The sequence below is a fragment of the Ilumatobacter coccineus YM16-304 genome, from assembly GCF_000348785.1.
GTDB classification, from domain to species: domain Bacteria; phylum Actinomycetota; class Acidimicrobiia; order Acidimicrobiales; family Ilumatobacteraceae; genus Ilumatobacter_A; species Ilumatobacter_A coccineus.
The window spans coordinates 3,451,192-3,508,862 of sequence record NC_020520.1 but is presented as its reverse complement, the minus strand read 5'-3'; the positions used below and the strand labels follow the sequence as shown (position 1 = coordinate 3,508,862).

Annotated in this window: 50 protein-coding genes (1 of these 50 running past the window's edge); 27 read left to right on the top strand and 23 right to left on the bottom strand. The window is 67.6% G+C overall.

The features are described from left to right. From YM304_RS22810 to YM304_RS15735, 6 genes are all read left to right on the top strand, one after another. Nucleotides 1-514, top strand: the 3' portion of a protein-coding gene (locus tag YM304_RS22810; RefSeq protein ID WP_015442702.1) for a hypothetical protein. 119 nt of this gene lie to the left of the window's left edge; only the last 514 of its 633 coding nucleotides appear in the window; its start codon lies beyond the left edge, outside the window; its stop codon occupies nt 512-514. Further along, entirely contained in the window at nt 511-2,787 is a 2,277-nt protein-coding gene (locus YM304_RS15755) for an arylsulfatase (RefSeq protein ID WP_015442701.1), read from the top strand. Before YM304_RS22810 ends, YM304_RS15755 begins: the two co-directional genes overlap by 4 nt. 61 nt (nt 2,788-2,848) lie before the next feature. Continuing rightward, nucleotides 2,849-3,712 (top strand): ribonuclease Z, encoded by an 864-nt coding sequence (locus YM304_RS15750; protein WP_015442700.1) that lies wholly within the window; start codon nt 2,849-2,851, stop codon nt 3,710-3,712. 52 nt (nt 3,713-3,764) lie between these two features. Next, complete coding sequence (locus YM304_RS15745; RefSeq protein WP_015442699.1) at nt 3,765-4,673, top strand: haloalkane dehalogenase; 909 nt, start codon at nt 3,765-3,767, stop codon at nt 4,671-4,673. Nucleotides 4,674-4,709: 36 nt separating this feature from the next. Then, a complete protein-coding gene (locus YM304_RS15740; RefSeq protein WP_015442698.1) occupies nt 4,710-5,162 on the top strand; it encodes an SRPBCC family protein in 453 nt (150 codons plus the stop codon). After that, a complete protein-coding gene (locus YM304_RS15735; RefSeq protein WP_015442697.1) occupies nt 5,159-7,732 on the top strand; it encodes a sulfatase-like hydrolase/transferase in 2,574 nt (857 codons plus the stop codon). Before YM304_RS15740 ends, YM304_RS15735 begins: the two co-directional genes overlap by 4 nt. A 24-nt stretch (nt 7,733-7,756) precedes the next feature. On the opposite strand, the gene YM304_RS22805 is transcribed toward YM304_RS15735, so the two are convergent. From YM304_RS22805 to YM304_RS25085, 6 genes are all read right to left on the bottom strand, one after another. Then, nucleotides 7,757-8,053 (bottom strand): STAS domain-containing protein, encoded by a 297-nt coding sequence (locus YM304_RS22805; RefSeq protein WP_015442696.1) that lies wholly within the window; start codon nt 8,051-8,053, stop codon nt 7,757-7,759. 59 nt (nt 8,054-8,112) lie between these two features. Then, nucleotides 8,113-10,218, bottom strand: a complete 2,106-nt coding sequence (locus tag YM304_RS15725) for a SpoIIE family protein phosphatase (RefSeq protein ID WP_041298364.1) — start codon at nt 10,216-10,218, stop codon at nt 8,113-8,115. 125 nt (nt 10,219-10,343) lie between these two features. Beyond that, nucleotides 10,344-11,630: a flavin-dependent oxidoreductase gene (locus tag YM304_RS15720; protein WP_015442694.1), complete on the bottom strand. Its 1,287-nt coding sequence runs from the start codon at nt 11,628-11,630 to the stop codon at nt 10,344-10,346. Then, complete coding sequence (locus YM304_RS15715; protein WP_015442693.1) at nt 11,627-12,334, bottom strand: trypsin-like peptidase domain-containing protein; 708 nt, start codon at nt 12,332-12,334, stop codon at nt 11,627-11,629. The genes YM304_RS15720 and YM304_RS15715 overlap by 4 nt, the downstream gene beginning before the upstream one ends. 36 nt (nt 12,335-12,370) lie before the next feature. Beyond that, the gene (locus YM304_RS15710; RefSeq protein ID WP_015442692.1) at nt 12,371-12,793 is read right to left on the bottom strand and encodes a MaoC family dehydratase; all 423 of its coding nucleotides are present in this window, start codon (nt 12,791-12,793) and stop codon (nt 12,371-12,373) included. Further along, nucleotides 12,790-13,233 carry a hypothetical protein gene (locus tag YM304_RS25085; RefSeq protein WP_015442691.1) on the bottom strand — a complete coding sequence of 148 codons (444 nt, stop codon included), beginning with the start codon at nt 13,231-13,233 and terminating at the stop codon, nt 12,790-12,792. The genes YM304_RS15710 and YM304_RS25085 overlap by 4 nt, the downstream gene beginning before the upstream one ends. A gap of 150 nt (nt 13,234-13,383) precedes the next feature. Between YM304_RS25085 and YM304_RS15700 the strand changes: the two genes are divergently transcribed. Both YM304_RS15700 and YM304_RS15695 read left to right on the top strand, forming a co-directional pair. After that, nucleotides 13,384-14,307 carry an SDR family NAD(P)-dependent oxidoreductase gene (locus tag YM304_RS15700; RefSeq protein ID WP_015442690.1) on the top strand — a complete coding sequence of 308 codons (924 nt, stop codon included), beginning with the start codon at nt 13,384-13,386 and terminating at the stop codon, nt 14,305-14,307. Nucleotides 14,308-14,402: 95 nt separating this feature from the next. Continuing rightward, the gene (locus YM304_RS15695; RefSeq protein WP_015442689.1) at nt 14,403-15,479 is read left to right on the top strand and encodes a saccharopine dehydrogenase family protein; all 1,077 of its coding nucleotides are present in this window, start codon (nt 14,403-14,405) and stop codon (nt 15,477-15,479) included. Nucleotides 15,480-15,518: 39 nt separating this feature from the next. Here YM304_RS15695 and YM304_RS15690 read toward each other — a convergent pair whose 3' ends face one another. Beyond that, nucleotides 15,519-16,367 carry a sugar phosphate isomerase/epimerase family protein gene (locus YM304_RS15690; RefSeq protein WP_015442688.1) on the bottom strand — a complete coding sequence of 283 codons (849 nt, stop codon included), beginning with the start codon at nt 16,365-16,367 and terminating at the stop codon, nt 15,519-15,521. Nucleotides 16,368-16,390: 23 nt separating this feature from the next. On the opposite strand from YM304_RS15690, the gene YM304_RS15685 reads away from it, so the two are divergent. Both YM304_RS15685 and YM304_RS15680 read left to right on the top strand, forming a co-directional pair. Beyond that, nucleotides 16,391-17,536, top strand: coding sequence for an aromatic ring-hydroxylating oxygenase subunit alpha (locus YM304_RS15685; protein ID WP_015442687.1), 1,146 nt, complete (start codon nt 16,391-16,393; stop codon nt 17,534-17,536). A gap of 8 nt (nt 17,537-17,544) precedes the next feature. Continuing rightward, nucleotides 17,545-18,633 (top strand): DUF7064 domain-containing protein, encoded by a 1,089-nt coding sequence (locus YM304_RS15680; protein ID WP_015442686.1) that lies wholly within the window; start codon nt 17,545-17,547, stop codon nt 18,631-18,633. Nucleotides 18,634-18,652: 19 nt separating this feature from the next. Here YM304_RS15680 and YM304_RS15675 read toward each other — a convergent pair whose 3' ends face one another. After that, a complete protein-coding gene (locus YM304_RS15675; RefSeq protein ID WP_162142087.1) occupies nt 18,653-19,246 on the bottom strand; it encodes a 1-acyl-sn-glycerol-3-phosphate acyltransferase in 594 nt (197 codons plus the stop codon). A 145-nt stretch (nt 19,247-19,391) separates the two neighbouring features. On the opposite strand from YM304_RS15675, the gene YM304_RS25435 reads away from it, so the two are divergent. Further along, on the top strand, nt 19,392-20,231 hold the full coding sequence (locus YM304_RS25435; protein WP_015442684.1) for a hypothetical protein: 840 nt from the start codon (nt 19,392-19,394) through the stop codon (nt 20,229-20,231). A gap of 8 nt (nt 20,232-20,239) precedes the next feature. Here YM304_RS25435 and YM304_RS15665 read toward each other — a convergent pair whose 3' ends face one another. Further along, a complete protein-coding gene (locus tag YM304_RS15665; protein WP_015442683.1) occupies nt 20,240-21,253 on the bottom strand; it encodes a histone deacetylase family protein in 1,014 nt (337 codons plus the stop codon). A gap of 164 nt (nt 21,254-21,417) precedes the next feature. Between YM304_RS15665 and YM304_RS15660 the strand changes: the two genes are divergently transcribed. The 3 genes from YM304_RS15660 to YM304_RS15650 all read left to right on the top strand — a co-directional run bounded on the left by YM304_RS15660 (nt 21,418) and on the right by YM304_RS15650 (nt 26,160). Next, nucleotides 21,418-22,713 carry a cytochrome P450 gene (locus YM304_RS15660; protein ID WP_015442682.1) on the top strand — a complete coding sequence of 432 codons (1,296 nt, stop codon included), beginning with the start codon at nt 21,418-21,420 and terminating at the stop codon, nt 22,711-22,713. Then, nucleotides 22,710-24,341, top strand: coding sequence for an AMP-binding protein (locus YM304_RS15655; protein ID WP_015442681.1), 1,632 nt, complete (start codon nt 22,710-22,712; stop codon nt 24,339-24,341). The genes YM304_RS15660 and YM304_RS15655 overlap by 4 nt, the downstream gene beginning before the upstream one ends. 64 nt (nt 24,342-24,405) lie before the next feature. Continuing rightward, the gene (locus YM304_RS15650; protein WP_015442680.1) at nt 24,406-26,160 is read left to right on the top strand and encodes an N-acyl-D-amino-acid deacylase family protein; all 1,755 of its coding nucleotides are present in this window, start codon (nt 24,406-24,408) and stop codon (nt 26,158-26,160) included. A 39-nt stretch (nt 26,161-26,199) separates the two neighbouring features. On the opposite strand, the gene YM304_RS15645 is transcribed toward YM304_RS15650, so the two are convergent. Then, entirely contained in the window at nt 26,200-26,991 is a 792-nt protein-coding gene (locus YM304_RS15645) for a metal ABC transporter ATP-binding protein (protein WP_015442679.1), read from the bottom strand. Between the two features lie 107 nt (nt 26,992-27,098). After that, the gene (locus YM304_RS15640) at nt 27,099-27,302 is read right to left on the bottom strand and encodes a hypothetical protein (protein ID WP_154723489.1); all 204 of its coding nucleotides are present in this window, start codon (nt 27,300-27,302) and stop codon (nt 27,099-27,101) included. Between the two features lie 60 nt (nt 27,303-27,362). On the opposite strand from YM304_RS15640, the gene YM304_RS15635 reads away from it, so the two are divergent. Beyond that, nucleotides 27,363-27,743 carry a limonene-1,2-epoxide hydrolase family protein gene (locus YM304_RS15635; RefSeq protein ID WP_015442677.1) on the top strand — a complete coding sequence of 127 codons (381 nt, stop codon included), beginning with the start codon at nt 27,363-27,365 and terminating at the stop codon, nt 27,741-27,743. A gap of 51 nt (nt 27,744-27,794) precedes the next feature. Here YM304_RS15635 and YM304_RS15630 read toward each other — a convergent pair whose 3' ends face one another. The 6 genes from YM304_RS15630 to YM304_RS22795 all read right to left on the bottom strand — a co-directional run bounded on the left by YM304_RS15630 (nt 27,795) and on the right by YM304_RS22795 (nt 34,719). Beyond that, on the bottom strand, nt 27,795-29,039 hold the full coding sequence (locus YM304_RS15630) for an LLM class flavin-dependent oxidoreductase (RefSeq protein ID WP_015442676.1): 1,245 nt from the start codon (nt 29,037-29,039) through the stop codon (nt 27,795-27,797). A 76-nt stretch (nt 29,040-29,115) separates the two neighbouring features. Beyond that, a complete protein-coding gene (locus tag YM304_RS15625) occupies nt 29,116-29,937 on the bottom strand; it encodes an ABC transporter permease (RefSeq protein WP_015442675.1) in 822 nt (273 codons plus the stop codon). Beyond that, nucleotides 29,934-30,752, bottom strand: coding sequence for an ABC transporter permease (locus tag YM304_RS15620; protein ID WP_015442674.1), 819 nt, complete (start codon nt 30,750-30,752; stop codon nt 29,934-29,936). The genes YM304_RS15625 and YM304_RS15620 overlap by 4 nt, the downstream gene beginning before the upstream one ends. A 4-nt stretch (nt 30,753-30,756) precedes the next feature. After that, nucleotides 30,757-31,719 carry an ATP-binding cassette domain-containing protein gene (locus tag YM304_RS15615; protein WP_015442673.1) on the bottom strand — a complete coding sequence of 321 codons (963 nt, stop codon included), beginning with the start codon at nt 31,717-31,719 and terminating at the stop codon, nt 30,757-30,759. Between the two features lie 104 nt (nt 31,720-31,823). Continuing rightward, the gene (locus YM304_RS15610) at nt 31,824-33,437 is read right to left on the bottom strand and encodes a sulfatase (protein ID WP_197536891.1); all 1,614 of its coding nucleotides are present in this window, start codon (nt 33,435-33,437) and stop codon (nt 31,824-31,826) included. 46 nt (nt 33,438-33,483) lie between these two features. Next, complete coding sequence (locus YM304_RS22795) at nt 33,484-34,719, bottom strand: M23 family metallopeptidase (protein WP_015442671.1); 1,236 nt, start codon at nt 34,717-34,719, stop codon at nt 33,484-33,486. Nucleotides 34,720-34,937: 218 nt separating this feature from the next. Between YM304_RS22795 and YM304_RS15600 the strand changes: the two genes are divergently transcribed. Beyond that, nucleotides 34,938-35,870: an alpha/beta fold hydrolase gene (locus YM304_RS15600; RefSeq protein WP_015442670.1), complete on the top strand. Its 933-nt coding sequence runs from the start codon at nt 34,938-34,940 to the stop codon at nt 35,868-35,870. A 74-nt stretch (nt 35,871-35,944) separates the two neighbouring features. On the opposite strand, the gene YM304_RS15595 is transcribed toward YM304_RS15600, so the two are convergent. Both YM304_RS15595 and YM304_RS15590 read right to left on the bottom strand, forming a co-directional pair. Continuing rightward, nucleotides 35,945-37,480, bottom strand: coding sequence for a wax ester/triacylglycerol synthase domain-containing protein (locus tag YM304_RS15595; RefSeq protein ID WP_162142086.1), 1,536 nt, complete (start codon nt 37,478-37,480; stop codon nt 35,945-35,947). Between the two features lie 59 nt (nt 37,481-37,539). Beyond that, on the bottom strand, nt 37,540-38,988 hold the full coding sequence (locus YM304_RS15590; protein ID WP_015442668.1) for an HAD-IB family hydrolase: 1,449 nt from the start codon (nt 38,986-38,988) through the stop codon (nt 37,540-37,542). Between the two features lie 157 nt (nt 38,989-39,145). Between YM304_RS15590 and YM304_RS15585 the strand changes: the two genes are divergently transcribed. Both YM304_RS15585 and YM304_RS22790 read left to right on the top strand, forming a co-directional pair. Further along, nucleotides 39,146-40,594: a class I adenylate-forming enzyme family protein gene (locus YM304_RS15585; protein WP_015442667.1), complete on the top strand. Its 1,449-nt coding sequence runs from the start codon at nt 39,146-39,148 to the stop codon at nt 40,592-40,594. Continuing rightward, the gene (locus YM304_RS22790; protein WP_015442666.1) at nt 40,591-41,586 is read left to right on the top strand and encodes a lysophospholipid acyltransferase family protein; all 996 of its coding nucleotides are present in this window, start codon (nt 40,591-40,593) and stop codon (nt 41,584-41,586) included. Before YM304_RS15585 ends, YM304_RS22790 begins: the two co-directional genes overlap by 4 nt. Nucleotides 41,587-41,649: 63 nt before the next feature. Here the strand turns inward: YM304_RS22790 and YM304_RS15575 are convergent, their stop codons facing one another. Next, complete coding sequence (locus YM304_RS15575) at nt 41,650-44,148, bottom strand: DEAD/DEAH box helicase (protein ID WP_051071597.1); 2,499 nt, start codon at nt 44,146-44,148, stop codon at nt 41,650-41,652. A 172-nt stretch (nt 44,149-44,320) separates the two neighbouring features. On the opposite strand from YM304_RS15575, the gene YM304_RS15570 reads away from it, so the two are divergent. Both YM304_RS15570 and YM304_RS22785 read left to right on the top strand, forming a co-directional pair. After that, nucleotides 44,321-44,863 carry a VOC family protein gene (locus YM304_RS15570; protein ID WP_015442664.1) on the top strand — a complete coding sequence of 181 codons (543 nt, stop codon included), beginning with the start codon at nt 44,321-44,323 and terminating at the stop codon, nt 44,861-44,863. 87 nt (nt 44,864-44,950) lie between these two features. Beyond that, nucleotides 44,951-45,568 carry a hypothetical protein gene (locus tag YM304_RS22785; RefSeq protein ID WP_015442663.1) on the top strand — a complete coding sequence of 206 codons (618 nt, stop codon included), beginning with the start codon at nt 44,951-44,953 and terminating at the stop codon, nt 45,566-45,568. An 18-nt stretch (nt 45,569-45,586) separates the two neighbouring features. On the opposite strand, the gene YM304_RS15560 is transcribed toward YM304_RS22785, so the two are convergent. Next, nucleotides 45,587-47,239, bottom strand: coding sequence for a hypothetical protein (locus YM304_RS15560; protein ID WP_154723487.1), 1,653 nt, complete (start codon nt 47,237-47,239; stop codon nt 45,587-45,589). Nucleotides 47,240-47,293: 54 nt separating this feature from the next. Further along, nucleotides 47,294-48,097: an arylamine N-acetyltransferase family protein gene (locus YM304_RS22780; protein ID WP_015442661.1), complete on the bottom strand. Its 804-nt coding sequence runs from the start codon at nt 48,095-48,097 to the stop codon at nt 47,294-47,296. Between the two features lie 63 nt (nt 48,098-48,160). On the opposite strand from YM304_RS22780, the gene YM304_RS15550 reads away from it, so the two are divergent. From YM304_RS15550 to YM304_RS15540, 3 genes are all read left to right on the top strand, one after another. Beyond that, nucleotides 48,161-48,955, top strand: a complete 795-nt coding sequence (locus tag YM304_RS15550; protein WP_015442660.1) for an LLM class flavin-dependent oxidoreductase — start codon at nt 48,161-48,163, stop codon at nt 48,953-48,955. A gap of 104 nt (nt 48,956-49,059) precedes the next feature. Next, nucleotides 49,060-49,671, top strand: coding sequence for a hypothetical protein (locus YM304_RS25305; protein WP_015442659.1), 612 nt, complete (start codon nt 49,060-49,062; stop codon nt 49,669-49,671). Between the two features lie 42 nt (nt 49,672-49,713). Continuing rightward, nucleotides 49,714-50,214 (top strand): DUF2231 domain-containing protein, encoded by a 501-nt coding sequence (locus YM304_RS15540; RefSeq protein WP_015442658.1) that lies wholly within the window; start codon nt 49,714-49,716, stop codon nt 50,212-50,214. 101 nt (nt 50,215-50,315) lie between these two features. Here YM304_RS15540 and YM304_RS22775 read toward each other — a convergent pair whose 3' ends face one another. After that, nucleotides 50,316-51,440 (bottom strand): L,D-transpeptidase family protein, encoded by a 1,125-nt coding sequence (locus YM304_RS22775; RefSeq protein ID WP_015442657.1) that lies wholly within the window; start codon nt 51,438-51,440, stop codon nt 50,316-50,318. Between the two features lie 186 nt (nt 51,441-51,626). On the opposite strand from YM304_RS22775, the gene YM304_RS15530 reads away from it, so the two are divergent. From YM304_RS15530 to YM304_RS15515, 4 genes are all read left to right on the top strand, one after another. Continuing rightward, entirely contained in the window at nt 51,627-53,624 is a 1,998-nt protein-coding gene (locus YM304_RS15530; protein WP_015442656.1) for a formate dehydrogenase H subunit alpha, selenocysteine-containing, read from the top strand. Next, entirely contained in the window at nt 53,624-55,372 is a 1,749-nt protein-coding gene (locus tag YM304_RS15525; RefSeq protein WP_015442655.1) for an NAD(P)H-dependent oxidoreductase subunit E, read from the top strand. Before YM304_RS15530 ends, YM304_RS15525 begins: the two co-directional genes overlap by 1 nt. Beyond that, complete coding sequence (locus tag YM304_RS15520; RefSeq protein ID WP_015442654.1) at nt 55,369-56,238, top strand: 2Fe-2S iron-sulfur cluster-binding protein; 870 nt, start codon at nt 55,369-55,371, stop codon at nt 56,236-56,238. The genes YM304_RS15525 and YM304_RS15520 overlap by 4 nt, the downstream gene beginning before the upstream one ends. Before the next feature lie 140 nt (nt 56,239-56,378). Continuing rightward, nucleotides 56,379-57,611 (top strand): acyl-CoA dehydrogenase family protein, encoded by a 1,233-nt coding sequence (locus tag YM304_RS15515; RefSeq protein WP_154723486.1) that lies wholly within the window; start codon nt 56,379-56,381, stop codon nt 57,609-57,611. The last annotated feature ends 60 nt before the right edge of the window (nt 57,612-57,671 follow it).

Here is a 57,671-nt window from a genome sequence, read left to right as displayed (position 1 = left end):
CGACCAGATCGCCGAGCGTTCCGGCGTCTCCGTCTCGTCGATCTTCCGCATGTTCGACGGCCTCGACGACATGCGGAGCCAGGCGTTCGTCGAGTTCGAAGCTCGCTACGGGCACCTGTTGGCCGTCGACTTCGACGAGGCGGCGGCGGTCGACGACCGCATCGATCGACTCGTGCGGTCCCGCATCGACCTGTTCGCGGCAGCCGGTTCGCTCATGGCCCTCGCTCGTCAGCGGTCGCTCGATCACGAGCCGATGGCCGACCGCGTGAGTAACCAGCGGATGCTCCTCGCCGAGCAGACGCAGCAGTGTCTGCGTGCCGAGACGAGCCGGCTCACGCCGACCGAGGCGGCCAACCTCGTCGCGCTCGTCGACGCCGCCACGTCGCCCGAGGCCTTCGAGGTCTTGCGGGCGTCGCACGGCCGCACCCGTCGTCAGATCGAACGCACGTGGCGTCGAGCGGTCACGGCACTCGTCGCTGCATGGAGCGACGGCAACCAGGGAGACCCGGCATGACGCATCCATCCCGATTCGAAGGAACGATCGGTCGCACCCTGGCCGACTCGGAGGCGTGGCACGACGAGCCGCCCCATCCGGGTGCCGATGCCCCCAACGTCGTCGTCGTGCTGCTCGACGACACCGGCTTCGCCCAGTTCGGGTGCTACGGCTCCGACATCGACACGCCCAACATCGACGCGCTGGCCGCCGGCGGGCTCCAGTTCACCAACTTCCACGTCACGCCGCTGTGCTCGCCTACGCGCGCCTCGTTGCTCACGGGCCGGTCGCAGCACGCCGTCGGAATGCGCACGGTGTCGAACTTCCGCACCGGGTTCCCCAACCAACTCGGCCACATCAGCAACCACGCGGCCACGATCGCCGAAGTGCTCAAGCACGAGGGATACGCCACCTTCTGCGTCGGCAAATGGCACCTCGCCCCGATGGAGCAGTGCTCAGCTGCCGGGCCCTTCGACCAGTGGCCGCTCGCCCGCGGGTTCGACCGGTTCTACGGGTTCCTCGAAGGCGAGACCGATCAGTTCCACCCCGACCTCGTCTGCGACAACCATCCGATCGAGCCACCAGCAGGGCCCGCCGACGGCTATCACGTCAGCGAAGACCTCGTCGACCAGTTGACGAGGATGATCAGCGACAGCAAGGGCGTGCGACCCGACCGACCGTTCTTCGCCTACCTCCCGTTCGGTGCCACCCACGCGCCACACCAGGCGCCCCAGGCGTACCTCGACAAGTATCGGGGCCGGTACGACGAGGGATGGGACGTCATCCGCCAGCGGTGGTACGAACGCCAACTCGAACTCGGTGTCATCCCCGATGGCACGCAACTCGCGCCTCGGAATCCGGGGGTCGAGGCGTGGGACGACCTGCCGGTCAACCAGCAGCGAGTCGCGGCACGCCTGCAGGAAGCCTTTGCCGCATTCCTCGATCACACCGACGCCCAGATCGGGCGGCTGGTCGAGTCGCTGCGCAGCATCGGCGAACTCGACAACACGATCTTCGTCGTCCTTGCCGACAACGGTGCCTCCCAGGAGGGCGGGCCGTTCGGCGTGATGCACGAGATGAAGTTCTTCAACGGCATCTTCGAAGACGGTGACGCCATGATCGATCAGATCGACGACATCGGCGGTCCGCACAGCCACACCAACTACCCGTGGGGCTGGGCGCAGTGCGGCAACTCGCCCTTCAAGTGGTACAAGCAGAACACGCACGAAGGCGGCGTGCACGTGCCGATGATCGTCCACGCGCCGCGCCACGTCGACCCCGAGGCGCACGGGCTCCGCGACCAGTTCGTCAACGTCGCCGACATCGTTCCGACCATCTACGAACTCGTGGGCATCACCCCGCCCGACACGTACCGCGGCATCGACCAACTCCCCGTGACCGGACACTCCTTCGCCCAAGCTCTCGCCGATGCTGCTGCGCCAGCCACCAATCGCGTGCAGTACTTCGAGATGGCCGGGAGTCGAGCGCTCGTCCAACTCGACGACGACGGCGTCTCGTGGAAGGCGGTGTGCAAACACACCGCCGGAGGCGACTACGACACCGAACCCTGGGAGCTCTACCGGCTGAGCGACGACTGGTCGGAGTGCAACGACGTGGCCGCCGACCAGCCCGACAAACTCGCCGAACTGATCGACCTGTGGTGGCGCGAAGCCGAGCGACATGGCGTGCTCCCGCTCGACGACCGCATGATCGAACTCTTCGGTGCCCGCTTCCGCGACAACTCCCCGCACCCGGCCGACATGCGCTACGTCTACCGACCGCCGATGTCGCCGATGCCGGGGCAAGCGGCTGCGGCGATCGCCGGCAAGTCGTTCGACCTCACCGCGCGCATCACACGCGACGCCGACAGCGGGGGAGTGATCTACGCGACCGGCACCGAGAACTCCGGCATGTCGGTGTTCGTCCAGCACAACCGCCTCGTCGTCGACTACAACGCGTTCGACGAACACACCATCCTCGAATCCGACCGCGAGATCCCGACCGGCGATGCCACGCTCGTCGTCCAGTTGCGGCGCCGAGCGGGCATGGCCGGTGAGATGTCGCTCCTGATCGACGGCCACGCTGCCGGAACCGCCGACCTCCCGCTCTTCATGCGGATGATGTCGTCGGTCGGGCCGAGCGTCGCCTACGACCACGGATCGGCGGTGTCGCAGCGCTACGAGGCGCCCTTCCCGTTCGAAGGCCGACTCCACGAGGTCGAGATCCAACTCCTGAGCCGACAAGACGCCGAAGCGAGAGACGCCGAGGCCGCAGCAGAAATGAGCCGCCAATGACCCACCAACCCATCATCCGGTGTCTGACACGAAATGACCGACGTGGCGTGAGGGTGGGGGCATGACGCTCGCTGTCACGCTGCTCGGGACGGGGTCGCCGCTGCCGGCGCCCGATCGTGCCGGGCCCGCCACGCTGATCTCGGCCGGCGAAGGAGCCGACGCCGAGCACCACCTCGTCGACGCCGGTCGCGGTGTGCTGATGCGCCTCGCCGCCCTCGGACTCGGTGCCCCGAACCTCACGGCGGTGTGGATCACCCACCTGCACAGCGACCACATCACCGACCTCAACGACGTGATCACCACCCGCTGGGTCATGACCTTCACCGAGACACCGCTCACCATCGTCGGCCCGGTCGGCACACGGCAGGTCGTCGACCACATCCTGGCCTCGCTCGACCCCGACGTCGGCTACCGCCTCGCCCACCACGACGACCTCGATCATCGGCCGCCGGTCACCGTGATCGAAGTCGAGCGCGGCGAGGTGCACCTGCCCGACGGGCAGGGCGGCGCCGTCACGATCACGTGCGAGCAGACCGACCACAAACCGGTCGACCCGAGCGTCGGCTACCGCTTCGACCACGACGGAGCGAGCGTCGTCGTCGCCGGCGACACCGTGCCATGCACCGGCCTCGACGCCCTGTGCACCGGGGCGAACGCACTCGTGCACACGACGATCCGCAAAGACATCATTGCCAACGTGCCGTTCCAGCGCATGGTCGACACGCTCGACTACCACTCCTCTCCCGAAGAGGCCGGCGCCACCGCCGCTCGCGCCGAGGTCGACACGCTGATCCTCACGCACTACGTCCCGCCGATCCCACAGAGCGGCACCGCCGACGACTGGCGCGCACTCGCCGCCACCGAATTCGATGGCACGATCGAAGTCGGCGACGACCTCCATCGCGTCGAGATCACACCGCGCTGAACGCGGCGCAACCCATCCACCACCCAGCCCGCCACCGACTGAGAGCACCGACATGCACACACTGCGCACCCCCGACGAACGCTTCGCGGACCTGCCCGACTACCCGTTCGCTCCGAACTACGTCGACGTCGACGACCAAGACGGCGGCAGCCTCCGCGTCCACTACCTCGACGAAGGCCCAGCCGACGGCCCGGTCGTCCTCGCGATGCACGGCGAACCATCGTGGAGCTACCTGTACCGCAAGATCATCCCGCTCCTCGTCGCAGGCGGCGCCCGCGTCATCGCCCCCGACCTCGTCGGATTCGGCAAGAGCGACAAGCCGACCGAGAAGTCCGACTACACCTACGAGCGACACGTCGCCTGGATGCAGGCGGCGATCATCGACCACCTCGACCTGACCGACGCCACCTTCTTCGGACAGGACTGGGGAGGCCTCGTGGGGCTGCGCCTCGTCGCCGAGAACCCCGACCGGTTCGCCCGCGTCGTGATCGGCAACACCGGCCTGCCGACCGGCGAAGGATCACCCAGCCAGGCCTTCCTCGACTGGCAGAAGTTCAGCCAGGAATCACCGGTCTTCCCGATCGGCCAGATCCTGAACGGCGCCACGATCACCGAACTCACCGACGCCGAGATCGCCGCCTACGACGCACCGTTCCCCGACGAGACCTACAAGGAGGGCGCCCGGATCTTCCCGTCGCTCGTCCCCACCTCGACCGACGACCCGGCGGCCGACGCCAACCGAGCGGCGTGGGAGGTCTTCAGAGCCTGGACCAAACCCTTCGTCTGCTGCTTCAGCGACAGCGACCCGATCACCGGGGGTGGCGACAAGATCTTCCTGAAGCTGGTGCCTGGCACCGAGGGCCAGCCGCACACGACCATCACGAACGCTCACCACTTCTTCCAGGAAGACGGCGCACCGCAGATCGCCGAGGTCATCCTCGACGCGATCGCACGGGGCTGAGGCGGGCGTGACGACTCGGGGAGTGGGCGACGCGACATGACCTCCGTGGAGCGAACGGGCGTGATCGACGCGCCCCGAGACCTGGTCTGGGCGGCGCTCGCCGAGTTCGAGGCGATCAGCGCCTGGGCACCCGACGTCGACCACTCCTGTCTGATGACCACGCAACCCGACGGCGTCGGCGCGACGCGGCGGATCCAGACCGCGCGGGCGACCATCGTCGAAACCGTCACCACCTGGGACCCGCCGGGCACGCTGGCGTACCGGATCACCGGACTGCCACCGGTGCTCCGTGACGTGACCAACACGTGGCGGCTCACCCCGTCCGGCGACTCGACCACGGTCAGCCTCGTCACCTCCATCGACGCCGGACCGCGCCCTCCACAACAGCTCATCGCACGACTCGCCGCGAAGCGGTTCGCGGCCGCCTCGGAACGCATGATCGATGGCCTCGCCCGACACCTCGCCACCACGAACGGAGTCGCCTCGTGAGCAACGACCGTCCCGATGTCATCCTCATCATGACCGACGAGGAACGTGCCGCACCGCCCTACGAGTCGGCCGAGGTCGCCGCCTGGCGCCGCGCCAGCCTCCCGGGCGCCCGATGGTTCGAGGACCATGCTGTCAACTTTCGTCGCCACTACACCGGCTCGCTCGCCTGTGTGCCGAGCCGGCCGACGATCTTCACCGGGCAGTACCCGGCGGTCCACGGCGTCACCCAGACCGACGGGCTCGGCAAGATGGCCGACGATTCCCGCATGCGCTGGCTGCGCGCCGGAGAGGTCCCAACGCTCGGCCACTGGTTCCGCGCCGCGGGCTACGACACGCACTACGACGGCAAGTGGCACCTCTCGCACGCCGACCTCCACGACGCCGACGGCCGGCGCATCGACTCGAACGACGACGACGGCAACGTCCTTCCCGACGGCGTCGAGCGCTATCGCGATGCCGACCCGCTCGCCCCGTTCGGGTTCTCCGGCTGGATCGGCCCCGAACCACACGGCGGCGAACTCCGCAACAGCGGCGTGCGGCGCGACCCGCTGATCGCCGACCGAGTCGTCGCCTGGCTCGACGACCGCTACGCCCGCCGCGCCGCCGGCGATGCAGATGCGCAGCGTCCGTTCCTGCTCGTCGCGAGCTTCGTCAACCCGCACGACATCGTGCTCTTCCCCGTGTGGGCCCGACGCAACAACCCGATCACCCCGTCGCCGCTCGATCCGCCCCCCGTCCCAGAGGCCCCGACGCAGCACGAGGACCTCGCCACCAAACCGGCTGCGCAGATCGCCTACCGCGACACCTACCCCTCGAGTTACGGCCCGGCGCGAGTCGTGCACAACGCCTACGAGGGCAAGGCACAGGAGTACCGCGACCTCTATCACCGCCTGCACGCCGAGGTCGACACTCCGCTCGACCGCGTGCGCCGAGCGGTCACCGACAGCGGTTCGCACGCCGTCATCGCCAAGACCTCCGACCACGGCGATCTGCTCGGCGCGCACGGCGGCCTCCACCAGAAGTGGTTCAACCTGTACGACGAAGCCACCCGCGTCCCGTTCTCGCTCGTCCGCGTCGGCCCATCACCGTCTCGACCCGCAGTCATCGACGGCGCGCCCACCTCCCACGTCGACATCGTGCCGACGCTCGTCGCCGCGGCGGGCATCGACACGACGGCGACGACCGATGTGCTCCGCGCCGAGTTCACCGAAGTCCACCCACTCCCCGGCAACGACCTCATGCCGATCGTCGACGACCCGACGCTCGCCGACCCCGATCGCGCCGTGTACCTCATGACCAACGACAACATGCTCGAAGGAGACAGCGGAGCATCGGGCCTCGCCCGCAGGCTCGGGCGAACCGAACCCCCGCCGCTGCCCCTGCGCATCAAGACGCCGGCCCACGTCGCGTCGAACTTCGAAGCGCTCGTCCACCGCGTCGACGGCACGCTCTGGAAAATCGTCCGCGTGTACGACGACCCCGACACCTGGACCGAACCGGGAGTGCGCCACCTCGCATCGAGCGGCACGCCCGGACCCGATCAGTACCGCACCGAGCCGCTGCCCGACCAGTGGGAGTTGTACGACCTCGACCACGACCCGGCGGAGGCGCACAACCGTTGGCACGACGTCGGCATCGACCCAAGCGTCGCCGACGTGTTCGACCGCCTCTGCCTCGACCTCGAGCGCGAGCGCACGCGAGCGGTGCCACGGCGCAACCAGCCCTGGCCATACGCATCACGCCAACCCACGGCACCTCCACCGGCGAAGCGACCGCCTCCTCCCGCACGACTGCTCCGCGCCGCGCTTCGTCGCGCCGGGATGCACCCCGACGATCCCGACGCACGTGCCTTCGACCTCACCGGCAAGCGGGCGCTGGTCGTGGCCACGAACGTGGCGTGGCTCGACGTGGCGAAGCCCACCGGCGTCTTCGCCAGCGAGATGACCGTGCCCTATTACGCGTTCGCCGACGCAGGTATGGAGGTCGACGTCGCAAGCCCGTCGGGCGGCATGGTGGCGGTCGACCCCAAGTCGCTCAGGCCCGTCATCCGATCGGCCGACGACGATCGATTCCTCGCCGACGACGACTTCAAGGCGAAGGTCGCCGACTCGAAACCCATCGCCGATCTCGACATGTCCGACTACGACATCGTCTTCCTGGCCGGCGGATGGGGCGCCGCCTTCGACTTCGGTTTCTCCGACTCGCTCGCCCGGAAGATGACCGAGGCGAACGCCGCCGATGTCGTCCTCGGCGGCGTGTGCCACGGCCCGCTCGGCCTCGTCAACGCGAAGGCCACCGACGGCACGCCGCTCGTGGCGGGGCGCAAGGTCTCGGCGGTCACCGACAAACAGGTCCGCGAACTCGGCATCGAAGCAACTCCACACCACCCCGAGCGTGAGCTGCGGCGTGCCGGGGCCAACTTCGAGAGCGCGACCCGAGTGCGTGATCCGCTCGCGAACCACTGGGTCGTCGACGGCAACCTGGTCACCGGTCAGAACCAGAACGCCGGCCCGATGGTCGCTCGCGAGATGATGACGATCGTCGAACGGCGAGCAGCGACGACCGGCTGACCGGGCGGTGAGCGAGCCGGGGCGTCAGTCGTCGGTGTCGATGGCGAACACGTCGCTCATGCCGCAGACGCGCAGCAGCTGGAGCACGGCCTTGCTCGGCTCGACGAGCGTGAGCACCGCCTCGCGTTCGATGGCCGTGTTGTTCGCAGCGATGATCGCATTGAGCCCGGACGAATCGACGAACGTGCAGTTGCGGAGATCGAGTCGGATGTCGCCGGTGGTGTCGGCCACCGCGTCGTTCACCATCGGTGCCGTCGAAGCGTCGAGGTCGCCGAACACGACGAGCGTCCCGCCGTCACGCTCGATCCGAAAAGAACTCACTGCGGGAGTATCGCAGCCCGGCCGGTCCGCCGCAACGACCGGTGGTCGCATAGACACTGTCAGTAGAGCTCGGCGGCGAGCGCAGCCAGATCGTCGAACTGGGTTCGACCACGGGTCACATCGCTCACGAGCCGATCGAGCAGCTGCTCGATGTCGAGTCCGGCCACGGCGTTCGTGAGGCCGAGCAGCCGAGCCATGTCGGTGTCGATGTCGCCGTCCTTCGTCTCGATCAAGCCGTCGGTGAACAGTACGACCTTCGTGCCGGGTTCGTATGCGACCGCTGTCGGCGCGACCGGGCGATCGTAGGTGCACAGCGGTGGCCGGAGTGCCGGTTCGAGCGTCTCGGTCTCCCCGCCAGGATGCACGAGGATGGCCGGCAGGTGCCCGGCCGAGATCGAGGTCAGCGTGCGGTTCTGCGTGTCGGCGACGATCACGGCGACCGTCGCCATCGTGTCGATCGAGCGGGCGCTGAGCACCCGTTCGGCTTCGGAGAACACGCGATCGAGCGGGGTGTCGAGGATCAGCAACTGTGCGATGGTCGATCCGATCTGCGACATGCGTGCGGCAGCCGACGGACCGTGGCCGACCACGTCGCCCACGACGAGCCCGGTCCGGTGTTCGTCGATAGCGACGACGTCGAACCAGTCGCCCCCGAGTCCGGTGGCGTCCTCGGCCGGTTCGTAGCGCACGGCCGTGGTGATGTTGGGCTGCTCGCACGGTGGCGACAGCAGCGTGTTCTGCAGTTCTGTGATGAGTTCGCGGCGCTGGCGATGCAGCCGCGTCCGCTCCACCACGCTCCCGATCAGCCCGCCGACGGTCTGCAGTTGTGGGATCGGAAAGTCGTCGGCCGCCATCGGATGGTTCCAGCCGATCGTCATCGAGCCGACGAGGCTCCCGTCGCTGGTCAGGCAGGGCACGACCGCTTCGGCGACCAGTGCGGCGCCCACGTCGGAGGTGAACCGCTCAGCCCGTTCGGCGGGGCTGCCGACCGTGACGATCTGGCGGGTGCGGGCGGCCAACGCGTACGGCGCATCGTCGTCGATGTCGTAGGTGGCCTGCTCGACGCGTTCGGCGATGCCGTCGGCGGCGATGAATCTCGCCGACTTCGAGCCGGCATCCCACAGTCCGACGATGGCGATCATCGCGTCGAAGTACGCCGCCACATCGGCGTTGACCACCTCGGCGATGTCGTCGAACGAATCCGCTTTGGCCAGCGCTTCGGCGATGCGAGCGAGGCTCAGCGCTCGTCGGCGCGCAGCCGCTCGATCGGTGATGTCTTCGATCATGATGCCGACCCGAGGGCCATCGGCGAGTTCGATCCGGTAGTAGCTGCCAGACCAGGTTCGTTCGACGTCGGGCGCCGCCGCCGTGTGTCCGGAGACCTCGACGCCGGTCGCAGCTTCACCGGTCTCGAACACCGGTCGAAGCAACGCCATCACCGCGTCGGCGACGTCGGGCACGATCTCGCTCATCGTCCGACCGATGTGGTCGTCGACCGGCATGCCGTTGATCTCCGCCAACGTCTCGTTGACGATCTCGTAGCGGAAGTCGGAATCGACGAGCGCGATGCCGATCGGAGCACGCGCCAACACGGCGTTCAGCACCGCCTCCGAACGAGCGGCATCGCGCGCCGTCTTCCCCGCGGTGATCTCGTCGGTTGCAATCTGTGCGAGGTCCTTCAGCAAGGCCACATCGGTCTCAGTCCAGTCGCGCGTCGCCGTCTCCGACACGCCGAGTGCGCCCAGTGCGTTGCCGAACTGGTCTCGGAGCGGCACCCCCGCCCACGAGCGCACCCCATAGCCCTGCAGCGTGTCACTGAGTTCGACGCGCTCGTCGTGCTCGACATCCGACACCAGGAACGCGTCGTCGTAGGCGACCACGTACTGTGCCATCGACTCGGAGGCCGGAATGGTTCGATCGGACGGCTTCTCGACCTTGGTGCCGACGGTGGCCAACCAGCCGGCGTTCTCCTCGTCGATGATCGAGATGAACCCGTACGAGGCGCCGAGCAACGCCTGAGCGAGGTTGGAGATCCGGTCGAAACCGCGGCCGACCGGAAGATCCATCAGGCCCGTGGTGTGCACCGCCTCGACGCGTACCGGGTCGGTGAGTCTGGCCTCGATCAGCGCCGCGAGTTCGTCGGGGTCCGTCGGGTGCTGGCGCATCACGTCACTGTAGAAGCATCCACGTGTCGGCGTATCGTCCACCGCGCAATCGATGCGCGACCGCGCCCCGACCGCGCCCCGACCGTGCCCCGGCCGTGCCCCGGCCGCGTCTCGACCGGGCGGAGCTATCGCGTCACGCCCGATCCGGGCGGGATCGTGGGCGGTGCTTCGTTCAGTTCGGCCATCGCGAAACCGGCTGCTGCCTTGTAGTCGGCCATGAACGCTTCGACCTCCGCCCGAGGGATCACGTCGTCGATGTCGTCGAAGTAGCCGCCGCATCGCTCGTCGACGAGTCGCAGGATGCCGATCGGCCCGTGCCCCCGGTTGCGGAGCACCAGCGCCGAGATCGGTTCGATCAGTTGCGCCTCGAACGCGGCGAGCGCATCGACGTCGATCCCGAACTCGACGAACTTCGCGCCCAGCACGCGGGCGTCGACGATCGCCTGACTCGCACCGTTCGAACCGACGGGATACATCACGTGCGCGGCATCGCCGACGAGACACACACGGCCGTCGACCCACCGATCGACGGGATCGCGATCGACCATCGGAAACTCCCACACGGCCGGTGCACCGCGAACGAGCCCCGGAATGTCGAGCCAGTCGAACGTCCAGTCGTCGAACGCCGGGAGGAACGACTCGATGTCGACGCGCCGGTTCCAGTCGCTTCCGGCCAACCCGCCGTCGGTGTCGACGGTGAGCTCGGCGATCCAGTTCTGCAACTGCAGCCCGGAGTCGGGATCGACCCGCGAGATCGGGTAGTGCACGAACCGCTGATCGATCGTGCCGACGAGGGTGAACGCCGCGCCCGACCGCACCGGCGGACCGGGTGTGGCGCCACGCCACAGGATCTGGCCGCCCCAGTGCGGCTCGGGCTGGCTTGGGTGCATCTGCGCCCGCACTGCGGAATGCAGACCGTCGGCGGCGATCAACAGTGAACCGTGCAACTCGGTGGTCGTGCCGTCGCGTCGATCGACCACGGCGACGACGCCACCGCTCGTGTTCCGGTAGCCGACCACTCGGTGCCCGGTGCGAACGGCGTCGGGCCCCAGCCGCTCGATCACGGCCCGATACAACATCATCTGCAACTCGCCACGGTGAACCGCATACTGCGGCCAGCGGTATCCAGCCGCTCGCCCTCGCGGTTCTGACCACACGTCGTTGCCGCCGCGCCCCACGAGCGCCCATTCGGTCGCCTCGATGCCGATGTCGTCCAACTGCTCGCCGAAGCCGAGATCGATCAGCTCGCGGATCGCGTTGGGCTGCAGGTTGATGCCCACGCCCAATGGGGCAAGGGTGCGCACCGACTCGAGCACCACCACGGGAACCCCGATCTGGTGGCAGGTGAGCGCCATCGTGAGCCCGGCGATGCCGCCACCGGCGACGAGCACGGGAGCGGTCGGCGTCGTCATGGGCACGGTCCGGTCTCGACACCGGACGCGTCGACGGCGCGCAACACGCGCTCGACTTCGGTGGCATCGACGGCGAAGCCGACTCGGTCGCGCTGGGTGGATGCCGCGTAGATGATGCCGATCACGCCGCCATCCTCGTCGAGGATCGGGCCACCGGAGTGACCGACCTCGATGTCGGCGACCACCTCGACGGCCGCTCGTCGCACCCGTCCCTCGCCGTAGATGTCTTCGATCGTGACCACGAGTCGCTTGGCGACGTCGACCGGCACCTCGCGAACCCCGAGATCGCGCGACCACACGAGTGCCCGGCCCGGCCCGGTGCCGACATCGCCGAGGTCGAGCATCGGCGCCTCGAGTGTGCTCGCACTCACGACAGCGAGGTCGGCGTCCTTGTCGAACGCCACCACGTCGGCCGCGTGCTCGTTGCCGTCGACGTCGACGACCACCACGTCGGTGGTGCCGCGCAGCGTGTGCGCGACGGTGACGACCTGGCCCGAGGCGCCCACGACGACGCCGCTCCCGAACGTCGGGTTGGGTCCGCACCCTTCGGCGACGATGCCGACACCCGATCGGGCGAGCCCCGCCGAATCGGCCGCGGCATCGCTCCCGGACGAACAACCCGTTCCGACGAGCAGCGCGGTCGCGAGACCGAGGCACAGCAGTCGCATGACTCGCTCGGCTCGTGCGGCGCCGAGGTCACTCACTCGTGAGGCGTTGCCGGAGTGAGTGAGTACGTGCCATCAGTGATCGTCCGGTGTCGCCTCCGCCAACGCTACTACCGCGGTTCCGGTGACGACCGGAGCGCCATCGCGTTCGAGGAACACGTCGCAGTGTGCGCGTCGTTCACCGTCGACCGTCTCGATCGAGGTGACGGTGCCGGTCGCCGTGACGTGATCGTGGTCGAGGACCGGGTGACCGAACGAAACCCGCAAGCGGCGGACACAGGTGGGGCCCTGCCAGGCCATGAGCATGTTGGTGATGTACGACAGGTTGAGTGGACCCTGATTGATCACCCGCGGTCCGAACCCGATCGCATCGACCGCCTCGCGGTCCCAGTGCACGGGGTACGGGTCGCGCAGGATCGCGGCCATCGTCTTCATCCGATCGGGGCTGACGTCGGGCATCTCCCACGGCGGGATGGTGGTGCCGGGTTCGATGCTCATCGCCGCAACCTCCAGTGGTTGGTGATCCGAGCAGCGGGCTGTCCGTCGGGCGTCGTGAGTTCGACCGAGAACACGAAGCGGTCGTACACCGCCGGTGCCCCGGTGCGCTTGTCGGTGCCGGTGACTCGTTCGGTCTCGATCACCCCGCCGTCGAAGCGGTACTCGACGTCTTCGCGAAGCGGCTGGAAGTACTCCCAGTCGTAGCCGTCGAGTCCGACCGACCCGGCGCCCTCGACCTGGCCGAGCGCGAACAGTTCGGCGATCGACGTGCCCACACCCTGGATCGGCACGTGGAACAGAGCGACCGGATGAACCAGGTGGTCGGGGAGTTGCTCGCGTCCCGTGCAATCGGTCAGCAACCAGTTCTCCCAGTGCTCGATGGTGCGAGTGCCGCCGGGAAATCGATACCCGATCAGGTTCTCCAGCTCGGTCTCGGTCATGTGGCGACCGTATTCGGCGTGCGATCCGGTGGTCGACTCGAAGCGCCGTGCCCCGCCTGTCCGTCGGGCGGCGCCGTGTTCTACGGTCGCGTCGAGCGCAGATCGCGCCACGGGTCCGACAGGACGGAACGAACAAGGGGACAGGACACGATGTTCGACTTCACGGGAAAGACGGTGCTCATCACCGGAGCGAGCTACGGCCTGGGAGAGCACTTCGCCCAGTCGTACGCGGAGGCCGGCGCCGACCTGGTGCTCACCGCGCGCAGCGGTGACCTCCTGGAGGCGGTCGCCGAAACGTGTCGCGCCAAGGGCAGCAAGGTCACGGTCGCCACCGGCGACGTGTCGATCGAAGACGACGTCAAGCGCGTCATCGCCGCCGGCGTGGCCGAGCACGGCAAGATCGACATCCTCGTCAACAACGCTGGCATCGCCGACATGCGCGGCGTCGCCGCCGAGCACTTCGACGCCGAGACCTTCAACCAGATCCTGTCGGTCGACCTGGTCGGCGCGTTCTACTACGCCCGCGAATGCGGTCGCCACATGCTCGAGAACGGCAGCGGCTCGATCGTCAACATCTGCTCGATCATGGCCAGTGGCGGCAACGAGGCGAACGTCATCGCGTACACGGCGGCCAAGGGCGGCCTGCTCAACATGACCTACCAACTCGGCTGCGAGTGGGCCGATCGCGGCGTGCGCGTCAACGCCGTGTCGCCGGGCTTCATCGTCACCGAGATGACCCGCCCGGCGCTCGAAGCGCTCGGCATGGACAAGTGGCTCGCCAGCCGCACGCCGATGCGCCGTGTGGGTGAAGTCCAAGAGGTCACCAACGCCGTGCTCTTCCTCAGCTCCGATCTCGCCAGCTACATCACCGGCGTCGACCTGCTCGTCGACGGTGGCACCAACGCCAGCAACGGCACGTTCCAGATCCCGCCGATCCATCACGAGTGGAACAAGGACACGCCGATGGTGCCGAGCAGCTACGAGCCGGTCCAGCCGCGCCCCGACTGGTACCAGGCGCTCGAGAACGGCATCCCGGGCATCCACTACCCGATGCCCGAGGGCCTCGACGGCTGAACGCGCCGGCTCCCTCGCGAGCATCTGACATGATGCGTTGTCCGCTCGGCCCGAGTCGAGCGGACAACGTCTGAAATCGTCATGTGAGGAGCGAGATGTCGACGCCACCAATCGAACGAGTTGCCGTGCTCGGACTCGGCAAGGTCGGGCTGCTGGCGGCTCGCCTGCTGCACGCCGGGGGCTTCGAGGTCGTCGGCATCGACCAGCGCGAGGTCCGCTCGGCGGTCGACTTCCGCACGGTCTCGGGTGTCGACGTCGGCTCCGAGGAACTGCGTGAGCACCTGGCCGGTGTCGACGCAGTGCTGTCGTGTCTCCCGTACGCGCTCAACATCGGCGTCGCCGAGATGGCGCACGGCCTCGGTGTGCACTACTTCGACCTCACCGAAGACGTCCCCACCACCGAGCGCATCCGCACGCTCGCCGAGTCGTCGACGAGCCTGATGGCACCGCAGTGCGGCCTGGCGCCGGGGTTCGTCGGCATCGTCGCAGCGAATCAGGCGGCATCGTTCGATCGGTGCCGCTCGATCCGCATGCGCGTCGGTGCGCTCCCGCAGCACCCGACCGGGCTCCTCGGCTACGCCTTCAACTGGTCACCCGAGGGCGTCGTCAACGAGTACCTCAACGACTGCGAGGTGATCGAAGGCGGGCAGCGCAAGTGGGTGTCGCCGATGGAGTGGCACGAGATCGTCTACGTGGCGGGCACCCGCCTCGAAGCGTTCACCACGTCCGGCGGGCTCGGCACGATGTGCGAGACCTATCACGGCGTGGTCGAGAACCTCGACTACAAGACCATGCGCTACCCGGGCCACATGCAGCAGATGAACTTCTTCTTCCACGAGCTGCTCATGCGTGACCAACGCGAGCTCGCCGGACAGATCCTCACCAATGCCAAGCCACCGGTCGATGAAGACGTCGTCTACGTCCACGTCGCGTCCGAAGGCGAGATCGACGGGCAGATGCGGCGCGTCGAGTACGTCCGCAGCTTCCTGCCGCGAGACGTGGCGGGTGTGCGGGCGACGGCCATCGCCTGGACGACGGCGTCGTCGGTCGTCGCGGTCATCGAGATGGTCAACGCCGGCAGGTTGCCGGCGAGCGGGTTCCTGAAGCAGGAGGACATCCCGTTCGATGCCTTCCTCGCCACGCCGACCGGCTCGTACTTCGGCGACCGCTGAGCGGCACCGTGAGCGCTGGGAGGTGATCCAGCGTGCGGGTCAGCGGGGGGAACGTGCTTCGCTGAGCACGTGGCGCATCCCGTCGGCGGCGCGCTGAGCCGGCTCGGCGGCCGGTCTTCCCCAGTTGTCGTCGTTGCACACCTCGAGCGACCACGGCAGGTCGACGCCGGCGTCGAGCAACGTCGACACGAACTCCACGGCGCCGAACTCACCGGTGCCCGGCGGCAGGCGGTTGCGGAGGCAGTCGTCCTTGTAGTCGTCGAGTTGCGGGGCACGCGGCCCGTCGCTCATCTGGATGCCCGTGATCAGCTCGCCCGGAATCGCCCGGATCATGTCGAGGTCGTCGACGCCGCGAGCGTGGTGCCAGATGTCGACGCACACGCCACCGTTCGGCCGGTCGGCTTCCTGCACGATCTGCAACGTGTCGGCCGCCGACACCAGGTTCGTGAACGGCAGGAACTCGAGCCCGACGACGGCGCCGTGTTCGGCGGCTCGATCGCACAGTTCACCGAACCGCGTCGCGGCGTCGTGGAGCGTGCCCTCGTACGGAGCGATGGCCTGCACGTAGCGACTCTCGAACGTGTCGACCACCTCCCACACGAGGTGCTCGAACGCGAAGTAGTCGTCGGTCGGAGCGTGCGCCGCCCAGCCCGACAGCGCCTCGACTTCGGCGATGCAGATCGATGCCTCGTCGAGCCACTCGCGGACCTGTTCGACGTCGAGGCCCTCGCTGCGAAGCCGGCCGTACTGCCCGGCGAAGAGTCCGATCCCGGCGAAGCCCGCCGCACCCGCCGCGCTGATGCGGTCGTCGAGCGGATGGTCGAGGGCGAGCGTGAAGTGGCTGAGCACCAGATCGTCGCCAGTGAGCTTCCGAGCCGATGTCGTCATGGCGGCGACGTTACTCTCGGCTCATGGTGCACATTCCAACCCGCGGAGACGTTCCGGTTCGTATCGGCCCGAGCGTCGACCTCCTTCCCGACCACGGCCCGAGTCAGATGAGTGCCGACGTCTACAACGACCCCGTTCGCTTCGAACTCGAACGCGAGCGGGTGTTGGGCAAGCACTGGATCCTGGCCGGGCGCAGCGAACAGGTCGCCGAGACCGGTGACTGGCTGACGTTCGAAGGCCACGGCGAGACCGTCGTCGTCACCCGCCAGCCCGACGGTTCGCTCGCTGCGTTCCACAACGTCTGCCAGCACCGCGGACCCGCCATCGTCGGAGAACTCGCCGGCTGCGGCGCCCGCCGATTCACCTGCCCGTACCACGGCTGGGTGTACGACACGACCGGTGTGGTCGTCGGCGTTCCCGACCGCGAGGACTTCGACCCCGAACACCTCGACGGCATCCGCTCGCCGGCCGTGGCGGTCGACGAATGGGCCGGATGGGTCTGGATCAACCTCGCCGGACCCGACGAGGCCGAGCCGCTGTCGGAAGCCATCGGTGAAGAGATCGCCGCCGACCTCGGTCGCTACGCGATGGAAGGCATGATCCTGCACGAGGTCGTCGAGTGGGACGTGCCGGTCAGCTACAAGGCGATCGTCGACGGCTTCAACGAGATCTACCACGCCAAGCAACTCCACGGTGTGGGCCCCGAGTGGACGAAGGCGGCTCGCCACACCGCGTTCTACATCACCGGCGACAACTACATGTGCTTCGTGCCTCGCGCCGATCACTTCGACGAGATCGCCGACGATCCCGATCACCACAAGTACGCGATCTGTCACTACGTCGTGTTCCCCAACACGGTCTTCAACTGCAACCCCGAACACGTCCAGGTCTTCAACCCGATCCCGATCGACGTCGACCGCACCAAGTTCCTGTGCTGGCAGTTGATCTACCCCGGCGACCTCGACGACCCCGAGTACGCCAAGTACTACGAGTACACGATGAAGCACTGGGACGGGCTCAAGAAGGTCGTCGGCGAGGACGTCGAGATCTACGATCAACTCGCCCGCACCAAGCGGTCGAGCGCCTACAAGACGCACACGCTCAACAACCGCGAGTGCAAGCTGGCGCACTACCACGACAACATGGACCGCAAGATCCGGAACGACTGAGGCACACCATGGCACTCGACCCCGACGCATCCGACACCACCGACACGTCGGGGTCGAGAGCCGACGATCCCGACCGGATCGTCATCGTGCTCGAACCCGACGACGAGTACACGCACACGCCCGACGAGGCCGAGAACTACAACGAGTCGATGTACCTCAACGCGTTCGACCTCGGACTCGGCGGGGGCGGCTGGTTCCGTATCGGCAACCGCGTCAACGAGGGCTACGCCGAGATGACCGTGTGCATCTACCTGCCCGACGGTCGGGTCGGGTTCATCTACGACCGGCCGAAGATCTCGAACAACGACGAGATGAACGCCGGCGGCTTGAAGATCACCGTGGTCGAACCGTTCGAGCATCTGCGCGTCGAGTTCGACGGCAAGGTCTGTCTGCTCGACGACCCGTCGCAGATGGCCAACCCGCGTGAAGCGTTCAAGAACAACCCGATGGTCGAGTGCAGCGTGCGCCTCGACTACCGGGGCGTGTCACCGATGTACGGCGGCCGTCCGGTGTACGCCGATGGACGCGAGATCGAGGTCGAGGCGGGCAAGAGTTTCGCCAAGGCGCACTACGAACAGCACTGTGCGGTCACCGGCCACATCACGGTCGGCGACGAGGTCATGGACATCGACGGCCTCGGCCTGCGCGACAAGTCGTGGGGACCCCGCTACTGGCAGGCGCTCACCTGGTACCGGTGGCTGCCGATGGTGTTCACCGACGAGTTCGCCATGATGCTGTCGGTCATCGACCGGGGGAGCGATCAGCCGCCGTCGGCCAGCGGCATGGTGCTCGTCGGCGACGAGTACCACAAGGTGCTCGACTGCACGATCGACGCCGACTGGAACGACGCCGGCGAGCAGACCGCGATGCGCTGCCACGTTCGCACCGCCGAGCGGGAGTACGACGTGACCGGCGAGGTCATGTCGATGATTCCGCTGCGCAACCGTCGAACCACACCCGACGGCGAGCAACTGCACACGCGGATCACCGAGGCGATGACCCGCTTCGAGTGCGACGGCCACGAGGGCATCGGCATGAGCGAGTTCCTCGACCAGGTGGTCGACGGCTGGCCGATCGGCGTGCCGTCACCCACCTGAGTCGATCGGACCCGCCGGTTCAGTCTTCGTCGCGTAGACGAATCGGGCCGAACTTCTCCGGGTGCTTCGCCATCTCGACGCCGTTCTCGTACTCGCGCCGAAAGTGGTCCATGTCGACGCGCTTGTCTCCGGTCAGGTGATAGCCCGGCCCGATGCCGGCGCGCTTGCGCTTGTAGTCGAGGTAGCTCGCGGTGACCGGAACATCGGCGTCGAGAGCGATCTGGTAGAACCCCGACCGCCAGTGCTCGGCGCGCGACCGCGTGCCCTCGGGCGGGATCATGAGGTGGAAGTCGGGGCGCGCTGCGAACTGCGCCACCATCTGATCGACCATGCCCGTCGCCTTGCTGCGGTTGACACCCACCGCACCGACGCGCTTGGTGATCCACCCCATCGGGGCCTTCGTCCACACGTCTTTGACCATCCAGCTCGAGCGCAACCCGATCGACCGGGTGACGAGCACGAGGAGCAGTCCGTCGAGGTTGGTGGTGTGGGGCCCGGCGAGCATGACCGACTGCTGCTCGGGCGGGAAGGTTCCCTCGAACTCCCAGCCCATGACTCGGAGTCCGAGTCGCGAGAGGCGTGCCGACAGGGTCTTGGGGCGGGGGGCGTCCACCATCCGACCGTACCAGCGCCTGGTGTCGAGGCGACCGGCGGAACAATTCCTCCGCCCCAGCCCACCCGACCCTGCGGCTGCATCTGGTGATGGTTCTCGCCCCGTCTTGTCGAAGTCTTTCGGATCGGGTCGCACACTGTGCTGCATGACCGCACGCCTCGGCCGCCGAACCGGCCCCCTGCTCATCACCAGCCTCGTTCTCGTCGCCGCGGCATGCGGCTCGTCCCAAGAGTCGAGCAACGATGCGTCGACCCTCGACGAGTCCATCACGGCCGAACCCGCCGAGACCGAACCCGCCGAGGCGGAGCCTGCCGACACGGGAACCGTCGCGATCCCTGAGCCGGAGCCGGCGGACGAGACGGAGACCGATGTGAGCGCCGGTGTCGAGCCGACCGAGGCCGCCACGACCTCGACGTTCACCGCCGAGGTGTGGGCCGACAACTGGTTCGCGCTCTACATCGACGGCGAACTCGTCGGCGAGGACTCGGTCCCCATCACCACCGAGCGTTCGTTCAACGCCGAGACGATCACGTTCGAGGCGACGCTGCCGTTCACGGTCGCCGTCGAAGCGAAGGACTTCAAGGAGACCGACTCGGGCATCGAGTACATCGGGCTGTCGAACCAGCAGATGGGCGACGGCGGATTCATCCTCCAGATCACCGACGATGCCACCGGTGACGTCGTCGGAGCCACCGACGACGCCTGGTCGTCGCTCGTGATCCACCGGGCACCGCTCGACACCGAGTGCGAACGCGACAGCGATCCGGACGCGACGTGTGAGTTCGAGATCACCGAGGCCCCCGCCGACTGGGCCGGGGTGAGCTTCGACGACAGCGCATGGAGCGCCGCGACCGTGTGGTCGGAATCGGCGGTCAGCCCGAAGGACGGGTACGACGAGATCTCGTGGGAGCCAGCTGCGCAGCTGATCTGGGGGTCGGATCTCGAGGTCGACAACACCGTGCTGCTTCGCACGGTCGTCGGCTGACGCTCGCTTCAGCAGCCCGCCAGGAACGCGGCGACGTTCACGCCGAGCGCCTCGCCGGCGTAGCCGCCTTCTTGAATCACCACGGTTGGTCGGTCGAGGGCAGCGATGCGCTGGGCGACGACGGTGAAGTCGTCGGTCGTGAGCTCGAACGTGCCGAGCGGGTCGCCGACGTAGGCATCGACGCCGAGCGACACGACGATCGCGTCGACCTCGGACCGGTCGAGATACCCGGCGGCGGTGTCGAGCGCGTCGAACCAGCGGGCGCGGTCGGCACCGCGGGGGAGTGGCACGTTGAGGTTCCAGCCCTCGCCGGGACCCACGCCCACCTCGTCGGCGTGGCCGGCGAACCAGGGGAACTCCTCACGAGGGTCGGCATGGATCGACACGAACACGACATCCGACCGGTCGTAGAAGATCGACTGCGTGCCGTTGCCGTGGTGATAGTCGACATCGATGATCGCGACGCGCTGCGCACCGCGATCGAGCAGTCGTTGCGCCGCGATGCCGGCATTGTTGAGATAGCAGTAGCCGCCGAACTGATCGGTCGAGGCGTGGTGACCGGGCGGCCGGCACAGGCCGTAGGTGGTGGCGCGCGTGTCGAGCAATCGGTCGGCTGCCGTGGTGGCGATGGCCGCAGCAGCCGTGATCGCTTCCCACGTGCCCGGCACGATCGTGGTGTCGGCCGCGAACGAGTGATAGCCGAGCTGACCGATCAGGTCGTCGGGACGCGCATCGCCGAACCCGCGAGCGGGCCACATGAACGACATGGCGGCCGGCCCCGTCTCGCGCTCGCTCCACCTCTCCCACGCCGTCGACAGGAAGTCGACGTATTCGGTGGTGTGGACGCTCCGAACCAGGTCGAGGTCGACGGCTTCGGGCACCACCATCTCGTGCCCCGCCACCGCCAACGCCGCAGCGATGCCGTCGGCTCGTTCAGGGCTCTCGTGCGACTCGCTCATGATGCCGTTGTGGATCTCGAGGCTCACGTGAGCGCGGTGCGCATCGGAGGCGACGACCAACATCAGCGGGCCGTGGGTTCGAGCAGAGCGAGGTGTCCGGACACCGCACCATCATGGCCGACGCGCCGGCCGTTCCGAGAGCGCCGACACCGGCCTGGTGTGACCTCCGACATCATTCTGCGGCGACCACTCGACAAGACTGTCGGGCAGAGACCAGGGGGGGTCCGATGACCGACACGACGCCGCGGAATGCGGAGATACCGAGCTTCTTCGATCCAGCCGTGCAAGACGATCCGTTCGACGCGTACGAGACGATGCGCGAGCAGTGCCCGGTGCATCGACTGCCCGAGAACGGGCTGTACATGGTGACGCGATACGACGACGTCAAGTCGGTGCTCACCGATCGAGAACACTTCTCGAGCAACCCGGTCGGCGCCGGATTCCGACAGTCGGAATCGGGCAAGGCTGCGGCGGCGACCATGGCCGAGAAGGGGTGGAAGCGCGCGCAGACGCTGCAACGAACCGACCCGCCGGTCCACACGCACTATCGGCGGATGCTCGGCCGCGTGTTCACCGTCCGCCGGATCAACGAACTCACGCCGCGCATCGCCGAACTGTGCGACGAACTCATCGACGGCTTCATCGAGCAGGGCGAGTGCGAGTTCGTTCGCGACTTCGCGCTCCCGCTCCCCGGCATCGTCATCTGCGAGCAACTCGGTCTCGACGCCACGCAGTACCCGACGTTCAAGCGGTGGGCCGATGCGATGCTCGCGTCGGCACAACGGGTCATGACCGTCGACGAAGCGATCGAGCAGGCCGAGATCGAACTCGAAGCGCAGCACCACCTCGCAGCCGAGTTCGAGAAGCGGCGGGAGGAGCCCACCGACGACCTGATCTCGGCGCTCGTCCACGCGCACGGTGCCGACGAGGAACCGCTCACGATGGAGGAGCTGCAAGACCTCATGCACCAGCTCATCACCGGCGGCTTCGAAACCACGACCAGTGCGCTCGGCACCGGCCTCTGGCTCCTGCTGCGTCACCCCGATCAGATGGCCAAGCTCCGCGCCAATCGTGACCTGCTCGACAACTTCATCGACGAGAGCCTTCGGTTCGACAGCCCGGTCGCCGGGCTGTGGCGGCGCGCGACGTGCCCCGTCGAGGTCGCCGGCGTCGAGATCGAGCCCGACGCATCGGTCATGGTGCGGTACGGCGCGGCAAACCGCGACCACGCCAAGTTCGACGACCCGAACGTGTTCGACATCGAACGCGAGAACGCGAACGAGCACATCGCCTTCGGCTGGGGCAACCACCTCTGCGTCGGCATGTGGCTGGCGCGCGCCGAACTGCGCTGTGCGTTCAACGCGCTGCTCGATCGCCTCGACGACATCGAGTTGGCCCGACCCCTCGACGAGATCCCCCACGAGTTCAGCTTCATGCTCCGACCGCTGAAAGAACTCCCGATCTCGTTCACGCCGTCTGCGATCAACGACCCCCGACCCCCGACCAATGGAGCCGAGACATGACTGGCCTCAACGAGAACTGGGCGACCCTCTGGGAAGCCTTCGCCGATGCACAACCCGATCAGATGGCGGTGGCCGTCGGCGACCACGAAACCACCTGGCGCGAACTCGACCAGGGCGCGGCACGCGTCGCCACGGCGCTCACCGAGCGCGGCGTCGGCCCCGACACACGCATCGCCCAGTTGATGTTCAACTGCCCGGAGTACATCGAGTCGGCCTACGCGGCCTTCAAGGTGCGCGCCTCTCCGGTCAACGTCAACTATCGCTACAAGTCACCCGAGATCGCCTACATCTGCGACAACGCCGGCGCCGAGGTGCTGATCTTCCACGGCTCCCTCGCCGACCGAGTCGACGGTGCCCGAGCGTCGATGCCGACGGTCCGCGTTCTGCTCCAGGTCGACGACGGCTCGCCGCTGCTCGACGGCGCCGAGTGGTACCACGAGGTCCGCGACGCCGCGGCTCCCGCCGAGCGCATCGAACGGTCGGGCGACGACATGCTGCTGCTCTACACCGGCGGCACGACCGGCAACCCGAAGGGTGTGATGTGGCGACACGTCGACCTCTGGGGCGCGCTCGGCAACACCAACTACCGCACCGCCGGAATCGAACTCCCCACGACGCCGGCCGAGGTCGGTGCCGTCGCCGCCCGGCTACAGGCCGACGGCGTCAGCCCGGTGCTCATGTGCGCTCCGCCGCTCATGCACGGCACGGCGCTGTTCCTCGCGATCGGTGCGTTCGTCATGGGCGGCAGCGTCGTGCTGCTCGGTGGACGCTCGTTCGACCCCGACGAACTCTGGAAACTCGTCGAACGTCACAAGGTGACGCAGATCTCGCTGGTGGGTGACGCCTTCGCCCGGCCGCTCACCGCAGCGGTCACGGGTGACGGTTCGAGCGCGGGCCGCGACATCTCGTCGTTGCAGCGGATCGTCTCGACGGGTGCCACGTTGTCAGCCGATCAGAAGCGACTCTTCCAGGCGGTGGCGCCGCAGGTGACCATCATGGACATGATCGGCGCCTCCGAGGGAGGCCCGTACGCGCTCGCCGTCACGCCTCCCGGTACCGAGCCGCTCGAGACGGCCGTCTTCACCGCGTTGCCCAACGTCGTCACGCTCAGCGACGAGACCGGCGAACCGTTGCCGATCGGCAGCGACATCCCCGGCCGGTTGGCGGCGTCGGGCCCGCAGCCTCGCGGGTACTGGAAGGACCCGGAGAAGACGGCGGCGACGTTCCCCAACGTCAACGGCGTGCAGTACACGGCGCCCGGCGACTACGCCCTCATCGCCGAGGACGGCAGGGTCACGCTGCTCGGCCGCGGATCGGTCTGCATCAACTCCGGCGGCGAGAAGATCTATCCCGAAGAGGTCGAGGTCGCCGCCCGGCTCCACCCGAACGTGCTCGACGCCAACGTCGTCGGCACACCGCACGAACGCTTCGGTGAAACCGTCACGCTCGTCTGTTCGGTCCGCGAGCCCACCGACCCCGACGAGCTGATCGGCTCGATCAAGGAACAGATCGCCGACTACAAGGCACCGCGTCAGGTCGTCTTCGTCGACGAGATCTACCGCGCTCCGAACGGCAAGGCCGACTACCGCTGGGCACGCGACACCGCGGTCGCCGCCCTCGCCGACTGATCTCCACGGCCACGTCTCGAACACGAACACCGACATCACATTCCTTCCACGGAAAGAGCACGACATGTACGACATCCTCATCAAGAACGGAACGCTCGTCGACGGCACGGGATCCGCCCCGGTCGGCGGCGATCTCGCCATCACCGACGGCAGGATCGTCGAGGTCGGCGGCACGATCGACGGTGCGGCCAAGCGCACGATCGATGCCGACGGTGCAATCGTCACGCCGGGTTGGGTCGACGTGCACACGCACTACGACGGTCAGGTCAGCTGGGATTCCGAGATGGCGCCGTCGTCGCACAACGGAGTGACCACCGTGGTCATGGGCAACTGCGGCGTCGGATTCGCACCGGTCTCGCCAGGCTCCGAGAAGGAGCTGATCGAGCTGATGGAAGGCGTCGAAGACATCCCCGGTGCCGCACTCCACGAAGGGATGGACTGGGGTTCGTGGGAGACCTTCCCCGACTACCTCGACTACATGGCCGGCCGCGAGTACGCGCTCGACGTGGGCGCACAGATCGCACACGGTGCTGTGCGGTACTACGCGATGGGCGAGCGTGGCCGCGTCAACGAAGACGCCACGGCCGACGACGTCGCCGCGATGGGGCGCATCGTCGCCGAAGCCATCGAGGCCGGAGCCGTCGGCTTCAGCACGTCGCGCACGATCGGCCATCGAGCGCTGTGGGGCGAACCGGTGCCCGGCACGTTCGCCGCCGACGAGGAGCTGTTGGCGATCGCCGCCGAGATGGCGAAGGTCGGCAAGGGCGTGTTCGAGATGATCCCGGCGGGCACGGTCGGCAAGCTCGACGCACTCGGCGGCGAGAAGACCACGCAGCAACTCGAACACGATCTGATGCGCCGCTTCTCGCTCGCCAGCGGACGACCGGTGACCTTCACCCTCGTCCAGTCACCCGACTACGACCCGTCGCTGTGGCGCGAGATCCTCGACATGACGGCCGAAGCGAACGCGGCGGGCGCGCAGATGTACCCGCAGGTGTCGTCACGGCCGATCGGGTTCCTCACCGGCCTCAGCGCCTATCACGCATTCATGCGCAAGCCGACCTACATCGAGAAGTTGGCGGGCCGCCCGCTGGCAGAGCGAGTGGCCGCGATGCGCGCTCCGGAGATGAAGGAACAGCTCCTCGCCGAACCCGATGTGAAGCCCGAGGCTCCCGGCTCGATGGAGAACGTGTACGGACTCTTCAACCGTGCCGCCGCGGTGATGTACCCACTGTCGAACCCGGTCGACCTCGAACCCACGATGGCCGACACGCTCGGCGCCCAGGCCGCAGCTCAGGGTCGCGAGCCGCTCGAGTACCTCTACGACTTCATGCTCGAAGACGGCGGCACGCGGTTCGCGTCGCTGAGTACCGTCGACGTCCCCGACCGGATGAACGTGCTGCGCGAGATGCTGCTCGACGACAACACGGTCACCGGCCTCAGCGATGCGGGTGCTCACGTCACGCTCATCTGCGACGGCACGATGCCGACCACGCAACTCACCTACTGGACACGAGATCGCGCGGGTGAGCAACTCCCGCTCGAGTTCATCGTCAACAAGCAGTCGGCGCGCAACGCGGCGCTGTACGGCTTCGACGATCGCGGCACGCTCGAGGTCGGCAAGCGCGCCGACGTCAACGTGATCGACCACGCGAACCTCACCGTCGATGCGCCGGTCGCTCACCACGACCTTCCGGCCGGAGGCACGCGTCTGATGCAGCCCGTCAGCGGCTACGTCGCAACGCTCTGCAACGGCGTGGTCACCCGCGAGAACGACGCCGACACCGGCGCCCGCCCCGGCCGCCTCGTGAGAAGCTGACCCCGTCATCCGGTGTCAGACACCGAATGACCGGCTGGGTCAGTGGTGGTGGTCGTGGTGGTGATGTTCGTGGTCGTCGTGATGGACGCCGTCGTCGATCGCCACGAGCCCGTCGCCCAGGTCGAGCACTCGACCGCCGTAAGCGATGCGTAGGTGTTCGGGGCTCAGTGCGTCGGCGGGTGGACCGGCCGCGATGACCCGCTTGTCGAGCAACACGACGTGGTCGGCCTTGGCAGCGTCGGCGAGATCGTGGGTCGCCACGACCACGGTGCGCCCAGCGTCGCGCTCCTCGGCGATGACGCGTCGAATCGTCTGGATCGACGTGATGTCGAGACCGGCGACCGGTTCGTCGAGCAGCAGTACGCCTGCTTCCTGGCACAGACCCTGGGCGACGAACACGCGCTGGCGCTGTCCGCCCGACATCTCGGCGAGGTGTCGTTTGGCGAGGTCCGACACGTCGAGGCGTTCCATCGATCGGTCGATGGCGGCACGATCGGCGGCGCGGAGACGAGCGAACGCACCACGTGTGGCGGCGCGCCCGAGCGTGACGACGTCGTGCGCCGTGACGAGCAGGTGTTCGGACGCGTGCTGTGACTGCATCACGTACGCGACGTCGGACCGAGCATCGCGAGGCTTGCGTCCGTGCACCGTGATCGTGCCGGACGCCGGCAGGAGACCGGCGACGGCGTGCAGCAGCGTCGACTTGCCCGACCCGTTCGGGCCGACGAGCGCAGTGACACCGGGTCGGAGTTCGAGGTGGTCGACATCGAGCACCCGTTGATGTCCGCGAGCGACCGACACCCCAGAGAATTCGATCACCGCGTCGCTCACGTCGAGCAGGCTATCCCGACACTGAGAAACATTCTCACTTGCGGTCGATGCGGTGGCGAGGGGGTGGCGAGTCGGTCAGGCGGGGCGCCACCGTGCGTTCGAACAGATCAGACCTTGTGCGACTTGCCGCAAGCAGTGCACTTCAGCGACTCGTTCGACCGATTGAGTGGGAGCGGGATTCCGAAGAATCGGTAGCTCTTGGTCTTGGTCCACCGCTCCATCTCGCCGTTGTGTTGGCACTTGGGGCAGGTCGAGGTGGTGGTGCCCGACTGGTACTTGTCGGTGCTGACGTTCAATGAGAGATTCGGCATGTCTCCATCGTCGACGCGCACCGTCAACCCGGCGTGAATCGGCCCGAGTACGGTGGCCGCATGACGCCACTCGAAACGGTCAACGACTTCATGAAGCGGTTCTGTTCGGGCGATCTCGATCACGCATGTGAGCTGGTCACCGACGATGTCGAGTACGACAACGTGCCGATGGGAAAGAACTTCGGCCCCGAGGGAATCAAGGCATTCGCCGGCGGCATGACGGGCGGCTTCGACTCCGTCGAGTTCATCGTCGAACGCGAAGCAGCCACCGGAAACATCGTGATGAACGAGCGCATCGATCGGTTCGTTCGCGGTGAGCAGGTGTTCGACCTCGCGGTGGTCGGCGTGTTCGAAGTGACCGACGACGGCAAGATCTCGCTCTGGCGCGACTACTTCGACATGGGGCCGGTCAACGAGATGATGGCGGCCCTCGCCGGCTGACCCAGCCCCCAAACTCGAACGCCACCTACCGTGCCGACGCTCGGTGCGGCATCAGCCGACAGGGCGCGGCGTGAAGTTCTTACGGGAGGCCTCGACGACCGGGATGTCGGCATCGGCCAACGGCTGCATCCACTGCTTACGAGCGAGGGCAGCCGCGATGTGCGGAGCGAGACGTTCCTGCTTCGCGGCCTCGCGGTCGGCTCGGCCGGCCGTGAACTCGGGGAGGACCTCGACGGCGAACATCTCGAGTGAGGCGCAGATGTCGTCGTGCTGGTTGCGCCCGGCCTGCTGAATGAAGATCACCTGGTCGACACCGACCTCGGCGAGTTCGCGCAGGTAGCGACGAGCATCGTCGGGCGTGCCGATGCAGCTCGCGTAGTCGTCGCCTGCCTCGATCGCTGCCGCTACACGAGCGGCTTCGGTGGCCGGGTCACGGCCAGCCTGGAAGTCGTCCCACAGCGTGGTTCGACCCGGTACCTGGTCGGTGGCGACCAGCGACCGCATCGCGTAGCCGAAGAACTCGAAGCCTTCGCGACCGTTGCGAATCGCGGTCTCGCGGTCCTCGTGCATCGAGAACCCGGTCACCATCGCGAGGTTGGCGTTGACCGAATGGCCGAGCGGCACGCACTCGTCGGACGCGATGATGCCGTAGTAGATCTCCGACCAAGCCTTGGCTTCGTCGGGGTCGATGAAGCTGAAGGCGAGTGCTCCGATGCCGTTGCGCGCTGCGACCTTGATCGTGTCGCGGTTGGTGCATGCCATCCACATCGGTGGGTGCGGCTTCTGGCGCGGCTTGGGGAGCACGTTGCGGCACGGCATCGAAAAGAACTCCGACTCGAACCCTGGGTACGGGTCGAGCACCATCATGTTCGCGACCTGCTCGGCGGCCTCGAGCGACATCGCCCGCTTGTGCTTGGCCGGGATGTCGAATCCGTGCAACTCCATACGGGTGGCGCCTTCACCGATGCCGAAGTCGACGCGGCCGTCGGAGATCAGGTCGAGCGTCGCCAACCCTTCGGCGGTGCGGGCCGGGTGGTTGTAGTTCGGGATCACCTGGCGGATGCCGTGCCCGAGTCGGATGTGCTTCGTTCTGGCCGCGGCCGCAGCGAGGAAGACCTCGGGTGCCGACGAGTGGGAGTACTCGTCGAGGAAGTGGTGTTCGACCTCCCACGCGTAGTCGAAGCCGAGCCGGTCGGCGAGTTCGACCTGGTCGAGGGCTTCCTGCAGCAACCGGTACTCGGCGTCGTCGGTCCACGGTTTGGGCAACTGGTGCTCGTAGAAGATCCCGAATCTCATGCCCCCAGCAGATCACATGCCGGTCGCCGTCTCGTACACGAAGCGGACGGTTTGTCTCTGAGACAAACCGTCCGGGTCAGTTGTCGCTCAGCCGGTCGAGCGAGCGGCGAGCGAAGAGCAGGGTGAGTCCGGTGATCGCCGCCAGCGCGACCAGTCCGCCCCAGATGCGATCCCAGGTGATCGGTGCATCGAGCCAGCCGAGTCGGGCGAGGCGGATGATGTTGGTGAACGGGTTGACTCGGGCCACCGCCTCGAGCCAGCCGTCCATGATGAAGAGCGGCGTCTGCGCGTCGGTCAGGAAGATCATCAGGAAGAACGTGAGCTGCATGATCGCGGCAGCGCGCATGTCGCCGAAGCGGAACGCCAACGCGAGTCCCCACCCGGTGCCGAGCGCAGCGATACCGAGCCCGGCGATGTAGAGGAACAGCAATCCGTACAAGCCGTGCGTCGGACGGGCACCGAAGCACACGCCGACGATGACCACGATGGTGGTGACGATCGCGGAGCGAGCCAGTGCGGCCATCAGCGGACCGGTGATCAGCGACGAGCGCGGTGCCGGGGTGAGCCGGATTCGGTCGTAGAAGCCGGTCTCGAGGTCGCGGATCGTCGCGAAACCGATGCCGATGCCGGCGAACCCCGAACCCATCAGCGTGCCGAGCGGGAGGAACCAGTTGATCGAGCGATCGGTGGGGAAGCCGGGAATCTGGATGATGGCGAAGAAGGTGCCGGCGAACGCGATCGACTGGAAGACCGGCATCAGGATCGACGGCAGGAAGGCAGACGGCAGCCGCGTGATGTTGACGATGCTGCGCCGGGCGAGGCCGACCGCAGCCGCGAACGCCGGAGTCCGTCGGGTGTTGAGCGGGCGAGCCGACCGGGCGGTCTCGGTGGTGGTCATGACGCCCCCAGCCGACGCTTGAGCGCTCGCAGCGACAGCATGATCGTGAACACCGAGAGCGCAGCCGGGACGAGAATCGCCCGGGCGAGCGCCGAGGCGGAGACGCCCTCGATCACGAGGTCACGCATCCCTTCGACGAGATACGAGATCGGATTGAAGTCGGCCATCCGGCCGTAGACGCCGCTCATCGTCTCTCGCGGGAAGAACGCCGACGAGAAGAACAATCCGATGAAGAGCAGTGGGAACGCGCCCTGCACCGCTTCCGACGATCCGGTGAGCAGCGCCATGGCGGCCATCAGCGCACCGACGGCGAGCGCGAGCACGGTCCCGGCGACCATCAGGCCGAGCACGCCCCCGATGCCGCCCTTCACGCTCAACCCGAACGGCAGCAGCACGAGCACGAAGAAGAGCGATTGGAACGCGCCGTAGGCCATGCCGCCGGCCATACGCCCGACGATGATGCCGGTGCGGGTCGACGGCGAGGCGAGCAGCCGATCGAAGAACCCGTTCTCGATGTCGGTGGCGAGTGCCGTCGCACCGGTCGTCGAGCCGAAGAGAATGCCCTGGACGATCGCGCCGGCGAGGGCGAAGTCGAGGTACGAGTCGACGGCGGGGAAGCCAGGGAGGTCAGTGGCCCGCGAGAACGACGAGGTGCCGAGGGCGGCGAAGAACAGCGGGAAGATCAGCGACGGCACGACGAGCGCCGGCTGCCGGACCAGCGACTGCATCGAGCGAACCGACATCGCCCAGGTCTGTGCGACGGTCGACGTCGACATCGCTCGGCGCCCGGTGGTCGGGGCGAGGGTGGTCGTCATGCGATCAGCCCTCGGCGCCTTCGAGGCGGTACCCGGTCGCTTCGGCGAACACGTCGTCGAGGCTCGGCTCGTGGAGTTCGAGGTTGCGCACCGTGATGCCACGGTCGTCGAGATCGCGGACCACGCTCGACACGCCACTCGGACCGTCGGTGAGTCCCACGCCGAGTTTGCCCTCGGCGCTCGGCCGGAGCTCGCCGAACGTGGCGAGGCGTTCGGTCGCCACCTCCTTCGAACTCTCGTCGACGGTCACGAACAGGGTGGGTGAGCCGACTTCGGCCTTCAACTCGGCGGGTCGACCCTTGCGCACGATCACGCCGTGATCGATGATGGCGATCCGCTCGGCCAACTGGTCGGCTTCTTCGAGGTACTGCGTGGTGAGCAGCACGGTGGTGCCGTCGTTGTTGAGGCGGCGGATCTCCTCCCAGAGGGAGATCCGGCTCATCGGATCGAGCCCCGTCGTCGGCTCGTCGAGGAACAGCACCGACGGTTCGTGGATGAGCGACAGCGCCAGGTCGAGGCGTCGGCGCATGCCGCCCGAGTACGTGCCGACGCGCCGGTCGCCCGCCGCGGTGAGTCCGACCCGTTCGAGCAGTTCACCCGCCTTGGTGTGGTGTTGCGCCTTCGGGAGGCCGTACAGCACGGCTTGCAGGCGGAGGAGTTCGGTGCCCGTCATCAGCGGGTCGATCGCCGCGTCCTGGAGGGCGACGCCGATGTTGCGGCGCACGCTGTCGGCCTCGGTCACGACGTCGAAACCGGCGACCCGACCGACGCCTCCTGTCGGACGCAGCAGCGTGGTGAGCATCCTCACCGTGGTCGACTTGCCGGCACCGTTCGGGCCGAGGAACCCGAAGATCTCTCCGGGTTCGATCTTGAGGTCGACGCCGTCGACCGCCTTGACGATGTCGTCCCCCGAGCCGAAGTGCCGCTGCAATCCTTCGGCAACGATCGGCAATGTGCGTTCCTGCATTCGTACATCGTGCCAAACCGACGCGTCGATTCTCGCTTCCGATCGCGTTGTTCACGAACCCGTGACGCCAGATCGCGCGAGCAGGCTGATCAGCGACGCGACGGTCAGAGCCCCAGGCGTGCCAACTGGTCGCTCGGGGCTTCGACGTCGGCGAGTGCGGTTCGCAGGAGATCGATCATCTCGGATTCGGTTCGCTCGCCGCACCGGTTCTCGGCCTCGTCGGGGTCGTCGACGACGTCGTAGAGATGGTGTTGGCCGATGGCGTTCGCCCCGCCGGCCCAGAACGGGATCGTGTCGCCCGGTTCGAACGGCTGGCGGATGACCGGAACCTCGGAGCCCGGCATGAAGTCGAGTTGCGCCCGCCGGTCGGGTTTGGGGAACGAGGCGAAGTCCGCGACGCCGACGCCACTGACCGGCATGGTCGACCAGCGGTTCGACCACATCGACATCGGGAAGTTCTCGTCGACCGGCGCCCGCGCGTACTTGTGGCGTCCGTCGGTGACCTGCACCCAGTTGCCGAACACGCCGCCGATCGCCCACTCGCGGATGGAGGTCGCGGTGCCGTCGAGCAGCGGCGCCATCGATCGTCCGTGGGTGCGATGTTGCATCGTCACCCCGAATGCGTCGGCGATCGTTGCGTTGAGGTCGACGTTGGTGGTGAGCGCGTCGCACGTGCCGGCGTCGGCTCCGGGCCAGTGGATCATCAGCGGTGTGTGGCCGAGCGGCTCGAACTGGGGGACCATCGGTTTGCCCCAGATGTCGTGGCGCTGTTCTTCCCCGGCTCGGCCGGCGGTGCGCTCGTCGCCGAGATAGTGACCGTGGTCGGTGCACACGATCACCGCGGTCGTGTCCCACAGATCGTCGGTGTCGAGTTGGTCGAGCAACCGTCCGAAGTGGTGGTCGATCATCGACAGCTTGGCGCCGTAGTTCGCTCGGATGTGGCGAGCCTGGCGTGGCGTCAGCGCACCGGTGGTGACCCCGCCGACCGTGTACGGCGGCCAGATCAGCCGTGGGTCGTCGCCCCATGGGTCGTCGGGGTCGTCGTACATCGACGCCCACGGCTCCGTAGTGTCGAAGGGTTCGTGCGGGTCGAACTCGTCGACGAACAGCATCCATCGTTCGTGCGCCGGCGCCTCGCGCCGGATCCAGTCGGTCGCCGATCGCATCGTGGCCGGACCGGGAAGGTCGTCTTCGCTGCGAAACCAGGTGCGGGCGTCGTCATAGTGGCGCCGGCCGAAGCGATCACCGTCGACGCCGAACCGTTCGCGGAGGAACCAACCGCCGTCACGGGCGGCCGGCAGCGACGGACTCCCGATCGCCGACGGATCGATCGTCGTCCGCCATGGGTCTCCTTCGTGGCCGCGGACGTAGTCCCAACCACCGAAATCGGTGTGGTAGTTCTCGCCGCCGGTCTCGAAGAGGTGAGGATGGTCGGAGACGAGCATCGTCGTCACCCCGGACCGTCGGAGCGCCGCGGTGATCGACTCCTCCCACAGTTCGATCGATCCCCACGGCTTCCACAGGAAGTCGAGGGCCCCGCAGAGAATGTCGTGGCGCGCCGGCATGCACGGAAGCGACCCGGTCACGTGGTTCGTGAAGCGCTGCGATCGTGCGGCGAACCGGTCGAGGTTCGGCGTGGCGAACTCGGTGCCACCGTACGCGCCCACCATGTGCCGGTTGAGCGAGTCGAGCAGAACGACGACGACGTTGTCGGGCATCGTGCCATCATGACCGGTCTCGGACATGGGGTGCGACACGTCGGGGTCAGCAGACGGCGGCGACGTACGGGTACGGGTTGACCGCTCGGCCCCCGCCCGGGTGCACTTCGAAGTGCAGGTGCGGCGTGCCGGCGTTGCCGGTCTGACCGTTGTAGCCGATCACTTCGCCTTGTGACACGCTGCGACTCGACCCCTCGTAGCTGCTCATGTGGGCGTAGTAGTACTTCGTGCCGCTGTTGCCGGTGACCCACGCGGCGTTTCCGCCCAGTCGGTTCTGGGAGAAGCGAACCGAGCCGGACTCGACGGCGATGATCGGCGTGCCGGTCGGCGAGATCATGTCGACGCCCTGGTGGCTGCGCCCGCCGGAGCGTGCTGCTCCCCAGGTGTCGGCGAACGCGTAGGAGCCGCGCATCGGGCACACCATGTTGTTGCGTGCGACGGGTTGGCTGGGGGCCGGCGACGCACCGGTCGAGGAGCCACCGCCCGACGAACCACTCGATGAACCACTGCCCGACGAGCTCGACGAGCCGCTGCTCGACGAGGCCGCGGCTGCGGCCTGCCGCTCCGCGGCTTCGGCTGCGGCCGCCGCCTCGGCAGCCTCACGGGCCGCCCGTTCACGGCGCTGCCGTTCGAGCTCGTGCTCGACCGCTTCGTCGACGAGGCGTTGCGCTTCGATCTCCTGGAGTTCGACGATGCGAGCCTCGGCGGCCTCTTCGAGCGCGACGTAGTTCGTCTTGGCGGCCTCGGCCGACGCCTTCTGCGCGGCGAGCGCGTCGCGAGCCTCGTTCGTCTCCTTGATCGCCAGGTCGAGATCGTCGAGATCGACCACGACGGTCTCGGTCGAGACGGACGCGAGCACCTCGACGTACAGCTCGTCGTTGGCGCCACTGATGTCGATCATCAGCGGGAAGTCCTCGGCGCCGGAACCGACGAAGCGTCGGACGGCCTCGTACTCGAGCGACTCCTGCATCTCACCGAGCAACGTCTCCTTGGCCGCGAGGTCGTCTTCGGCCTGGGCGATGTCGATGGTGAGCGTGTCGATCTCGGATTCGGCGTCGAACAGCGCCTGTGCGGCGGCGTTCGCAGCGTCGCGAGCGGCTTGGATCTCACGGGCGGCCTGCGCTGCAGCGGCGTCACCATGGTCGGCGTTGGCGGTGGTGCCGATGAGCGTGACGGCGACCAACAGCGCGAGCGCAGCGACGAGCCGAGGCTGTCCCGAGCGAACGGTCGACGCGCTCGACGACGTGAGGGCGCGCGACGAGGTGAGGTTCCGGCCAGGCATTCGACAGGACGCTAGTGCGCGTTGATGACGAATTGGTGGCGATCCCGCCGGTCACGACCGTCGCCGAGGTGCCATCGCGGCGCTGCGAAGACTCGGAAGTGCGGTTGTCACCTGGTCGATCGCATATTGTTACGAAATCGTGAAACCCTCATGTGGTACTTCGCTGTTAGGGTCGAAACGATGATCGAACCCATGACGACGAGGGCGGGTCGAGCACGATGCAGCTGTTCCTGACCGTCGTCGTCGTGCTGCTCACCGTGGCGATCACGGCACTCATCGTGTGGGAGATAATGCAGCGCCGCTCACCGCTGGTGAAGGTGTGGAACCCGTCGTCGTTCCCCGGTCGCGTCACCGGCGGACTCGGCATGCTCGAGGGCGGCGCTCCGTCCGATCGGCTCCACCCCGACGACCCCGAAGTCGTCGTCGTGCTCCACGGCCTGGGAGCCACCGCCGACTACTTCGGCGACATCTACGAAGGCATAGCGATCGACCACCGACTGGTGATGCCCGACCTGCTCGGCTTCGGTCGCTCGCTCGACGAACTCCGCACCGACTTCGGCCTCGATGCGCACGTCGACGCGATCGACGGGGTGCTCGAGTCGCTCGGAGCCGGCCGATCGCGCGTGTTGATCGCAGCGCACTCGATGGGCTCCGCGGTCGCGTTGGCCTGGGCGAAACGGCACCCCGACCGGGCGACCGGCGTGGTGCTCTGGGGGCCGCCCGTCTACGAGTCGGCCGACGCCGCGCAGCAGATCGCCGACGAAGCGGGCGGCATGACGAAGCTGCTCGTCGCCGACAACGAGTGGTCGAGGCGCCTGTGCCGGCTCAACTGTGAACACCGCCGCGTCGCCGGCTGGCTGATGGCCGCGGCCTCACCTCGCTGGCCGACCGACGTGAGCAGACGGGCGAGCCTGCACACCTGGGAAGCCTTCGACGGTTCGCTCCACGAACTGGTGCTCGACGCCGACTGGCGTGAGCTGTTCGCGATCGACACGCCGGTGACCGTCTTCCGTGGCGCCGACGATCCGATCGGGGACCGAGCGCATCTCACCGCCGTCGCTCGCCGGGCGACGATCGTCGACGTCGACGGCGCCGGCCATCACGTGGCGCTCACGCATCCGCATCTGTTGTTCGATCTGCTCGAACGCTGATCGGGCCGAGTCACCTCGGCTGAGCGCTACGTCGTCGCTGCGTCGGCCTGCTCGGCAGCACGCTGCTTCGCCGATCACTTCTTGGTGGCAGCTCGTTTCTTCGCCGCGGTCTTCTTCGTTGCGGCCTTCTTCGCCGCTCGTTTCTTCGTCGCGGTCTTCTTGGCAGCACGCTGCTTGCGCGGTCGCGGTGCGGGCACCGCTGCCGCGAACATGTCGGCGAACGACGCTTCGATCGCCGTACGGAAGGCCTCGGGCTCGGTGATCGCCGCCGGGTCGATGAAGATGCCGATGTCGAGTTGACCGTCGAGCGACAGCGCGGTGATGTTCGCTCCCGTGCCGGCTACCGGGCCCATCGGAATCGTCGCCAGCACCTTCGCCCCGGAGCAGTACACCTCGAAGGGCGCGCCGCGCAGGTTCGACGTCGAGAAGTCGATTCGCGACGCCGCGGCGCGTGCCGTCTGGGTGACGGTCGAGATCGGAAGCAGGTTCGCCACGCCCGAGATGGCGGTCATGCCGCCGGTCCTGCTCGCGGTCTGCTTCGCCTCGGCGAGGGTCTCGGTGATGGTGGACATGCGCTCTTGTATCGACATCGGTCCGGCCGGGAGCTTCACCGGCACCGGCGTGAAGGCGTTGCCGCCGGCCTTCGAATCGTGACGGGTACTCAAGACGAAGCTCGAGTTCACGTGGTCGATCTCGACCCCGCGGTCGAGGTGATACCGCGATGCGGCCTCGGCGAGTCCGGCCATGAACGCGTCGTTCACCGTGCCGCCGGCAACTGCCGCCGCTGCTTTCAGATCGGCGACGGGCACGCGTACCCACTCGAGGTGGCGATGCCGCGACCGGTGCTTCCAAAGCGGCGAACCGCTCGCTCGCTCCTCGTCGCTGGGTCGCAACTGTGCCACCGCACTACTCACCGTCTCGAGCAAGGTGTCGACTCGGTTCGAGATGCGGCTCGGATCGGCCGGCCACAACGCGAGCTCGCCGGCGATCCGGCGTCCGATCCCGATCTGACGACGGACCAGATGGCTGGTCGAGTCGCGCAGGGCCGACAGCGGACTCTCGGCGAGGTCACCGCCCGACTCCTTGCCGAGATCGGCGGCGACCGCTTCGGCGATGATGCCGTCGAGGTCGACGGGCGGTGGCGCGTCCTCGTCGCGCGTCAGCTGCTGGTAGATCTCCGATATCCGGAGCTGGCCGATGCCGTCGCTGACCGAGTGGTGGATCATCGTGTAGAGCGCGCTGCCGCCGCCTTCGAGTCCGTTGATCATCACGAACCGCCAGAGCGGTCGAGTCCGGTCGAGTGGCTCGGCGTAGAGGCGTGCAGCGAGGTCGAGCAGTTGGCGTTGCGTGCCGGGGGCGGGGAGCACGATCTCGCGGATGTGGGCATCGAGGTCGAACTCGGCGTCGGCGACCCAGGCCGGGGTCGACAGACGCGCGAAGCCGGGGACGACACGCTGGTAGAGACGCGGCGTCTTCGCGATCCCCGCACGGATCTGACGGCGGAAGCGCTCCGTGTCGAGCGGCTTGTCGAGCAGTATCACCGACGCGCCGCTGGGGTTGAGCCACGGGTCCTTCTCGATGTTCCACATGAGCGCCTCGTGCTCGCTCATCCGTGGTGACAGTTCGGATTCTCGTTCTCGTCGGGCCATCGTGGTCTCCTGTCTGCGGTTCATGTGTCGGTGCCCGGTCGCCGGGTGGTCTCGGCGTTCGGGTCGCCGCGATATCCGGGCGGGAACGTCCGCATCAGTTCGTCGACGGTCGGCGTGCGCTGCTCGCGCGCCTCGTCGGGCAGCAGATCGACGATCGCCTGCATGATCGCCGTCGTGTCGGCGTCGGGGTCGTCGCGGGACAGTTCGACCGGGTCGCCGACGACGGCCGACACCTCGGGTCGGCGGAGCGGATTGAGGTTCGGGAGCCGGGCGCTGCGAGGCCACACGTGCTCGGTGCCCCAGAGGCCGACGGGGATCACGGGGGCGCCCGTCTGGGCGGCGAGCTTCGCGGCGCCCCAGCGGCCGCGAAGTGCGGGATCGAAGAATGCGGGCCCGCGGGGGATCGTGCCCTCGGGTGCGAGCATCACGACTTCCCCTCCGTCGAGGGCGCGAGCAGCCGCCCGGAGCGGCTCGTCGGAACCCGATGCCCGTTCGACACGCACCCCGCCGATGCCGCGCATGAGTCGGCCGATGATCGGCACGTCGAACACCTCCTTCTTGCCGAGGCCGCGCACGTTGCGGCCCGCCTTGGCCATCAGCAGCCCCATCACAGTGGGGTCGAAGTACGAGCGGTGGTTGAACACCACGATCGCCGGCCCGTCGGACGGGATCTTGTCGACGTGTTCGAAGCTGATGTCGGCGTACGGGGCCACGAGTTCGGGTCGCATCAGCGGCCGCGACCATTCCTGGATCTCGCGACCGGCGACCTTGATGACTCCGTCGCTCTTGTCGAAGTGGCGGATCGGCCAGCCCTTGATCGCGGCGGTCGCGGCGAGCCGGGCGTCGGGGTTGACGGCGGTGGGATGGCCGACGAGATCGAGCAACGGCGAATCGAAGTAGCTGTCGCTGTAGGCGTAGCTGCGGGAGAGATCGACCGAGTTCTCGTCCGCCCATCGCTCGACGGCAGCAGCCTTGTCGGGTCCCCACACGAACGGTCCGTCGAGGATCCCGTTGTACGCCGAACCATCGCTGCCCCACTTGGTGCCGATCACGGCGTCGAAGCCGAGTTCGTCCGCCAGGGGCGCGGTGAACGCGACCGGCGACGTCGACGCGAGGACGAGCAGCCGCCCGGCCGCTCGGTGGTCGTCGATGATCAGCTTCGCGAAGGGCAGGACGTGGTCGGCGAGCTCCTTCGCCGCGGCTCGACTCGCCGCGTCGACGTCGACCACCGACCAACCGGCAGCGGCGCGGACCGCCAGCTTCGCCGGTTGCATCAGCAACCGCGACTCGCCGACGGTGTTGAAGATCGTCTTGATCGCTCGCTGGGTCACCTCGACGAGCGGGTCGAGAAACGGAATGTCGGTGCCGTCGCTGATGCCGGCCTCGGCGATGTGTTTTATGAACACGGTGGTCGACGACTCGGCCACCAAGGTGCGGTCGAGGTCGAAGATTGCTGCGGTTGCGGCCATGTCTGGGTTCCCCTCTGCGCGAGCCGAGTGCCCGTTCCCGCCCCATTGTGGCCCTTCTCGGCAGGCGCCGCGTCAAACATGTCGTGAGGTCGCCGGGAGAATGTGGTGTGTCGCGTGTCATACTGAGCGAACAGCACGACGGAAGGCGAGAGAACGCATGAATCTGGCGACGGTGATCGAGCGGCACGACGCATCACGAGTGGCGTTGATCGAAGGTGATCAACGGGTCACCTACGGGGAGTTTCGCGAGCGAGTCGGTCGGCTGCGCACCCAGCTCAAGGCGCTCGGCGTCGACCGCTCCGACGTGGTCGTGGTCGCGGCGGGCAACGAGATCCACTTCGCGACGTCGGCGATCGCCCTGCTCGGAATCGGCGCGATTCCGATGCCGCTCAACCCGTCGAGCACGTCGTCGGAGATGGTGGCGAAGATCGCCGTCGGCAAACCGAAACTGATCCTCGCCGGCAAGGGCGGCCAGCGTGTCACCGGGTACGCCGGTGACCTCGACGTCGAGGTCATCGACCTCGTCGAGCTGGACGCCGCGTCGGTCGACGTCGAACCCGATCACTCGGTCGTCGATCTCGATCCTTCCGATCGGGCGTTCTACATGGCGACCAGCGGTGTGTCGGGCTCACCCAAGGTCGCGATGCTGTCGCACGGCAACCTCGACTGGGTGCAGAACCTCCTCGTCACCGGCGACGACCCGGTCACCTCCGACGACGTGATGCTCGGCGTCCTCCCGTTCGCGCACATCTTCGGCCTCAACGTCGTGCTGCTCACCTCGCTGCGCGCCGGAGCGTGCGTGGTGCTGCAGCGCTCGTTCGACGAGACCGAAGGACTCCGCCTGATCCGCGAACACGGCGTCACCCTCGTGTCGGGTGCTCCGCCGATGTGGCAGCGCTGGCTCGCGGCCGACGGTCCCGACGACTCCATGGCAACGGTGCGCCACGCGTCATCCGGTGCTGCCGCGCTTCCGGTCGGCGTGTTCGAGCAGGTCCGCGATCGTTTCGGCTTCGAGATCAAACAGGGGTACGGGCTCACCGAGACCTCCCCGGTCGTCACGATGGGCCGCGATCACCCGACGCGACCGTCATCGGTGGGCAAGGTCGTCGACGGTGTGTCGGTGGCACTCGTCGACATGTCGGGTCGGCCCGTCGACGTCGGCGACGAAGGCGAGGTCGTGGTGCGGAGCCCCGGCGTGTTCCTGGGCTACCTCGACGATCAAGACACGACCGACTCCGTGCTCACCGCCGACGGGTGGTTGTGGACGGGCGACGTCGGCATCTTCGACGAAGACGGCTACCTGTATCTCGTCGACCGGATCAAGGACGTCGTCATCGTGTCGGGCTTCAACGTCTACCCGGCCGAGGTCGAGAACGTGCTGATGAAGCACCCCGAGGTGACGGGGGCCATCGTCACCGGGTCGGACGACCCCGACACGGGCGAATGCGTGGTCGCCCACGTCACCGGGTCGGCGACGCAGAGTTCGCTCGAAGCATTCGTCGCCGAGCATCTCAGTCGATACAAACGCCCGACGCAGTACCACTTCCTCGACGTCTTGCCGATCGCTGCGACCGGCAAGGCCATACGGCGGGAGCTGCGGTCGTGAGCAAGGCACCGGAGTTCCACTTCGAGGAGGCTCCGGAACTGCCGGGTTCCGACCGCCTGAGCAAGTACGGCTTCGGTGCGGTTCGCCGGACCACGCATCGACTGTGGGATTTCCGCGTCGAAGGTCGCCAGCACGTGCCCCTCGAGGGTCCGGCCATCATCACGCCCAACCACCTGTCGTTCTGCGACTCCGTGTTCGTTCCTGCTGCATTGCCTCGTCGCGTGTGGGCGATCGGCAAAGGCGAGTACATGGACGACTGGAAGACCAAGCATCTGTTTCCGGCGATGGGCATGATCCCGGTCGACCGGTCGGGTGGCGACGCGGCCCAGGCGGCGCTCGACACGGCGGCGCAGGTGCTCGACGGCGGGCACCTGTTCATGATCTACCCCGAAGGCACCCGGTCGCGCAGTGGCAACCTGCACAAGGGTCGCACGGGCGCTGCTCGCCTCGCCATTCGCTGCGACGCGCCGGTCGTTCCGGTCGGGCACGAGGGGACGCTCGAGGTGCAACCGCCCGATCAGTTCACGATGAAGCCGCGCAAGACGGTCACGGTTCGGTTCGGCGCACCGATGTGGGCGCACGAGTACGGCGACCCCGACGATCCGCGCACGCTGCGCAGCTTCACCGACGCCGTGATGTTCGAGATCTCGCAGCTCAGCGGCCAGCGCTACGTCGACGTGTACGCGAGTAAAGACGACACGCCCGACTCGGTCGGCGTCGATGCCCCGACGCCGCCGACCAGGCCGAAGATCGCGTTGCCCGAGCGAAAGCCCGACGTGATCGGGCTCGAAACGCCGACGTCCGAGCACACCCAGGTGGCGCCGAAGCGACCGAGCATCGTCGGTGACAGTCCGTCGATGATCCCGACGCCGCCGGCCCGCCCGATCCTCCGGCCCCCGTCGGCGCGCTCGTCGGTGCCGGTCGGAGCGGGCGATCCGTCGGGGCCGATCCCGGTGCCGCCCGGACGCAGGTCTCCGGTCTCGACCACCTGAACTCGCACCCGTGCTTCCCTCGGGCCTGGACCGAGGGCTACGAGGGAAATGAGCCCAGCGCTATCAGGCTCGACGGATGTCGACGAGTCGGAGCACGGCCCGTCCTTGTTCGATCGACGCTTCCACGTCGACCTGGGCGTCGATACGCCACTCGTTGGTCTCGTCGGGGTCGTGGATGATCTGGGTGACCGCCCAGGTGTCTCGATCGAGCTGGAAGCGTTCGGGGCTCCGCGCGCCGGCGCCGAGCAGCATCTCGTCGAACTCGTCCCAGTACGGCGCGATGGCCTCGGCGACGTCGTCGACCGACGTCCAGCGTTCGTCGTCGACCGGCTGCTCGACCAGCGGTGCGAGCGACGAGCGCCCGGCGTTGGCGGCGAGGCGCTGCATCCACTCGAAGATCTGATTGCGCACCATCACCCGGAACGCTCGGTGGTCGTCGACGATCGTGACCTCCCGGTCGGAGCGGACGGCCTCGACCGTCTCGTCGTCGGACGGGTTGACCAGTCGCTCCCACTCGTCGATGAGGCTGGAGTCGACCTGGCGCACCAGCGCACCGAGCCAGGCGGTGATGTCGTCGATCTCCGTGGTCCGCGCCGCCTCCGGGACGTTCTGGCGAAGCCCTTTGTAGACGTCTGACAGGTATCGGAGCAGCACTCCCTCCGACCGTTTGAGGCCGTAGTGCTGCACGTACTCGCCGAAGGTCATCGACCGCTCGAACAGTTCGCGCGCCACCGACTTCGGCTTGACGGTGTCGCCGCCGACCCACGGGTGGCGGGTGCGGAACATGTTGAAGCTCTCGTACAGCCACTCCTTGTTCGGCTTGGGGGCGTCGGCGTGTTCGAGCCGCTCCATCCGTTCCTCGTACTCGACTCCCGACGCCTTCATCTCCGCCATCAGCTCGGACTTGGCATGGTTGACCTGCGCGGCGATCACGACGCCAGGGTTCTCCTGCACGGCTTCGATGATCGTCAGTGCGTCGAGCGCGTGCTGTTCGGCGTCGCCGGGCTCGGTCGGCGGGTCGAGTTGGTCGAGCGCCTCGAGTGCCCACAGCGACAACGGCTGATGCAGGGCGAACTCGTCTTGCAGATCGAAGTTGACGCGCACGCGACGACCGTGGGAATCGGGCTCGTCGAGAAACTCGAGGATGTCCGCGTCGACCAGCGATCGGTAGATCGAGATGGCCCGTCGGATGTGCCCGCGCTGACGCTTGCGGGTCTCGTGGTTGTCGGTGAGCAGCCGGCGGATCGCCAGGCAACCGTCGACCTCGGTGCCGTCGGCCTCGACCACCACGGGGCGATCGAGCATGCTCATGATCATCTGGTGGTTGACCTGGAAGTGCGATCGCAGCGCCTCGGGCTCGCCGTCACGCAACTTCTCGAACACGTTCTGGTCCCAGTGGGCGTAGTTGCGCTCGGGCGCCTTCTTCTTGACCGGCTTCTTCTTCGAGTTGCTCGTCGCTGCTTTCTGGTCGGCGCGCAGGTTCTCCACCACGTGTTCGGGCGCTTGGACCAACACGTGGCCTTCGGTGTCGAATCCCTTGCGGCCGGCTCGTCCGGCGATCTGCGCGAAGTCACGGTTGCTCAGCACGCGCACCGACGTGCCGTCGTACTTGCACAGCTGCGTGAACAGCACCGTGCGGATGGGCACGTTGACGCCGACGCCGAGCGTGTCGGTTCCGCAGATGATCTTGAGCAGCCCCGACTGCGCCAGCTTCTCGACGAGGAGTCGGTACTTGGGAAGCAACCCGGCGTGGTGGACGCCGACACCTGCCGTGAGGAATCGCTTGAGGTCCTTGCCGATGGGGGAGTCGAACCGGAATCCGCCGATCGCTTCGCGCACCAGCACCTTCTCGGCCTTGGTCAGCGGGTCGAGCGCGAGGTAGCCCTGCGCTGCCTCGGTCGCGTCCTTCTGCGTGAAGTGGACGATGTAGATCGGGACGCGTCCGGCCTCGAGGAGTTGCTCGACCGAGTGGTGCAGGGTGGAGGTGCGGTACTCGAAGTCGAGGGGCACGGGCCGGGTGGCCGTCTTGACGACCGAGGTCTCGCGACCCGTTCGAGCGGTGAGGTCGCGCTGGAAGAACTGCACGTTGCCCAACGTGGCCGACATGAGCACGAACTGGACGTGCGGCAGCGTGAGCAGCGGGACCTGCCACGCCCAGCCTCGCTGCGGGTCGCCGTAGTAGTGGAACTCGTCGACGACGACGACGTCGATCGGGGTGTCGGCCCCGTCGCGCAGCGCCCAGTTGGCGAGGATCTCGGCGGTGCAGCAGATGATGGGTGCGTCGGGGTTGACCGACGCGTCGCCGGTGATCATCCCGACGTGTTCGGAGCCGAACTCTCGGCACAGCGCGAAGAACTTCTCGCTCACCAGCGCTTTGATCGGCGCGGTGTAGACGCTGCGTCGGTCGGCCGCGAGTGACGCGAAGTGTGCGGCGGTCGCCACCAGCGACTTGCCGGAACCGGTGGGGGTGTTGACGATGACGTGATTGCCGACGAGGAACTCGAAGATCGCTTCCTCCTGCGCCGGGTACAGCTCGATGCCCATCTCGTCGGCGTACGACATGAACGCCGTGAGCAGGGCGTCGTCGTCGGGTGTAGGCGGAAGATGCCGTATGAGCGCAGGCTCGGTCACGACCCCGACCGTATCGACCCGCGGGCCGTGCGGTCGCGCCGGTGGACGCCCGATGGTCGTGCCGATGGTCTCGGCCGGAGTGTGACGGTGGAAGACTGGCGCGATGGGGAAGTTCGAGTTCACAGGAATCAATCACCTCGCGCTGGTGTCGAGCGACATGGCGCGAACGGTCGAGTTCTACGAGGGGGTGCTCGGCATGCCGCTCGTCAAGACGATCGAACTCGGTGGGGGAGCGGGTCAGCACTTCTTCTTCGACTGCGGCAACGGCGACTCGCTCGCGTTCTTCTGGTTCCCCGACGCGCCACCAGCCGTGCCGGGCGTGTCGGCGCCTGCGCACCGCCCCGATCAGGGGCCGATCACGACGGCGCACGGCTCGATGAACCACGTCGCGTTCGGCGTGCCGGCCGACAAGATCGACGACTACGTCGAGGTGCTGCGCGCCGCAGGCGTCGACTGCACCGAGGTGGCGAACCACGACAACAGCGAATGGGGCATTTCGCGCGAAGTGACAGACGACGTGTATGTTCGCTCGATCTACTTCACCGATCCCGACGGCATCTCGCTCGAGATGGCGGCGTGGACACGGGAGCTCGGACCCGACGACGTCAGCCACACTCCGAGGACCGCCGTCGACGCCACTCGGTGACATCCGACCACGGAAAGCGTTCAAGTTCGGTCGGGAATGTGCCGACGTATTGACAACGTGAGCGACGGATGGCTGAATGGAACCGCAATGGAGAACACCGTGATCGACAAGGCAGAGGGCCCTCAGCGGGAGTCTGGCTCCGAGACCGACGGCCGAGTCCTCCGACGAAGTCGCAACATGGCCGCAGTGCGCGGCGCGATCGTCGAACTCCTCGCCGAGCGAGCGCACCTGAGCATCCCGATCGTCGCCAGGCGTGCCGGGGTCGCCAGTCGGAGCGTGTACCGCTACTACGGCGTGCTCGAAGAGGCGGTGCGTGACGCGGTCACGACGCGCCTCGAAGAAGAGATCCAGCGTGTCCCCGAGCCGTCACAGATCAATCCTCATCAGGACATCGACGTCAAGCTCGACCGGGTGAGCCGTGAACGCGTGCTCATGTGGTTCGAGGTCGCGCCGTTGCTCGGGCACCTCCCCGAGAACGTGGTCGAAGCGGCGATGCTTCGACTCGACTCGGCGGTGCTCACCGCGTTCGGTCCCGAACTCGACGCGCTCGACGAGTCGGTCCGGGCGTCGGCGGAGTCAGCGCTCGCCGTGCTCGTCCGGATGCGCACGATCAACACGCTCGCCGGGCGCTGCAATCGCGACCTCACCGAGACCACGGCGGCACTTCGTTTCGCCATGGAGCGGCTGCTCGCACCCACCGGTTGACGAGCGCAGCGCCTCGACTCAGATCGGGCGCGTGACGATCGACGCGAAGCACATCTCGTCGTCGGTGCCGTCGGACCACACGATGTACGCCGGTTCGAGCGTCGGGTCGCGGCGTGCCCGGTCCCACGAGCACTCGAGTCGCACGACGTCGTCGCGCTCGATCACGATCGTGTCGGTCGGTTCGTAGTTCAGCTGCCAGTCGAAGTCCCAGTCGGGAATGTCGAGCACCACGAGCTCCTCCGGTGTGCCCGGATTGAGGGTCATGCGGAAGCTGGCGCCGACTTCGTGTTCGTGCCCGAACACCGACACCAACTCGCCGCTCGCACCGGCGCGGAGGTCGCAGCTCGACTCGGAGTAGCCGTCGGTGAAGCCTGCGTAGTCGGCAGGCGTCTGGCCACACAGCGCGAGGATCCCGTCGGCGAGCACTCCGCCCGGGCCGTATTTCTCCCGCGCGAGCGCGATCGCCGCGTCGCGGTCGCACAGCGGGCCCGCCTCGTCGGATGAGCACGGCACCTCGGCGGGGCCGGTGTAGACCGTGATGTCGACGCGGTCGAGGTCGGCCCCTTCGTCTTCGGGTGTCCAGTCGAGGGCGAGGGTGGACTGATCGGCGGGCGCCTCGACGTCGAAGTGGTAGTGCGTCTGGATGACGAAGAAGTCGCCGTCGTCGAGGTGGAGGCCGCTGCCCTCGGGGTATCGCGAGGCTGCCTGGCCAGGAGCCCACGCGTAGATCAGGTCGGCGCTGGGCGCGGGGGAGAAGCCGAAGCAGGTCCAGCCGCCGCCGTTGCCGTCGGTGGCGTCGATCGCTTCGAGGGCCGCGCGGTCGTCGGCGCTGAGCAGGAAGCCGACCGCATGGTGGACGACCTGCTCCTGCTGCGGTTGGAAGTCCATGCCGGTGACGAAGCCGGGACCGTCGAACTCGGGGTCGTAGATCAGACAGCGATACTCGTCGTCCTGGCCGAGTTTGCCGTCGTACGCGCCCTGCGACAGCACGGCGACGTCGGGGTCGGTGAGTCGCACGGTCTGTCCGGATGCGGGTGCGATGACGTGATCTTCGGCGACGTCGAGTGGGGCTCCGGCCTCGTGCCAGTCGGCGAGCAGTGCGATCTGGTCGTCGGTGAGACTCCAATCGTGCTCGAACGCGACGCTCTCGTCGGAGGCGGGCCACGGCGGCATGAAGCCGGTGCGGGTGACGAACTCGATGCCGACCGACGCCTTGGCCACCACGCCGGCGGTGTCCATGATGACGTGCTGCGTGCCGGGGCCGTTGCCGGTGTGGCAGTTCGCGCAACTCGTGGTGATGATCGGTTCGATGTCGGCGGCGAAGGAGATGCCGTGCACGTCGGTGGCGACCGAGGTCGTGTCGGGCTCGGTGGTCGGCGTTGCCGTGGTCGTGGCGTCGGTCGCCGTGTCGCTGGTCGCGGTGTCGCTGGTCGCGGTGTCGCTGGTCGTCGTGTCTGCGGCTGGCGTCGACGTGGCTGCGATCTCGGCGTCGGCGGTGAGGTCGACCGCATCGCTCGTCGCCGCATCGTCGTCGCCACCGAGTGAACAGGCAGCGAGCACCGCGGCCGGGACGAGGCACGCCCCGAATGCGACCCAGCTGCGCCGCCACCACGACGGGGTGTCAGCGCGCGGAGCGGGCATCGGCGTGGGGTTCTCGGTGTGGTTCGTCATGAGTCTGGCGACAGTCTTGCCGGTCACGACCGGCGAGGCGTGGCGCAGCTCGATTCACGTCGCGTCGGGCCACGGGCCGGGCCGTTCGACGCCGAACCATTCGCCGAGCGCGTCGTCCCACTCGTGGCGTGCCACCGGTTGCTCGGTCTGAGTGCCGGCCCGACGGAACTTGAGCGTGTCGTGCGTGAGGGTCACCCGGTCGGTGCCGTTGCCGAGCAGGCGAGTGGCGAACGGTTTCGACCGCCAGTGCTTCGCCGGGTCGCGCTGCATCGATGAGGCGGCCGGGGCGAAGTCGTCGAAGCGGTGCGCCACGCGCTTGAACCGATAGCGGGCCTCGGGAATCCCGTCGACCACCTCGGCGAGCGTGGTGCCCTGCGGGCTCGGGATGAATTCGAAGTCGTTCGTGCCGCCGTCTTGCGGTCCCGATCGATTCAGCTCGAGGGGGCGAACGAAGGTGTCGCCGAAGCCGACGTCGACGAGCATCGGCGCCCCGACCTCGGCGTCTCCGTCGCTCTCACGGGGGGTGACCTCGAGTGCGAGGTGGTCGAGCACCTTGCTCGGGCCGTCGAGGAGCACCGCAGCGCCGATGAGCTTGACGTCGTATCCGAGCTCGTCGAGCAGCATCGAGCAGGCTCCGTTGAGTTCGAAGCACCATCCGCCGCGGCCACGCAGGATCTTGCCGACGGCCTCGTCGCGATCGTGTGGCACCCCGCCGGCGAACACGATGTCGAGGTTCTCGAACGGCACCGCCACGAGGTGGGCGTACTGCAGATCGCCGAGCGTCGCCGCATCGGCGGCCGCCGGGCGTTCGCGTCCGATTCGTTCGAGGTATGCGTCGACGTCGAACCCACCAGCCATCGCCTCCACGCTAGAGGCCTCGGCCGACATCTCGGAGAACTCGGCCGCCGGTACCGTGCCCACGTGCGCGTCGATCTCGCCATCAATCCGTTCGGCGCCGATGTGCGTCACATGGTCGACGTCGCCGTGCTGGCCGAGTCGCTGGGCGCCGACGCCGTCTGGCTGACCGACCACTTCAGCGGGTCGGTCGTGTCGAAACCGTGGTCGCGTGACCCGTTCGTGTGTCTGGGGGCCATGGCGGTGGCCACATCGCGCATCGGGCTCGGCATCCTGGTGGCGAACGTGGTCAATCGGCATCCGGCCCAACTCGCGTCCGCCGTCAACTCGCTGCAGTCGCTGGCGCCGGGGCGCGTTCTGCTCGGCGTCGGGTCGGGAGCTGCGCCAGGATCTCGGTTCGCCGTCGAGCACGACGCGATCGGCACCGTGCTCGCCGAGGCCGACGAGCGACGCCGTGTGCTCGTCGACTCGATCGGAGCGCTCCGGGCGATCTGGTCGGGAGCGCGATCGTTCGAGGTCCCCGGCGTCGGATTCGACGGCCTCGACGGCGTGGTGGACGGCTCGCCGTGCCCGCCGATCATCGTGGGGGCATCGGCCTGGGCGACGATCGCTGCGGCGGTGGAGGTGGCCGATGGCGTCAACATCCGCGCCACGGAGCGCACCGACGAGCTGCTTCGGCGCCTCGCCGAGGTGCGACCAGCGAGCTTCGAGGTCAGCGTGCTCGACTGGCTCCACGCCGACGATCTGGACATCGACGGGCTGGGTGCTGCCGGGTGCGATCGCCTGATCCTCGGTGTGTCGGCGCCCTTCGACCATGCCGCCATCGCGAGCCGATTCGCCGGCCTCCACGAACGGTCGTGACGGCGAACGTTGCTTGCCGCGGACCCGGACCGAGGGATGCGCCGGTTGCCGGAATCGCCGAGGGTGCCCGCGGTTTCGAGGCCCGGCAAATTACCCTGGCCGCCATGCGTTCACGTACTCACCGGATCCTGCCTGCCATCCTCGCCGGAGCACTGCTCGTGAGTGCGTGTGGCGGGGGATCCGACGACGCCTCGAACGACGAGCTCGCCCCCGAGGTCGAGCCCGCTCCGGAGGCCGAACCCGAGCCGGTGCCCGAGACCGCCGCTGAGCCCGAGCCCGAACCGGAACTCGAGCCCGAGCCCGAGCCGGAACTCGAGCCCGAGCCCGAGCCCGAACTCGAGCCGGAACCGGAGCCGGAAGCCGCCGGCGAGGTGATCGAGGCGACGTTGACCGAGTGGGAGATCGCGGCGCCGACCGAGTACGCAGCGGGCACGATCACGTTCAACGCCGTCAACAACGGCAGCTTCCCCCACGAGCTCGTGGTCATCGCCGGTGAGAGCTACGACTCGCTTCCGCTCGAAGAGGGCGGAACGGTCATCGAAGAGCAGTTGCCGACCGGCGCGCTCATCGGTCGCACGGCGCGAGTTGGGTCGCAGAGCAGTGCGGAGCTGGTCGTCGACCTCGCTCCCGGCAGCTACGTCCTCGTGTGCAATCTCGGCGGCGGCTCCAACAGCCACGCCGGAGCCGGGCAGCGTCTCGACATCACCGTCTCCTGACCGCGGCCTCGGCTCACGTGCCAAGTGGGCTAGCTTCGCCGCATGTTCGCAGGTCTGTTCGACGAGTTCTTCGGGGTGCCGACGCATCCGTTCGCGGTGCACGCACCGATCGTGCTGCTTCCCATCGCAGCGGTGGTGGCGGTGGTGTTCGCACTCCGATCCGACTGGCGCGAGCGAGCGTCGTGGGGGATGACCGCCGGCGTGTTCGCGCTCGCAGCGATGTTGTTCGTCGCCAAGGAGTCGGGGGAGGCGGCGCAGAACGCGCAGAACGTGTTCGGCAACGTCGACCGCCACTCGGAGCTCGGCGAGCAGACGTTCGTGATCACGTTGGTCTGGCTGGTGGTGACCGCCGGCCTGTTCGTGCGCGATCGGCAGATTCGTTCGGCTCCTGCCACGTCGCTGTCGGCTGGCGCAGTGACACCGAGCAAGGACCCGGTGGCGCTCGGCCTCAGCATCCTCGCCGCAGTGATCGCCATCGCGGCGACGATCTGGCTCATCCGCACCGGTCATGCCGGCGCCGAAAGTCGCTGGAAGCTCGGCTGAGATTCGAACCTGGTTATTTCCATCCCGGATGGAAATCACCAGGTTGGTCGAGCGACGAGCTCACTCGACGAAGCGAGCGGCGGTGCTGGGTGGCTCGGGCCTCAGGTGACGACGACGGTGGTGCCGACGGGGGCGAAGCCCCAGAGGAACTGTGCGTCGGTGTTGTGCTGACGCTGGCAGCCACCCGACAGACGAGTGCCGAGTTCCTCGGTGGTCTGGTACACCTCGCCGGTCGACACCTTCGTGGGGATGCCGTGGAACCCGATGTTGCCGCGTTCGGTCTTCTGGTACCGGATCATCAGCGGCAGGTAGGCCTTGCCGTTCCAGGCGGTCGAGACCTCGCTGCGGCTGTACACGGTGTGCGTGCCGGGCCGCTCGTTGGTGTAGGTGCTGCCCGACACGAGCCACGATCGGATGATGCGCTCTTCGCCGTCGACGGCCCACACCCGCTGGCCGGCACGGTCGTACACGACGCGGTATCCGGAGCCGGAGTTCTCGGGAAGCGGCGGCGCGTCGTCGCCGGCCGAGGCGACCGGTGAGAGTTCGACACCCCACAAGTCGACGGCGCCGGGTTCGGGCGCCGGGGTGCGGGTGACGAGGGATTCTTCGTCGGGCCAGATGTCGAGCGACACGGCGCTCTCGCGTCCGACCACGCCGTCGACGAACAGGTCTTCGGCGAGTTGGTACGCCTGCACGGCGTCGAAGGTCGACTGCGCGAACTCTCCGTCGGCGGTCCCGTCGAAGAAGCCGGCGTCGGCCAAGGCGTTCTGCAAGCAGACGACGCCGTCTCCCGACGCTCCGAGGCGGAGCGAGAGTGCTCCGATCGTGCAACCGCCGTCGGCGCGCGACGCGGTACCTTCCTCGCCTTCGGGATCGGGGTCGGTGATGCCGGCGAGTTCGACGTCGATCATCTCGACGAACGCCTCGTCGTTGTTCTCGGTCGCGGAGATGATCTCGGAGGCAGCGTCGAGGTCGGCAGCGGCTTCGGCGCCGGCTGCGGGAGTGTCGTTGATGAGCAGTGACTCGTCGGAGCCGTCGCTGCCACCGGTGACGACGATGCCGATCGCTGCGGCGCCGAGGATCGCGATCGAACCGACGCCGAGCGCGAACTCGCGCCTGCGTTGTTCGACCGGCTTGTCGAATCGAGGGGCGGGGCGGTCGGCGGGAGGAGCCGGCGGAGCGGTGGTGAGCACGGCGCCGTCTCCCTCGTTCCAGTCGTCACGCATGTTGGGTGATCCTAACGAATCGAGGTGGTGGGCGACCGCGCGCGTCGGTGAATGTTTCGTTTCGGCGCGTCACACCACGCCTGGCCAGGTCACGCCATGTGTCGCCAAGTCACGCCAGGTCACGGTGCCTCGCCCGCCCGGTCGGCGGATGACGGTCCAGTCGTCGGAGCGTGCCGAACGCCCGGCATGGGTCGAGAGGTCCCCCCGACTAAATTGACCCCCATGCCGAAGGGTTCGAAGGTGCCGCACCACGAGAAGATGAGTCGGCCGGGTCTCCCCCGTCTGACCACACCGATGGTCCGCGACGGCGGTGAACTCCGACCCGCGACTTGGGACGAAGCGCTCGACCGTGCGGCAGCGGGCCTCGGCGCGGCGCGCACCCGGATCGCCGACGGCACCAATCCGAATGCGTTCGGCATGTTCTCGTGCTCGAAGGCCACCAACGAGGTGAACTACCTCGCGCAGAAGTTCTCCCGCATGGTGATGGGGTCGAACAACATCGACTCCTGCAACCGGACTTGACACGCTCCCAGCGTCGTCGGTCTGGCGACAGTGTTCGGAGCAGGCGGGGGAACCGTCTCGTATGAGGAGATCGAGGAGGCCGACGTGATCGTCCTCTGGGGATCGAACGCGCGCGAGGCGCATCCGATCTTCTTCCACCATCTCCTCACAGGAGTCAAGAATGGCGCCTCGATGTACTGCGTCGACCCGCGCCGCACCTCGTCGTCGAAGTTCGCCGACCTGTGGCTCGGCCTCGACGTGGGTACCGACATCGCCCTCGCCAACGGCATCGCCCGCGAGATCATCCACGCCGGGTTGACGAACGAGGAGTTCATCGCGCACTCGACGCAGGGCTACGAGGAGTTCGCCGCATCGGTCGAGCCGTACACGCTCGACGTCGCTGCCGAGATCACCGGCGTGCCGGCCGACGCGATCCGCGAGCTGGCGCACGCCTACGCCACCGGCGACAAGTCGCAGATTCTCTGGACGCTCGGCATCACCGAGCATCACAACGCCGTCGACAACGTGTTGTCGCTGTGCAACCTGGCGTTGCTCACCGGCCACGTCGGACGGTGGGGATCGGGCCTCGTTCCGCTCCGCGGGCAGAACAACGTGCAGGGCGGCGGCGACATGGGCGCGCTGCCCGACAAGTTGCCGGGCTTCCAGAGCGTCGACGACGACGCCGAACGCGCCAAGTTCGAGGCGGTCTACGGCACGTCGCTCAACCCGACACCGGGTCTCCACCTGACGCTGATGTTCGAAGCGATGGAGCGCGGCGAGATGACCGCGGCGTACGTGGTCGGCGAGAACCCCGCCGATTCCGAAGCCGACATCCAGCACGCTCGGAAACTGCTCGGCGGCCTCGACTGCCTCGTGGTGCAAGACATCTTCATGACCCGCACCGCCGAACTCGCCGACGTCGTGTTCCCGGCCTCGGTCGCGTGGGCGGAGTCCGACGGAACGGTCACGTCGTCGGAGCGGCGGGTCCAGCGGGTGCGCGGCGCCGTCGTTCCTCCGGGTGAGGCGCGCCACGACGTCGACATCATGGTGGCGCTCGCCGATCGGCTCGGCGTCGACCTCGGCACGAGCGAGCCCGAAGCGCTCTGGGACGAGCTCCGTTCGCTGTCGCCATTGCACGCCGGCATGTCGTACGACCGACTCGAGTCCGAAGGCGGCTTGCAGTGGCCCTGCCCGACCGATGATCACCCGGGCTCGCCGTTCCTCCACGGATGGTTGTGGGAGCACGACCTCGGCGGACGCGAGCCGGCTCCGTTCTCGGTCGTCGAGCACGAAGGCCCGAAAGAGCAGTTGACCGCCGAGTTTCCACTCCGCCTCACCACGGGTCGTTCGCTCGACTCGTACAACACCGGGGTGCAGTCGGGCGGCTTCACGTCACCGATCCGGTACGGCGAGGCGCTGGACCTCAACCCGGCCGATGCGGCGGCCGCCGGCGTCGTCGACGGTGAAGTCGTCAAGGTGTCGTCGCCACGCGGCGCGATCGAGATGGCGATCCGGATCCAGCCCGACATTCCCGAAGGGCTCACCTTCACGACGTTCCACTTTCCCGAACTCGTCGACGTCAACGTGTTGACCAACGACGCATGGGACCGGCGCTCGGGCACGTCGGAGTTCAAGGCGGCCTCGATCCGCATCGACAAACTGCCCGCCGAAGGAGTGCGTTGATGGCCGACCTCAAGCTCACGGTCGACCATTCGACCGACGCAGAGCGAGGGGCGGTCGATGCGGTGCTCACCGCCGACGATCACGCGGTGGTTCGGGTGACCGAACGCCTGGTACGAGGCGGCATGGCGCGTCGCAAGGCTCGGCGACACCTTCTGCTGCCAGGCCTGCACGCGCTCCAAGCCGAAGTCGGCTGGATCAGCCCGGGAGGTCTGAACTACCTGTGTGACGTGCTGCAGGTGCCTCCCGCCGAGGGGTACGGCGTCGCCACGTTCTACGACATGTTTCGCACCGACGACCCGGGCCACACCGACTCGGTGCATCACGTGTGCATCGACACGGCGTGTCACATCGCCGGCGCCGAGCAGTTCGCACAGCAGCTCGAGGCCGAGGGCAAGCAGGTGCACCGGGGCCCCTGTCTGGGACAGTGCGAGCGAGCACCGGCCCGGTTCGTGCAGGGCCGAGGCGAACCCGATCACGTGCCGGCCGACACCAGCGGCCAGCCCGCCGCGCCACACCGCGCGAGCGTCCGACGTCTGCTGAAGCGGGTCGGTGTGGTCGACCCGACGTCGTTGGCGTCGTACCGCGAACACGGCGGCTACGCGGCCCTCGCCCGCGCGATCGACATCGGTCCCGACGCGATGATCGACGAGATCCGCGCCGCCGGACTCACCGGTCGCGGCGGCGCGGCGTTCCCCACGGCGATCAAGTGGCGCGGCGTCGCCGACGAGCACGGCCGCTCGAAGCACGTCATCGCGAACGCCGACGAGTCGGAGCCCGGAACGTTCAAGGACCGTGTGGTGATGGAGAACGACCCGTTCTCGGTCATCGAAGGGCTCACGCTGGCCGGGCTCACCGTCGGGGCCGAGCACGGTTGGATCTACATCCGTGGCGAGTACCCGTTGGCGACCCGACGCCTGCGCCACGCGATCGACGAGGCCAGGTCTGCCGGGCTGCTCGGTGGCGACGTGCTCGGAAGCGGTCAGGCGTTCGACATCGAACTGCGGCGCGGGGCAGGCGCGTACATCTGCGGCGAGGAGACGGCCCTGATCGAGTCGATCGAAGGGTTCCGTGGCGAGCCGCGCAACAAGCCACCCTTCCCGTCGACGCACGGACTGTTCGGCGAACCGACCGCCGTCAACAACCCCGAGACCCTCCTCAGTGCGATGTACATCGCCGAGCACGGACCCGACACGTTCCGGCTCGAGGGGACCGAGAAGTCGCCGGGCACCCGACTGTTCTGTCTGTCCGGCCACGTCGCCGCCCCGGGCGTGTACGAAGTCGCGATGGGCACCACGCTGGGCGACCTGATCGAACTCGCCGGCGGTGCCACCGGAACCACCCGCGCGATCTTGATGGGTGGTGCTGCGGGGACCTTCGTCGGCGCTGATCAACTCGACATGCCGCTCACCCACGAAGACACACGCGAGCGCGGCACCACGCTCGGTTCGGGCGTGGTGACGCTGTTCGACGACTCGGTCGACTTCATGTCGCTCGTGCTCCGCATCGCCGAGTTCTTCCGCGGTGAGTCGTGCGGTCAATGCGTGCCCTGTCGGGTCGGTGTCGTCCGACAGCACGAGGTGCTCGTCGAACTCCGCGATTCGGGTGCGGCGCTGCGTCCCGAGCGACACGAACTCGTCGACGACATCGCCCGAGCCATGGCCGATGCCTCGATCTGCGGGCTCGGTCACACCGCGGCCGGCGCGGTGCAGTCGGCGATCCGCCTCGGCCTCATCGGAGGAACACCATGACCACCGACTGGAGCAGCCTCGACCCCGCGCTCGCCGACACCACGGTGAGCGTCACCATCGACGGCGCCAGCGTCACCGTGCCGGCTGGTGACACGATCCTCGACGCGTGCACGGCGCACGGCGTCGACACCCCGACGATCTGTTACGCCGAGAACCTCACGCCGGTCAACGCCTGCCGGGTGTGCGTGGTCGAGGTCGAAGGGAACCGGACCCTCGTTCCCGCGTGTTCGCGACCGGCCGAAGACGGCATGGAGATCCAGACCGACTCCGAACGGGTCCGGCACTCGCGCAAGATGGTGCTCGAGTTCCTCGGCACGACCAACGATCTCAGTGAAGCGCCCGCCATCAACGCGATGTCGGAGCGCTACGACGCCGACATCACGCGCTATGCGACCGATCACGCTCGATTCGACCAGGACGTCAAGATCGACGACGACCTCTACATCCGTGACTACGACAAGTGCGTGCTCTGCTACAAGTGCGTCGACGCGTGCGGCGAGGAAGCGCAGTTCACGTTCGCCATCGCCATGTCGGGGCGCGGGTTCGACAACCGGATCTCGACGGAGTTCGACGTGACGCTGCCCGACTCGGCGTGCGTCTACTGCGGCAACTGCATCGGGGTGTGCCCCACCAACGCGCTGCAGTTCAAGACCGAGTTCGATCTCCGACGCGCGGGGGAGTGGCGAGAAGACGAACAGACCGTGACCCGCACCGTGTGCTCGTACTGCGGGGTCGGTTGCAACCTCGAACTGCACGTCCAAGACAACGAGATCGTCAAGGTCACCAGCCCGGCCGATCACTCGGTCACCCACGGACATCTGTGCGTGAAGGGTCGCTTCGGCTGGAAGTACGTATCGGCGACCTGACGATCGACGCGGTGACCGACTCGCCGGACGCTTTGTCTCAGAGACAAACCGTCCGGGCGTCGGATCTGGCGACCGGAATCGAGCTGGCTCAGCGGTCGCCGATTCGGGGGCGCTCCAAAAAGTGGGCGAGACTGACGGCGATGGATTTCGACCTGCCACCCGACGATCATCCCGCCCGACTCGCCGTCCGCGAGTGGATCGCAGCGAACCCGAACCCGACGGGTCGCACGATCGCCGACGCCGGCTACGTCGTGCCGCACTGGCCCGAACCGTGGGGGCTCGCTGCCGGGCCGATCGAGCAACTCGTCATCGACGACGAACTCTCGAAGGCCGGAATCTCGCGGCCGAGCAACGCCATCGGCATCGGGTGGGCCGCCCCGACGATCCTGCTCGCCGGTACGCCCGAGCAGCACGCTCGCTACCTCCCGAAGATCTTCAGCGGTGAAGAGATCTGGTGCCAACTGTTCTCCGAACCCGATGCCGGCTCCGACCTGGCAAACCTGGCCACACGGGCGGTTCGTGACGGCGACGAGTACGTGATCAACGGGTCGAAGATCTGGTCGAGCGGCGCTCACCACTCGCAGTTCGGCATCTTGATCGCGCGCACCGATCCCGATCAGCCGAAGCACAAGGGCATCTCGTACTTCATCATGCCGATGGATGCCGAGGGGCTCGCGATGAGCCCGATCGTCGACATGACGACGGCGCACTCGTTCAACCAGGTGTTCTTCGACAACGTCCGCATCCCTGCCGAGAACCTGGTCGGTGACGAGGGAGACGGTTGGCGACTCGCGAAGGTGACGCTCTCGAACGAGCGCGTGTCGTTGTCGTCGGCCGGATCGATGTGGGGCGTGGGCCCCTCGGCCGAGCATCTGCTCGGTCTCATCCGAGACGGCGGCGGCATCGACGACCCGGTGCTCCGCGACGAAGCGGCCTCGGTGTACATCGAGGCCGAGTTGCTGCGGCTCAACAGGTTCCGCAGCCTCAGCGCCACGCTCCAGGGCAAGACCCCGGGGCCCGAAGCCTCGATCCAGAAGATCATGGCCGACGATCACGGCCAACGTGTGCTCGCCTTGGCGAAAGCGGTCGCCGGAGCCACCGGCATGCTCACCGGTTCGGGTCCCGCCGGTGTGGTGCCGTCGTCGATGCAGGGTGCGCCGACCGAGAACAACTTCTCGGCGAGCGATTCTCCGTTCCCCGACGTCGATCCGATCTGGCACTACGGCTTCCTGTTCTCGCCGGCGCTGACCCTCGGTGGCGGCACGTTCGCCGTGCAACGCAACATCGTCGCCGAGCACGTGCTCGGCCTGCCTCGAGAGCCGAACGTCGAGCGCGGCTTGAGTTGGTCGGAGGCGCGTAAGTTGGCGGTCTGACCAGCACGTCGTCACAACGTCGGCGCAGCAGTCGAGCGCCGAGCCGAGTCGCGTGACGGC

Coding starts and splice junctions, on each gene's coding strand:
- YM304_RS15755 (WP_015442701.1), top strand. CDS start 511: ATGACGCATCCATCCCGATTCGAAGGAACGATCGGTCGCACCCTGGCC.
- YM304_RS15750 (WP_015442700.1), top strand. CDS start 2,849: ATGACGCTCGCTGTCACGCTGCTCGGGACGGGGTCGCCGCTGCCGGCG.
- YM304_RS15745 (WP_015442699.1), top strand. CDS start 3,765: ATGCACACACTGCGCACCCCCGACGAACGCTTCGCGGACCTGCCCGAC.
- YM304_RS15740 (WP_015442698.1), top strand. CDS start 4,710: ATGACCTCCGTGGAGCGAACGGGCGTGATCGACGCGCCCCGAGACCTG.
- YM304_RS15725 (WP_041298364.1), bottom strand. CDS start 10,218: ATGCGCCAGCACCCGACGGACCCCGACGAACTCGCGGCGCTGATCGAG.
- YM304_RS15720 (WP_015442694.1), bottom strand. CDS start 11,630: ATGACGACGCCGACCGCTCCCGTGCTCGTCGCCGGTGGCGGCATCGCC.
- YM304_RS15710 (WP_015442692.1), bottom strand. CDS start 12,793: ATGAGCATCGAACCCGGCACCACCATCCCGCCGTGGGAGATGCCCGAC.
- YM304_RS25085 (WP_015442691.1), bottom strand. CDS start 13,233: ATGACCGAGACCGAGCTGGAGAACCTGATCGGGTATCGATTTCCCGGC.
- YM304_RS15700 (WP_015442690.1), top strand. CDS start 13,384: ATGTTCGACTTCACGGGAAAGACGGTGCTCATCACCGGAGCGAGCTAC.
- YM304_RS15695 (WP_015442689.1), top strand. CDS start 14,403: ATGTCGACGCCACCAATCGAACGAGTTGCCGTGCTCGGACTCGGCAAG.
- YM304_RS15690 (WP_015442688.1), bottom strand. CDS start 16,367: ATGACGACATCGGCTCGGAAGCTCACTGGCGACGATCTGGTGCTCAGC.
- YM304_RS15685 (WP_015442687.1), top strand. CDS start 16,391: ATGGTGCACATTCCAACCCGCGGAGACGTTCCGGTTCGTATCGGCCCG.
- YM304_RS15680 (WP_015442686.1), top strand. CDS start 17,545: ATGGCACTCGACCCCGACGCATCCGACACCACCGACACGTCGGGGTCG.
- YM304_RS25435 (WP_015442684.1), top strand. CDS start 19,392: ATGACCGCACGCCTCGGCCGCCGAACCGGCCCCCTGCTCATCACCAGC.
- YM304_RS15665 (WP_015442683.1), bottom strand. CDS start 21,253: ATGTTGGTCGTCGCCTCCGATGCGCACCGCGCTCACGTGAGCCTCGAG.
- YM304_RS15660 (WP_015442682.1), top strand. CDS start 21,418: ATGACCGACACGACGCCGCGGAATGCGGAGATACCGAGCTTCTTCGAT.
- YM304_RS15655 (WP_015442681.1), top strand. CDS start 22,710: ATGACTGGCCTCAACGAGAACTGGGCGACCCTCTGGGAAGCCTTCGCC.
- YM304_RS15650 (WP_015442680.1), top strand. CDS start 24,406: ATGTACGACATCCTCATCAAGAACGGAACGCTCGTCGACGGCACGGGA.
- YM304_RS15640 (WP_154723489.1), bottom strand. CDS start 27,302: ATGCCGAATCTCTCATTGAACGTCAGCACCGACAAGTACCAGTCGGGC.
- YM304_RS15635 (WP_015442677.1), top strand. CDS start 27,363: ATGACGCCACTCGAAACGGTCAACGACTTCATGAAGCGGTTCTGTTCG.
- YM304_RS15630 (WP_015442676.1), bottom strand. CDS start 29,039: ATGAGATTCGGGATCTTCTACGAGCACCAGTTGCCCAAACCGTGGACC.
- YM304_RS15625 (WP_015442675.1), bottom strand. CDS start 29,937: ATGACCACCACCGAGACCGCCCGGTCGGCTCGCCCGCTCAACACCCGA.
- YM304_RS15620 (WP_015442674.1), bottom strand. CDS start 30,752: ATGACGACCACCCTCGCCCCGACCACCGGGCGCCGAGCGATGTCGACG.
- YM304_RS15615 (WP_015442673.1), bottom strand. CDS start 31,719: ATGCAGGAACGCACATTGCCGATCGTTGCCGAAGGATTGCAGCGGCAC.
- YM304_RS15610 (WP_197536891.1), bottom strand. CDS start 33,437: ATGCCCGACAACGTCGTCGTCGTTCTGCTCGACTCGCTCAACCGGCAC.
- YM304_RS22795 (WP_015442671.1), bottom strand. CDS start 34,719: ATGCCTGGCCGGAACCTCACCTCGTCGCGCGCCCTCACGTCGTCGAGC.
- YM304_RS15600 (WP_015442670.1), top strand. CDS start 34,938: ATGCAGCTGTTCCTGACCGTCGTCGTCGTGCTGCTCACCGTGGCGATC.
- YM304_RS15595 (WP_162142086.1), bottom strand. CDS start 37,480: ATGAGCGAGCACGAGGCGCTCATGTGGAACATCGAGAAGGACCCGTGG.
- YM304_RS15590 (WP_015442668.1), bottom strand. CDS start 38,988: ATGGCCGCAACCGCAGCAATCTTCGACCTCGACCGCACCTTGGTGGCC.
- YM304_RS15585 (WP_015442667.1), top strand. CDS start 39,146: ATGAATCTGGCGACGGTGATCGAGCGGCACGACGCATCACGAGTGGCG.
- YM304_RS15575 (WP_051071597.1), bottom strand. CDS start 44,148: ATGTCGTACGCCGACGAGATGGGCATCGAGCTGTACCCGGCGCAGGAG.
- YM304_RS15570 (WP_015442664.1), top strand. CDS start 44,321: ATGGGGAAGTTCGAGTTCACAGGAATCAATCACCTCGCGCTGGTGTCG.
- YM304_RS22785 (WP_015442663.1), top strand. CDS start 44,951: ATGGAGAACACCGTGATCGACAAGGCAGAGGGCCCTCAGCGGGAGTCT.
- YM304_RS15560 (WP_154723487.1), bottom strand. CDS start 47,239: ATGACGAACCACACCGAGAACCCCACGCCGATGCCCGCTCCGCGCGCT.
- YM304_RS22780 (WP_015442661.1), bottom strand. CDS start 48,097: ATGGCTGGTGGGTTCGACGTCGACGCATACCTCGAACGAATCGGACGC.
- YM304_RS25305 (WP_015442659.1), top strand. CDS start 49,060: ATGCGTTCACGTACTCACCGGATCCTGCCTGCCATCCTCGCCGGAGCA.
- YM304_RS15540 (WP_015442658.1), top strand. CDS start 49,714: ATGTTCGCAGGTCTGTTCGACGAGTTCTTCGGGGTGCCGACGCATCCG.
- YM304_RS22775 (WP_015442657.1), bottom strand. CDS start 51,440: ATGCGTGACGACTGGAACGAGGGAGACGGCGCCGTGCTCACCACCGCT.
- YM304_RS15525 (WP_015442655.1), top strand. CDS start 53,624: ATGGCCGACCTCAAGCTCACGGTCGACCATTCGACCGACGCAGAGCGA.
- YM304_RS15520 (WP_015442654.1), top strand. CDS start 55,369: ATGACCACCGACTGGAGCAGCCTCGACCCCGCGCTCGCCGACACCACG.
- YM304_RS15515 (WP_154723486.1), top strand. CDS start 56,379: ATGGATTTCGACCTGCCACCCGACGATCATCCCGCCCGACTCGCCGTC.